The following is a 57671-nucleotide window of genomic DNA, read 5'->3' as shown; positions in this document are numbered from 1 at the left end:
ACTTTTAACTTTTCCGTTCTCCTCACCCGCTTCTAAATCGATAAATTTTAGATCTTTACAAGACTTATAAAAAAACCTATAAAACTTGTACCACAAATAATCAGTACTTTCAAATTATCACCATTCCTATTTATTATTTTGTATATCGTATGCCAGTTACAAACTACTCATTCCATATTCTTCATGACACCAACTTTAGGTATGTTGCCACTAGCGATGCATATCTATTAAATAGTGTTAAATTTGGGATATAATTTAACTTTCTTGGCTCTTTCCTTCTTTCCAGAAAAACCAACACAACGCCGAGGAGTTAGCCACAAATTGGGGAACATTTGAGTCTAAAAAAAGAAGGCTTAGTTGGTTTGATTCGATTTTGTTTCGTGACCCGCCCCGGTGTTTCTAAATACAGGTAGTCATCCTATTCCGCTACATGTTTAATATTTCTGCTTAAATTATTTTTCACGATTTATAAAATATAGCAAAATCGGTATACGACATAACTGTAATTAAGTGCAAATGGGGACTTTTTTCCTGTTTTTGCACTTATTCTAAATTATGTCGTATGTCACTTTTGCCCATTTAAGAAATTGGAGACTTTTCTTTTGAGCGAATCGTTTTGTGCGGCAGATTTCTGTATTAGCCACAAATAGCATGAAAAGGAAAATTTATAACAAAAAAAGAAGTTGTCTCACAATCACTGTGAGACAACTTCCTTTTATTTCACGTACTCTGCAACTCGATTCCTACCCGCTTGTTTCGCACCAATATATAATGCACGGTCTGCGTTTCTCAAAAGGTCCACGCTATCTTCTGGTGCAGTCGACACTCCGATACTCGCCGTTATGAAGATAATTTCTTCGATTGTTCGAGCAGCTAAATCTTGCTGAACAATAAATGGTGTTCGTTCGATTTTGGCGCGTAGTTGTTCTGCGATGTTTAGTGCTTCTGTTTTTGTATAGTTTGGTAACAGGATGACGAATTCTTCTCCGCCGTATCTTGCGACAGTTCCATTTGGTCCCATTTCATTTTGAATGACTGTAGCAAACTCTTTTAAGATGAGATTTCCACTATGATGGCCATAGGTGTCATTGACGTGTTTAAATTTATCAATATCGAGCAGGATGAGAGATAAAGAACTATATTGACGTAGTGCTAATCGTTCCATGTCGCTTTCGAGCTGTCCCACTAAATAATTGTAATTGTATAACTGTGTAAGTTCACATCTCTCACTTTTTGCAACCGCTTCCCTTACGTATTTTGCTTTTTCTATAGAAACTGCAAAGTACGAACTCAAAAGATGCACAATTTTTAGTTGGTAGGCTTCAAAATGATGTTTTTTTCTAGATGCAACGATGAGTACCCCTTCAATCTTTTTATTGCGATATATAGGTACACTCATGACGCTTTGCATTTCTAAAGAAAGGAATGGCGGTTTACGAGCAATCCATTCTTTTTGTTTATTATACAAGTTTGGCTCTCCTGTTTCATAAGCGAGATCTACTAAACTGGACAGGAAATCTTCATTTGCAAAATGGAGTTCTTTTGCTTCTCCGTCTTCCAACGCTCGTAAAACGACAAATTGTCCATGCATATAGTCGACCATATAGGCAGAATCTATGGAGAACATTTTCGTAATTCGATCAAAAAACACATCTACAATTTCATTCCCGGTCATGCGTTCTGCTAATTCATGACCAAATTCAACCGCTTTATGTAAATCTGCATTTACTCGCTCGGAGTTATTATATAAACGAACAAGTATTGTAATCATCAAAAAAGGAACACCAAGTAATAATATAGCACTAGATCCAACATAGCTTTCTAAAAAATACAAACTTAAACCAAACGGTAATGTCATAGCAATACCAGCTAGGTCCCATTTAAGATCCGCTTTAAAAAATTTACATTTTTTATTAGTGACATAATCCCACATATACAGGATCAATTGATTTAAAATGAAGACACCAATAGTATAGATTGCAGCGAATAGAACCACCTCTTGTGTAACAAGCGTCCCAAAGTTAAATCCTAGCGCATGGACAAGGAGCCCACACACTACAGATGTAACAAAAAAAATGAAGGAACTATAGACAATTCGGTCGAAATCCACAATCCCCTTTTTCATCCGATACACTAATGGTATTAAACAGAGTTGCATTAGGATAAGTTCCGCTAAAATTCCGTAATTCAAAAACACTGCTAAACTTACCCATTGAATGAGAAATAAAGTTGTTCTACCTATAAAAATAGGAAAAAATGTGATTAACAACGCTAATAATATAAAGGGAATATAGGAATCCCACTCTATTTGTCTACTTGGGGCATATTGGTAAACTAAGTATGTACCTAAAGGTATGACTAATAGCCACAATATGAAAATATTCTTTTTTACTTTAATTGAATTATACACAGGACTATTAATCTCCTTTTAGTATCATTTTACCACTACTTTTTACGTGATTCACTATCATATAATAATAGCGCTTTTGCACCCATTATATCCCAATATTATTTACCTATTTTTTCTCTAATTTCTGAAATTAAATAAAGAGAACCAGTGACTATAGTAATGATATTTTCATCAATAGTTTCAATATTTAATTCCCCTGAGCCTTTAGTAACGCATTTATTTTCCATTAAACTACTTTCATATAAAACAGATGCAGGTAAAGCGCGTTCATGGTCAAAATCAACGAACTCGAAAGAACTTCCAACCTCTTCTAATTTCCTAAGCATATACAAGTAATCTTTGTCTTTTAATATCCCCACTATAAAATGGATTCGTTTATGTTGAAAATGTTGTTTGACCGTTTCTACTAATGCATCAATACTCGCTTGGTTATGTGCACCATCAAAGTACAGATATTCTTGTACTTGCTCCATCCGACCTCTTAAAGAAGCATTCTTCACTGCTTGTTGCAGTTTACTTTCTTCTAATTCAAACCCACTTGCTATTAACGCTGTAATCGCTAGTGACATATTCGATAATTGGTGATTTCCAAGCATGCGTGGATACAATTTTTTAAATTGCTTATTGTCATATGTATATGTGTTTTCCTGTACAAAAAATTCACGTTCATATGCTAAAACAGAACTGTTTTTCTTCTTTGCTTCTTCCATTACAACTTGTCTCGCTTTTTCTTTTAAGTGCCCTACTACTAATTGGCTATTGTCCTTCAATATTCCTGCCTTATGCCAACTAATTTCTTCGACAGTTTCTCCTAAAAAATTTGTGTGGTCGATTGATATACTTGGAATTACTGCAATGGACTGCTTCATGACATTTGTACTATCAAATCTTCCACCCATTCCTGCTTCTACAAATACAACATCGAGCTCTTGATGTTCAAATACTAGAAATGCAACAGCCGTCAATAATTCAAATTCTGTTAGCATGCCACTTAAGTCTGCTTTCTGTATTTTTTGAAAAGCTCGGTCCATCTGATCTGACGTAACATTATTTCCGTTTAATTGAATTTGATCGTGCACATCTATTATGCTCGGTGATGTAAACGAGCCATATGAAAGTCCATGCTCTTTTGCAATTGCACTTAGAAATGCAATTGTGGAACCTTTCCCGTTAGTACCCGCTAGATGGATCGTGCGATGTTTGTCTTGTGGGTTGCTCAGTTTTGTTAATGCAGTTTGGATCGATTCCAATCCTGGTTTTATTATTGTTTCACTTTCTATCTGCCATTTTTCTTTATATTGTTTGAAATTAGTTATTTCCATTTACTTCACCCTATTCCGTCATCGTTATTTTCATGCTAAACTATCTTGTAAATACAATTATAACACGCACTCTTGGAGGTAAAACTATGCAAACATGTTGGATCGTATACAATGGCAGTCTTACATCCGAAAAATTCATCGATCAAGCACTGCTCCTAAAAGAGGCAGCAGAAAGACAAGGTATTCACGCGACAGTTCTAAAAAACTATGAAGTACTAATGGACGTACAACTAGGTCTACAAAACAAGCCGGATTTTGTTGTATTTTTGGATAAAGATATATTACTAGGCAAGTTCCTAAAAAACCAAGGCATTCCAGTTTTCAATGATCCAGACGTGATTGAAACTTGTGACAATAAAGCCCGTCAATATATGATACTCGCACAAAACAATATTCCCATGCCGAGAACAATCATTGCTCCAAAAGTATATGCCAAATTCACTATTCAACATTCCGGATACTACGAAAACGTACTAGATACTCTAGGCTTGCCGATGATTATGAAAGAAGCACACGGGTCATTTGGCATGAAAGTCTATTTAATCGAAACGGAAGAACAGTTTTATGAAAAAGTAGAACAACTAAATGGCATAGAATATATTTTTCAAGAATTCATCGCTTCCAGTCAAGGTCGCGATATTCGCGTCAATGTAGTGGGAGGACAAGTAATTGCTTGCATGTATCGCCATTCCGAAACAGATTTCCGTGCGAATATTACAAATGGTGGTACCGCATCTGTTATTACGCTGACGGATCGCCAAAAAGAAGTAGCCCTAGATGCAGCGAGAGTACTTGGTGCAGAGTTTGCTGGAGTTGATTTACTGTTTGGAGAAAACGAAGAGCCGCTAGTTTGTGAAGTGAACGGCGCTGCCCATATTCGTAACTTGTATAATGTAACAGGCATAAATGTAGGCGACGCGATGATTTCCTACATCCTTTCAAAGGTTGGAGCTGTTACTATATGAAAGGCTTGCTTATATACGAATTAAACGAAATCCAACGAAACCAAGGATTTATCAACCTACTCATTCAAGCAGCGAAGTCAAATAACATCGAGTTAAGCGTAATCGATGACAAACAACAAATTCCAGATTCAGACTTCTTTTTCTTTCGAGCAAGAAATCCCAAACTAGCAAAAGAATTAGAACAACGCAATATCCCAATGTTCAATCGGGCAGAAGTAAACGTCATCGCCAATGATAAATGGAAAGCCATTCAACTTGTTCAACTATTAGGAATAGCTACAGTGCCAACAAGAAAAATTCTAGCAGCTACTAATCTTCGGGAATTCCCTATAGTCTTAAAAACAGTGGACGGACACGGCGGCTCACAAGTAGAACTGGTTAATTCTCTAGTAAATGCAGAAGAGTTTATGAGTAATCACCCAGATCAAACAATCATTGCACAACCATTTATCGAATCTAACGCAACGGATATCCGTGTATTCATGCTCGGCAAGGAAGTGATTGGCGCAGTTAAACGTATTGGAGGAAAAGATAGCTTTAAATCGAACTTCACCCTAGGCGGCACAGTCGAACCCTATTCGTTAGACGCAAAGCAACTTGCAGAAGTCGAAAAAATTGCACTTGCTCTAAAAAGCGACTACATCGGAATCGACTTTTTACTACTCCCTGACGGAAATTGGCTGTTCAATGAAATAGAAGATCCAGTTGGAGCTAGATCTTATTATGAAACAACCGGAAAAGATATTGCAGTTTCTATTATGGAGTATATACGTCAAGAAATTACTTGAAATGAAGAAGAGTGCAACCGAATATTACATTCGGCTGCACTCTTATTTTAATATTAAATATTTTTAAGTTCTTCTATGCGACTCAACACGATCGCATGTTTTTCTCTATAATCTTGTTCTTTTGCACGTTCTTCTGCTACTACGGCTTCTGGTGCTTTTGAAACAAAGCGTTCATTCGATAGTTTCCCTTGAACTAACTTCACTTCTTTTGCCCACTTCTCTAATTCTTTTTCAAGACGCGCTCTTTCTGCATCAATATCGATTAATCCTTGTAATGGAAGATATAATACTGCTCCCGTTACTACTGCAGACATCGATTGCCCTGGTGCTTCAATACCTTGTCCAATCACAAGAGGTTCTGGATTACAGAAACGATCTAAGTATTTTGCATTTGCTTCTAATACTGCCAATGTATCTGCATCCTTCGCTGAAATGTACAATGGCACTTTTTTGCTCATTGGTGTTTGTACTTCTGAACGGATGTTACGAACAGAACGAATGATTTCAGCAAGTAATTTCATGCTAGCAGCTTCTTCTTTGTTTGACAGTGATTCGTTTACAGTTGGCCAAGCAGCTACTGTAATTGATTCCCCTTCATGCGGAAGGTTTTGCCAAATTTCTTCTGTGATAAATGGCATGAATGGGTGTAATAAACGCATAGTGTTGTCTAATACATACGCAAGTACCGAACGAGTCATGAGTTTTGCTTCTTCGTCTTCCCCATTTAGCGGAAGTTTCGACATTTCGATGTACCAGTCACAGAAGTCATCCCAGATAAAGTTGTAAAGCGCACGACCTACTTCACCGAACTCATATCTTTCAGAAAGTCTTGTAACTTGTTCGATTGTTTCGTTCAAACGAGTTAAAATCCATGCATCTGCAACTGACTTTTTGCCGTCCAAGTTAATTTCTTCAAACTTCAAGCCGTCCATATTCATCAATGCAAAACGAGACGCATTCCAAATTTTATTGGCAAAGTTCCAAACTGCTTCTACTTTTTCCGTAGAGTAACGCAAATCTTGCCCTGGAGATGAACCAGTACTTAAGAAATAGCGTAATGAATCGGCACCATATTGGTCAATTACGTCCATTGGGTCAATACCATTGCCTAGCGATTTCGACATCTTACGGCCGTCTTCTGCACGCACTAGACCATGAATAAGAACATCATCGAACGGACGTGTTCCTGTAAATTCAATTCCTTGGAAAATCATACGAGAAACCCAGAAGAATATAATGTCATAACCAGTTACTAGTGCATTCGTTGGGTAATACTTTTTAAACTCTTCGTTTTCACCATCTGGCCAGCCTAGTGTTGAGAAAGGCCATAGTGCAGAAGAGAACCAAGTATCTAAAACATCGTTATCTTGATCCCAGTTTTCAGCGTCTGCTGGAGCTTCATGTCCTACATATATTTCTCCTGTTTCTTTATGGTACCAAGCAGGAATTCGATGTCCCCACCATAATTGACGAGAAATACACCAGTCATGTACATTTTCCATCCAGCGTAAGTACGTTTTCTCAAAACGATCTGGTACAAAGTTTACTTTACCTTCCGTTTCTTGTAACTTAATCGCTTCTTCTGCAAGTGGTTGCATTTTCACAAACCATTGTGTAGACAAATACGGTTCTACAACTGCTCCACTACGCTCTGAATGTCCTACAGAATGTAAATGATCTTCAATTTTGAATAAAATACCTGCATCTTGTAAATCTTTTACGATTTTTTTACGGCAATCAAAACGGTCCATTCCATCGTAGATACCAGCGTTTCTATTCATTGTACCGTCTTCATTCATAACCAAAATACGTTGTAAATTATGACGGTTACCAATTTCAAAGTCATTCGGGTCATGTGCAGGTGTAATTTTAACTGCTCCACTACCAAATTCCATATCTACGTAATCATCGCCAACAATTGGAATTTCACGATTAACAATCGGAAGCATAACTGTTTTTCCGATTAAATGTTTGTAGCGTTCATCTTCTGGATGTACAGCAACAGCAGTATCTCCAAGCATTGTTTCCGGGCGAGTTGTCGCAACGTCGATTGTTCCAGTACCATCTGCTAGTGGGTAATGCATATGATAGAATGCACCCTGTACATCCTTATGGATTACTTCAATATCAGAAAGTGCTGTTTTCGTTGCAGGATCCCAGTTAATGATATATTCGCCGCGGTAAATTAGTTTCTTATTATACAATTTTACGAATACTTCTTTTACAGCATTTGATAATCCTTCATCTAATGTGAAACGTTCACGAGAATAATCTAGACCTAGGCCAAGTTTTGACCATTGTGTACGAATATGACCTGCGTACTCTTCTTTCCATTTCCATGTTTCTTCTACAAATTTTTCGCGACCTAGATCATATCTTGAAATGTTTTCAGCGCGTAGTTTTTCTTCTACTTTTGCTTGTGTTGCAATACCTGCATGGTCCATACCAGGAAGCCAAAGTACATCATATCCTTGCATACGTTTCATACGAGTCATAATATCTTGCAATGCGGTATCCCAAGCGTGACCTAAGTGTAATTTCCCTGTTACATTTGGTGGTGGAATAACGATTGTGTACGGTTCTTTTTCGCTTTCTGGATGGGCTTCGAAGAATTTCCCTTCAAGCCACCACTCATAGCGCCCTTTTTCAATCGTTTGTGGATCGTATTTAGTTGGCATCGTTGTTGGTTGTTCATTTGTCATCATCTTGTTCCTCCTATTCCGAAAAGCGTAAGCGCCTATTATGCCCCGACAGGCAAGGCTGCTTTTGCTAGTCCGATATGTATCTTTTGGTGAATATAAAAAAACTCCCATCGTCATTAAAGGACGAAGGAGTTTGTTCGCGGTACCACCTTTATTCGCAGATGCAAAAATTACACATCACGCTCTCAATTAGATAACGGCTTCAAACCGGAATTTTGCTACTAGAAGTTCACAAAAACTGCTCCTGGGCTACTTTCAAAAGCTGACTAACGGAAACATTTCAGCAAATTGTTTCCTTTCTGTTGATAATCAAGTCATTTTACTCTTCCCACTCAACACATCCTATATTTAATTATACGCCAAGGCGCATTTCAATTAGTCTTATTGTACCTAATACACCTATTTAACGTCAAGTCTATCGAAAGGAGAATATAGATATGAAACGAAAAGGGTATAACCCGTATTTGCTACCCGATTGGCTACGGAAAACACGATTTTATTGTAAAGGCTTCATCATCCCACTTAGTGCATTTCAGTTAATACGTGTATTAATCGTCCCGACAACCGGTGACTTTATTTTACTAGTCTTGCTGTGCTTCATCTGCTTTTTGCTTTACAAGGATATTATTTGATGGGAAAGTATGCTTTGTATACCCATCGTCCAAGTCAAAAATGAATTGAAGCTCCGATTGTTCTTGAGGAATCACAATCGCTTCTTCCACTGCTTGAACTTCAATTTCTTGATTGGGTATTTCTACTTCTTGTTTAGGCATTTCAACTTCTTTTTTGGGTACGTCAACTTCTAGTTTAGGCATTTCTAGTACAACTGGTTTTGCCGTTTCAAATTCACATTGAACGGACCAACTAATTTCAATCGATGCATGTTCTGCTGTTTTATATTTAATTTGCTGCACGTTTAAAGTCGGTGAACTTCCCGGCTCTACTTTACTTTTTAAAATTTCCACACTCATCGGCACAGCGTATTCAAAGTAACCTATTTCCCCTTGTACATCTAGATCTTCAATTTGTGTGAATTCACTTTCACCATGATGTGTATGTTCACCCTCTTCAAACTCCACATGGCAGGTGATGTGATATATACCTACAATTTGAATGCTATCATCTGTTTCTTTTTGCTCAATCTGAGGTGTTACCACCGCGTCTTTTATATCTTTTGGTATGCCGAAACTTTGAGGAAAAAGAAACTGTTCTTTTACATCCCATGTTTTTACTTCCATAAGTCATCCTCCTTCATATAGGACAACTTATGATTGGACAATGGGAAATATGAGAAATGCCTTAAATATTTCTACTAGATTAGTTCTTTCAATTCCGCCCAGTTTGTTATTCTTGGAATTTCTAATTCTTGATTGTACGACTGATCTTTCACAAATACGCGTAATGTATCGTCTGTTAGTGTATTTAATACAGCTGGTTTGTCATCAAAATAAAAATCTAACTGTAGTTCCCGAATGATATTCACTTTTTCTTGGTCTTTCATGCCACAGTAGAAACGACTTTCTTTCATAGGGAAGCCTTGTTCGACTAACCATTTCATTGTTCGTTCCCCGTGTTCTGCTGGTCTTGCAGTAATATAGTATACTTCATGGCCTTGTTTGATCAAATCTTGCAATGTTTCTACAGCATCTGGATATGCAGGACAATCTGTATAATACGTTTCTTCTAATGTGTCTACCCACATCTTCGAGCCTTCTTCACGAGTCATGCCAAATAAGTCATGTATTTCCACTTTATTTAATGCATTAAATTGCTCTAAAGCAACATCTTGGCCTAGTTTTTTATTGTATAAATGAAAAGCGTGTTCTCTTAGATTAATCAATGTATCGTCAATATCAAAACCAAATCGCATCATTTTATCCCTCTACTTTTTCTTGTTTGTAGCTTGGGTATCCTACAAACTTAAAGTCTTTCCCAATTTTTTGAATGTCTGTATCTACTAACTCTACAGCGTCGCTCATTAACTCTATTCCTGTGCCTTCCATGAAAGTAGGCGCAGTTTTTCCACCTATTAACTTCGGTGCAATATAAATAACGGCTTTATCAATTAATTGATTTTCTAAAAACGCAGCATTGATCGTCCCTCCGCCTTCAATTAATAGAGAAGAGATCGATTTTTCACCCAATATTTGCACCACTTCTTTTACATCTACATGTTTTAAGTCCGTTGTATGGAAAATAGTCAATCCTAGATTTTCAAGTGCTTCTTTCTTTTCTTGATCATAATGAGCACTGGTGAAAATCCATGTATCCGCTAATTTATCCGTCACCACTTTTGCAGCTAGTGGAATTTTAAGTGTCGAATCTAAGACGATACGTAGTGGATTACGGCCATTGGGGATACGCGCAGTTAACTCAGGGTTGTCCTCGATTACTGTATTTACCCCAACTAAAATCGCCATATTTTCCGTGCGTAGCTGATGAACATCAGCCCTTGCATCTGCTGATGTAATCCATTTACTATGTGCAGCATGCGATGCAATTTTACCGTCTAACGTTATTCCAGATTTCAATGTAACAAATGGTGTCTTTTCAACAATGAATTTATTAAATACTTCATTCATTTTACGAGAGTCTTCTTCTAAAATACCGGTAATAACTTGTACTCCCGCATCTTCTAAAATTTTAACTCCTCGACCAGAAACAAGTGGATTTGGATCGAGTGTCGCAATAACAACTGTTGTAATACCAGCTTCTACAATTGCTCTAGCACAAGGGCCTGTTCTACCTTGATGAGAACACGGCTCAAGGGTTACATAAATAGTAGCCCCTTGCGCTTTTTCTCCTGCCATACGAATTGCGTGAATTTCAGCATGGGGTTCCCCTGTCTTCATATGTGCACCGATTCCGACAATACGAGAATCATTTACAATGACAGCTCCTACAAGCGGATTGGGATCTGTTTGTCCTTTCATCGCTTGTGCATTTTGGATTGCAAGCTCCATATAAAATGCATGATTCGTCATATTATAATGTCCCTTCTTCCTCTAAATGCCCTGAACGATTGATTTTCGTTTGTAAATATTTTTCGTTGTATTCAGAAATATCTCCCCATAATTCCGTGCGACCAGTAAGAGCCAATCCTGCATCTTTTAACGCTTTTACTTTTTTCGGATTATTCGTGATTAATGTCACTGGTTTTGAACGCATTGCCTTTAACACTTCGATTGCATCGCTATAATTTCTTGAATCATCTACAAAACCAAGTTTTTCATTGGCTTCCACTGTATCTGAACCATTTTCTTGTAATATATAAGCCATCGCTTTACTAAATAGCCCAATGCCTCGTCCCTCATGATTTGCTAAATAGAACAATGCACCCGAACCATTGTCAACAATCATTTGCATAGATTGTTTTAATTGGAAACCGCAATCGCATCGCTTGCTTCCAAAAATATCTCCTGTGTGACAAATGGAGTGCATTCTAATAAGTGTATCTTCGTCATTTTTAAAATCGCCATATACAAGCACACTAGATTGTTGATGTTCTGCTAAATTAGTAGATGATAGGTTATCGATAATTTGTTGAATATCATCCGTTTCTTCTTGACTATTTAACCAACAGTACCATTGAAATGTCACCGTTTCTCCGTGTAAATTAACTGGAAGTCGAATTGGTCCTACTAAATAGATAGAACCTTCCTCTGTTTTTATACGTTGTATTTTATCTTTTAAAACATCAATTGCATCAGTTGAAACATCCTCTATTTTTACCATTATAAAATCCCCTTTTTACCCTATTAAGTAGGATACTACTTTATTTCTATACTATTCTACATAGATTACTTTTTGTAAGTAATTATATTTTAGTAATCAATCATTGTCAATTAACTTGGTCTGTCCAAAATATAGAAAGTTTTGCATTACTTCTTATTATAACAAAAATAACACTGAAAAAAACATATGCCAATTGTTTGTATAACCTATTATTTTTATAGTTATACAAAAAAAGAACTCTATCCCCAATTAGAAGGATAGAGCTCTATACATGTATGTTTTTTTCCATTATAAGTCTCCCTAAATTATTCTTCATTCTTTCCGATACAACGTTCGCATTCGTATAAGTATGATTCCACTTGTTCCGCTATTTTACATCCGCACTCCCGGCATTCTTTTTGGTTTGTATCTTGAGTTGTTGTGATCATTTTATTTCCTCCTCTTATTTTTTGTGTTTTTTGGGCTTAGAATTATTTACTCTTCGTTCATTCCGATGCAGCGTTCACATTCGTATAAGTATGATTCCACTTGTTCCGCTATTTTACATCCGCACTCCCGACATTCTTTTTGGTTTGTATCTTGAGTTGTTGTAATCATTTTATTTCCTCCTCTTATTTTTTGTGTTTTTTGGGCTTAGAATTATTTACTCTTCGTTCATTCCGATGCAGCGTTCGCATTCGTATAAGTATGATTCCACTTGTTCCGCTATTTTACATCCGCACTCCCGGCATTCTTTTTGGTTTGTATCTTGAGTTGTTGTAATCATTTTATTTTCCTCCTCTTCTTTTTTGTGTTTTTAGGGCTTAGAATTATTTACTCTTCGTTCATTCCGATGCAGCGTTCGCATTCGTATAAGTATGATTCCACTTGTTCCGCTATTTTACATCCGCACTCTCTACATTCTTTTTGGTTTGTATCTTGAGTTGTTGTGATCATTTTATTTTCCTCCTCTTATTTTTTATCTTTATTAATTCTCTCTGTTATATAACAATTTGTTTTATTAATAATTAATATATAACAGAATGGATTGTTTTGTATAGGGTTTTGGATGAATGCCCCTTTTTTGTGGATGAATACAAAATAGGAGAGATGAATGACGGAATTTTCAGATATTTTAGTTTGAATGAAACAAACGTTTAGATCATTCTGAGACAATAATGAAGGAAAACTCTTTCTTTCCAAAACGAAACCGCGTCCTTTCCCTGTGTCAGACTCAAATGTTCTTTATTTGTGGCTGACACAGGGAAAGGCTACTAAACCACGCCAGAAAAACCAACTCCTCGGTGTGCTCCTACTTGGACAGAATTTTTGGGATCTTTTGAGGAGCGCTTTCTTTTTTAGTCACAAATTGAAGAACATTTGAGTCTAAAAAAAGAAAGTTTGGTTGGTTTGGTTCGATTTTATTTTGTGACCCGCCCCTGTGTTAGCCACAAATTGAAAAGCATTTGAGTCTAACACAGGGGCGGGGCGGGGCGGGGCAGGGGTTCTATTAAGGACTGGTTACTATGCTACAAAAAAAGACCCTGCAACTGAATGCAAGGCCGATAAATCATTCTTATTTTACTGATAACTTTTCAAATACCGTATGGAACGCTGCTACTGTCTTTTCGATATGCTCTTCTGTATGAGCAGTTGATAAGAACATTCCTTCAAACTGAGACGGTGGTAAATACACGCCTTCTTCAGCCATTAAACGATAGTACTTAGCGAATAATTCTAAGTCAGACGTTTTTGCTGTCTCAAAATTGATGACATCTTCATTTGTAAAAAAGAAACCAATCATTGAACCAGCACGATTTACCGTGTGCGGTATATTGTATTTCGTTGCCGCTTCACGGAAACCTTGTTCTAATTGATCGCCAAGTTTGATGAAATAATTATACGTATCTTCATTCAAACGAGAAAGTGTTTCATACCCTGCAGTCATCGCAAGTGGATTTCCTGAAAGTGTACCTGCTTGGTATACTGGACCGCTTGGTGCAATCATTTCCATAAGTTTACGTTTCCCACCGAATGCACCTACTGGTAAACCACCACCAATTACTTTTCCTAAACATGTTAGGTCTGGTTTGATGTTGTAGTATCCTTGTGCACAATTATAACCAACACGGAAACCAGTCATTACTTCATCAAAGATTAATACTGTTCCATACTCGTTACATAATTCTCGTAACCCTTCTAAGAAACCTTCTACTGGAGGTACGACACCCATATTACCTGCAACTGGTTCAACAATGATCGCTGCTAAGTCGTCTCCGAAGTTTTCAAATACGTGACGTACGCTTTCAAGATCATTATAAGGCACTGCTATCGTGTTTTTTGCAATCGATTCAGGAACTCCAGGGCTATCTGGTAAACCAAGTGTAGCGACTCCAGAACCAGCTTTTATCAGTAGGCTATCTCCATGTCCATGATAGCATCCTTCGAATTTGAGAATTTTATTTCTGCCCGTATACCCACGAGCTAAACGAAGTGCACTCATCGTAGCTTCCGTACCTGATGAAACCATACGGATCATTTCGATCGATGACACTCGGTCCATTACTAATTTTGCTAATTTATTTTCAACTAAAGTAGAAGCACCAAAGCTTGTTCCTGTTTCAGCAACTTGCTTTATTGCCTTCACTACGTTAGGTTCTGTATGTCCTAAAATGAGAGGTCCCCATGATAGTACGTAGTCAATGTATTGATTGCCATCGATATCTGTTAAAATAGCGCCTTTTCCACTTTCCATGAAAATAGGATCCATATCAACTGATTTAAATGCACGAACTGGACTATTTACGCCGCCTGGCATTAATTCTTTTGCTTCTGCAAAAGCTTGTTTGGATTGCTCATATGATTTTGTCATTATTTCTCCTCCAACCAACGGGCTACATCTTTTGCATGATACGTTAAGATAATATCTGCTCCAGCACGTTTCATCCCTGTTAATGTTTCTAAAACAATCTGTTTTTCATCGATCCAGCCATTGATAGCAGCAGCTTTCACCATGGCATATTCACCGCTTACATTGTAAGCAACAATTGGTACATCAAAGTTATTTCGTACATCGCGAATAATATCTAAATAAGATAGGGCTGGTTTCACGATTAAGAAATCTGCTCCTTCTTCAATATCTGATGTTGCTTCACGAATTGCTTCCATGCGATTCGCATAATCCATTTGATAAGTTTTACGGTCACCAAATTTAGGTGCGCCATCTGCAGCATCACGGAATGGTCCGTAGTAAGCAGATGCATATTTCACTGCATACGACATGATTGGTACATCTGAAAATCCAGCTGCATCTAACCCTTGACGAATTACAGTAACAAAACCATCCATCATGTTAGAAGGTGCAATTATATCCGCTCCTGCTTGTGCTTGACTAATAGCTGTTTTAGCCAATAAATCAAGGGATGGATCATTTAAAATTTGTTCTTTTTCATTTACAACACCACAATGTCCGTGATCCGTATATTCACACAGACAAGTATCGGCAATCACAACTAGTTCTGGGTGACGATTTTTGATGAAGCGAATGCCTTCTTGGACAATTCCATGGTCATGGAATGCTTGTGTTCCAATTGCGTCTTTTTCAAGTGGAAGACCAAACAGAATAACAGCAGGAATACCAAGTTCAACAACTTCATCCACTTCTGCTCCTAAATGATCAAGTGAAAATTGAAAAACACCAGGCATAGAGGCCACTTCATTTTTAATATTTTCACCTTCTGCAACAAAGATCGGGTAGATTAAATCTTCTTTATGTAAGTAAGTTTCTCTTACCATGTTACGCAGACCAGCTGTTTTTCTTAAACGACGATGACGTTGAAAGTTTCGTTCTGTCATTATTCTCTCCCTTTCCATTCCACGAGTGTATGGATTACTTCTGTTAATGTATATGTATCAGGCATTACTTGTACAGTAGCACCGAATGATTCCAAACAATCCCTAGTAATATGACCAATTGCACAGACAGTCAATTCATCATAACCAATTTGGCTGCCGATACTTTTATGGAAAATTTCAATTGCAGAAGGACTAGTGAAAATAATGGAGCATTTTTCGTTATTTTCTATAACCGAACGGACTTGCTCCTGATTTTCTTCCACTTCAATTGTTTCGTAAATAATCCATTCATCGATCGGATTAACTAGACCATCTGTTATTGTTTTTTTTGCGAGATTCCCTTTAAAAAACAAACACTTTTCATTTGGTGTAGCAATTTTTGGAAACTCTTTTACAAATACATCTGCACTAAAAATAGACGGTATAAAATGTACTTTTAAACCAATACTCCTTACTGCACATGCAGTTTTAGAGCCAACTACCGCAATTTTCACGTTAATACTAGAAGGATTTACATGATATTTCATTAGTTTTGCGTGAAATGCATGAACGCTACTTTGACTTGTGAAGATTAACCAGTCATACGTTTGACACGAAAGTAGCTTTTGCTCATCATCTTCCGAAATTATTTCTTGTGTTGCTATTAATGGAGCTACTACTGGAATTCCACCATATTGAAGAGTCATATCAACCGCCTCTGAAGACCTTAATATACCAGTGAAAATAACAAGCTCATCTTGTAATGGCAGCACCTTAGTCATTTAAACTCGCCTTCACTTGTTGGATTAAGTCATATGCTCCTTGTTCTGTCAAAATACGAGCTACTTCTTTCCCAAGTGCTTCCGGATCTTTACCGCTCACTACTTCTTTGTATACAACAGATGCGTCTGGAGCAGCTACTAAACCAGTCAATGTGATTTCCTCCCCATTGATCGTCGCATATCCAGCAATAGGAACTTGACATCCACCATCCATCGCAGCTAAAAATGCACGTTCTGCATGTATTGTTACCCAAGTATCTTCATCAGATAATTTCTTCAGTTCAGCAATTAGTTCCGTATCATCTTCACGACATTCAATCGCAAGCGCACCTTGTCCAACTGCTGGAATAGAATCTTCCGTAGACAAATATTCGGTTACCACTTCATCTGACCACCCAAGACGTTTTAGCCCAGCTGCTGCTAAAATAATTGCATCGTATTCTCCGTCTTGTAATTTTTGAAGTCTTGTATCGACATTTCCACGAATCCATTTTATCTCTAAATCTGGACGAAGTAACAAAAGTTGAGCACTTCTTCTCAAACTACTTGTTCCAACAATCGCACCTTGCGGAAGATCAGCAAATTTTACATGTCCAGTTGAGATGAAAGCATCGCGCTCATCTACTCGTGTTGGTGTGCATCCCATTACTAACCCTGCAGGAAGTACCGACGGCATATCTTTCATACTATGTACAGCAAAGTCGATTTCTTTATCGAATAATGCTTGCTCAATTTCTTTTACAAAAAGACCTTTTCCACCAACTTTAGATAACGTCACATCTAAAATTTTATCTCCTTTTGTTACTATTTCTTTTACTTCAAATTCAAACGGAGCACCCATATCTTTCATTTGTTGAATAAACCAATTTGTTTGAGTTAACGCAAGCCTACTTCTTCTAGAACCTACAATAATTTTACGCATGTTTTCGCTTCCTTTCTTTAATACCAAAAATGAAATTGAGATAATTTACTACCTAATAAAAAGTTAATTAATACAAATAGAAACGCATATATGTGAATCCATGCATAGTTTGTTCCCTTTACTCTTGATTGCTTTCTTAGTAATAGGATTACCACATAGATCACTAACAAAACAAAAGAACTAATAATCTTAAAATCTAAAACAGAAAAAACATCTAACGATACATATGCCCACTCTAAACCAAGTACGAGACTAACAAATAATAAAGGAATTCCAGTCAAAATAGATAATGTCATTGCATTTTCAGCTTGCTGCAAAGATGGTAATCTGGAAAATTGCTTCGTCCATTTTTTCTGTTTCAACACACGATACAATATTAAATATAAAGTCGAAAATACAAATGAAAGAGAAAAAGCTGCATACGCTATAATCGCAATCGTAATATGTATAAATAATAACTCAGATATTAGTGCATCGCCAACTGAAGAGGCTTGTACTTGATTTGGAGCAAATGTATGGATGGTCATAAAAATAAAACCAATAATATTTAAAAAGAACGCCGGTAAATCTAACCGGAAAATCATTTGTAACACTAGCGACAAGGCAATGATTAGCCATGCATAGAAATAAATCCCTTCAAATAACGAAAGAATGGGGAAACGTTGGGTTTCTATTATATACATCACTAAAAATACAGTTTGTAAGAACCATACAATAGATAGTAACCATACTCCGATTCGATGAGCGTAGTGGTCTTTATTTAAATAATCGATAAAATAAAAAACAAGGCTAACGGACTGGAGGACTACCATTATCTCGTGTAGCCGGGTCATCGAAAGATCCGTCATAGTAGTCGTCTCCCTTATATAGTAAAAAGACGTTTTACATATCCAGTAATTTACATACAGATAATAAAACGCCTCCTTTTACTTTGCTAATATGATATTTCAACTTATCAGTTTTATGAATTCAATAAAGCTAGTTTTAAATTGATTTTAGCTTTTTCAGCTTGTCCCATTATTTCTTCCTTTACATCTTCTTCGATTCCGAAAATTTGTTGGAATAATTGAAGTTGTTCAGCTGATTTATGGGCACTAGACAATTCTTTCACTTGCAAAATCGGCTCTTTTAATAGCTGATTAATAATCGATTTCGTATGTTTGTTTAAAACTTTTCGTTCACGTTCTGTTAAATTAGGCATTTTGTTTTCAATTGTTAGCATTGTTTCCGATTGAATACGACTTGCTTTTTGACGAAGCGCTGAAATAATCGGAACGACACCAAGAGTAGTTACCCAGTCGTTAAACTGTTTAATCTCTACGTCAATCATCTTATTGATCTCCACCGCAGCACGTTCACGCTCCGCTAGATTCGCTTCCACAATTCCATGCAAATCATCGATATCATATAAAAACACGTTTGGTAAATCTCCAATACGTGGATCTAAATCACGTGGTACTGCGATATCTACCATAAATAATGGCTTCCCTTTACGTAAACGCTCCACGAATTGCATCAATTCATAATCAATAACATATTCTGTTGAACCTGTTGAACTGATTAAAATATCCGCTTCTAAAAGTGCGCATTGTAGCTCGTCCATTGGCTTAGCATCTCCATCAAACTTAGATGCAAGTTGTTTCGCTTTTTCAAATGTACGGTTAAAAACCGTCACTTTCTGAGCTCCACTACCATGTAAGTTTTGAATCGCAAGCTCACCCATTTTACCAGCACCGAGAATCACAACATGTTTATGATTTAATGTACCAAAAATTTTCTTACCAAGCTCTACAGCTGCATAGGAAACAGATACTGCATTTTCACCAATCGATGTTTCAGCATGTGCACGTTTAGCAAATGTAACAGCTTGTTTGAATAATTGATTGAAAACCGTCCCAGTTGTACCATTTTCTTGACCTTCTAGAAAGCTCTTCTTTACTTGACCTAATATTTGAGTTTCACCAAGTACCATTGAGTCAATTCCCGCAGTTACACGGAACAAATGATTGTTCGCTTGGTCATCTTCGTGAACAAATAAATAGCTAGAAAGGTCCTCTAACGGAATGTCAAACCAATTCGCTAAAAACTGTTTTACATAGTACTTACCTGTATGCAACTGATCAACCGTCGCATAAATCTCCGTACGATTACAAGTAGAAACTATGACATTTTCTAATATACTTTTTTGGTCTTGTAGTGCTTGCATCGCATTCGTAAGCTCTGTTTCAACAAACGACAGTTTTTCACGAATTTCGACAGGAGCAGTACGATAATTGACACCGACCACAATTGTATGCATGGAATCATGTCTCCCCTTTACGTTCATTTCATATGACCCCATTATAACATAGCTTTACAAAAGGTTAACAATCATTTGTGAACAAGCTATGAAATAATGCGCATACAGATTAGAATTATTATAATTTGATTTTAACAAATAACCCTATCCAACACAACTCATCTGTTTATATTATCATTAGATGACTAATTCGCAAAAATTGTCGTAACAAAAAAAGAATCACTTAAGAGAATTATCCCCTAAATGATTCGTTTTTATGCCATTTTAGCTTCAATCTCAGCCCAAGCAGCATCATAACCAAGACCAGATTCTGATGAGAAAACGATAAGACTATCGCCTTTTTGTATTTGTAGTTCATCTTTCACAATCTTCTTGTGTTTATCCCATTTACCTTTTGGAATTTTATCAGCTTTTGTCGCTATGATAATACAAGGAATATTATAGTGTTTAAAGAAATTATACATCATACAATCATCTTTTGAAGGTGGATGTCTCAAATCGACAATCATAATAGCAGCTTTCAACGCAGTTCGAGTGGTAAAATACGTCTCTATCATTTTTCCCCAAGCAGCACGTTCTGTTTTTGATACTTTCGCGTACCCATAACCAGGTACATCGACAAACATTAAAGCTTCTTGTAATTGATAAAAGTTTAGTGTTTGTGTTTTACCTGGTTTGGAAGAAATACGCGCCATGCTTTTTCGACCAATCATTTTGTTGATGAAAGAAGATTTACCTACATTGGAACGTCCTGCTAGCGCAAACTCTGGTAAATCTCCTTCTGGATATTGAGCTGGTCTTACAGCACTTATTAATAATTCTACGTTATGGATTTTCATTTTACTGCCTCCTCTAATGCTATTTGAAGCACCTCTTCAGCATCGGAAACAAATTTAAAGGTCAATACTTCACGAACACTTTCTGGTATATCTTCAATATCGCGCTCATTGTCTTTTGGACAAATAATTGTTGTTAAGCCTGCGCGGTGTGCACTTAACGTTTTCTCTTTCAATCCACCGATCGGCAACACTCGACCTCTAAGTGTTACTTCTCCAGTCATCCCAACTTCACGACGAATCGGTCGTTTCGTTAAAGCAGAAACTAGTGCCGTAACAATTGTTACACCAGCAGATGGCCCATCTTTTGGAACAGCACCTTCTGGCACATGAATATGAATATCATGCTTTTCATGGAAATTTGGATCAATGTCTAGTTCTTCTGTTTTAGAACGGACATACGATAATGCCGTTTGAGCAGATTCTTTCATGACATCTCCAAGCTTTCCAGTCAGTTGCAGCTTTCCAGTTCCTGGTGATAAAGAAACTTCAATTTGCAAAGTATCTCCACCTACAGTTGTATATGCAAGTCCAGTTGCAACACCAATTTGGTTTACTGTTTCAGCTTGTCCATAATGGAATTTTCGTTTGCCTATTACATCTTCCAAGTTTTTAACGGTAATAGATACACGTTTCTTATCCTCAGAAACAATTTTCAGGGCAGCTTTACGACAAATATTCGCTAATACTCGTTCTAGACTACGCACACCTGCTTCACGTGTATAGTAACGGATAGCATCCATTAACACATCATCTTTTACAGATAGCTGCGATTTAGTCAGTCCATGCTCTTTCAACTGTTTAGGTAATAGATGATTTTTTGCAATCGAAAGTTTTTCAATTTCTGTATATCCAGCAATTGAAATAATCTCCATACGATCACGTAGTGGCCCTGGAATTGTGCTCAAATCATTCGCTGTAGCGATGAACAAGACATTGGATAAGTCATATGTCTCTTCAATATAGTGATCGCTAAATGTATTATTTTGCTCTGGGTCTAGAACTTCTAACATTGCTGCAGAAGGATCTCCTCGGAAATCATTGGACATTTTATCGATTTCATCCAATAAGAATAATGGATTTACCGTGCCTGCTTTTTTCATTCCTTGAATAATTCTACCAGGCATCGAGCCGACATACGTTCTACGATGTCCACGAATTTCAGACTCATCTCTTACTCCACCAAGTGAAATTCGAACAAAATTACGTCCTAATGACTCTGCAATCGATTTAGCAAGAGATGTCTTCCCAACTCCTGGTGGTCCAGCCAGGCAAAGAATAGGGCCGCGTAGTGATTTTGTTAATTGACGTACAGCCAAATACTCTAGTACGCGTTCTTTCACTGTTTCTAAACCATCGTGATCACGATTTAATATCTTTTCAGATCGTTTAATATCTAATTGATCCGCAGTAGATTTTGTCCAAGGAATAGAAACCATCCATTCCACATAGTTACGAATTACACCACTTTCAGGTGCTTGTGTTGGCAATTTTTCATAACGATCTAGTTCTTTTAGAACATTTTTTTCAGTTGTTTCTGGCATACCTGCAGCTGCAATTCTTTTTTTCAAATCTGCAACTTCGCCAGTCTTTCCTTCTTTATCTCCAAGTTCAGACTGAATTGCTTTCATCTGTTCACGAAGATAGAACTCTTTTTGGGTTCTTTCCATCGCTTGTTTTACACGTGAATTTATCTTCTTTTCAAGATTTAATATTTCTTGTTCATTAAATAAACGACTGATTAACCATTCTAAACGTTCTTTTACATCAACAATTTCTAAAACTTCTTGTTTACCAGAAATTTTCAAAGGTAAGTGGGAAGCAATAATATCTGCAAGACGTCCTGGTTCTTCTACTTCTAGAACCGATTTGTAAGTTTCCTCTGATACACTCTTAGATGACTTTGAATACTTCTCAAAACTATGTACTAAAGTGCGCATAAGAGCTATTTCTTCTAAATCCTTATTTTCAGATACTTCAAAAGCTGTAACAGTTACTTCATCATACAGATCTTGTTCTTTGTATTCATCCCAAGTTGCTCGTTCTAAACCTTCCACTAAAACACGTATCGTACCATTTGGAAGTTTAACCATCTGTTTGATAAATGCAAGGATCCCTACATTGTATAAATCATCAGCAGTTGGACGTTCTACAGCCATATCTTTTTGTGCTACTAGAAATACTTTTTCTGCGCGTACCATCGCCTCATTCAAAGCAGAAATGGAACGTTCACGACCAACATCCACATGAAGCACCATTTCAGGAAATACTAGTAGACCTCTAAGTGGAAGCACAGGATAATATGTCTCATTATTTTTTGTCATTTGGGAAGTCACCTCCATCTAATTCTGTCCTCTATGCCTACTATTTAAACAGAATACTTTACTACTCAGTTGCTTTTTTCAAACAAAAATAGAGAGAAAAAGCTGACATCCTTGAATGCGCTAAGCATGCGCAGATTGGAAGCCAGCTTATTCATAAGCAAATATTTAAGCCGATGTTTTCTCATTATCATTATCTAATACAGATCCGTCTGCTAAAATAAGCTTAGGTTTACCTTGTTCTAAAATTGTTTCTTTTGTAAGTACACATTCAACGATATCCTCACGTGATGGTAATTCAAACATCACATCGAGCATCACGTTTTCAATGATTGAACGAAGCCCACGTGCTCCTGTTTTGCGATCAATTGCTTGTTTTGCAATTTCAACTAATGCCTCATCTTCAAATGTTAGTTTCACATTATCAAGTTCAATCATTTTTTGGTATTGCTTCACTAATGCATTTTTTGGCTCTGTTAATATTTGCACAAGTGCTTTTTCATCTAATTGTTCTAGACTAGCCAATACTGGCAAACGACCGATAAATTCAGGAATTAGACCAAATTTCAACAAATCTTCTGGAATTAGTTGAGACAATACAGAACCTGCTTCGACTGCCACTTTGTTAGGATTCGCTCCAAAACCAATTACTTTATCGCCTAAACGACGTTTAATAATTTGTTCGATTCCATCGAAAGCACCACCAACGATAAATAGTACATTCGTTGTATCGATTTGGATGAATTCTTGATGAGGATGCTTACGTCCTCCTTGAGGCGGAACGCTTGCAACTGTACCTTCTAATATTTTAAGTAACGCTTGTTGAACACCTTCACCTGAAACATCACGAGTAATAGAAGGATTTTCAGATTTACGTGCAACTTTGTCAATTTCATCGATATAGATGATTCCTTTTTCTGCTCGTTCCACATCATAGTCCGCTGATTGGATAAGCTTCAATAGAATATTCTCTACATCTTCCCCAACATAACCAGCCTCTGTAAGTGAAGTTGCATCTGCAATAGCAAACGGTACATTCAGAATACGTGCAAGCGTTTGTGCAAGTAATGTTTTACCACTTCCTGTAGGTCCAATTAACACAATATTAGATTTAGATAATTCGACTTCATCGATTACGCTATTTGAATTGATACGTTTATAGTGGTTATATACAGCTACAGCAAGTGATTTTTTTGCTCGCTCTTGACCAATTACATAGTCATCTAAGATAGATAGAATTTCTTTTGGTTTTGGAACTTCTTTGAATTCTACTTCTTCGTCAGTACCAAGTTCTTCCTCAACAATTTCTGAACACAAGTCGATACATTCATCACAAATATATACACCTGGTCCTGCAACTAGCTTGCGAACTTGTTCTTGTGGTTTACCACAAAAAGAACATTTTAAGTTTCCTTTTTCATCATTAAATTTGAACAAAATGTTCACCCCTATTCAAGAAATTATCTTACAAGATTCTATACAAGGAATCAAATAATAAGATTATGTAAAGTTGTTTAAATGTTTAAAAAATTATGTATGTGATAAAACAAGGCACAGACAAATCACTGTGCCTTGTTTTATAGTATAACGCTTTTATTTTAAATTATGAAATTTTAGCGTTATCTACTAAAAACTCAACTGTTTTTTGGAAACGAAGATCGTTTTCAAGAACTGAAGTTCCACCAAGAGCTTTTTTGATATCTTCAGCAGCCATGTTGAATTGAGCAGCCATTTTTTCTACTTCTGCATTAAGATCTTCTTCTGTTACTATAATTTCTTCTTTTTCTGCGATTGCTTCAAGTGTTAATGAAACTTTTACACGAGTTTGTGCATCTTCATTCATTTGCGTACGAAGAGCGTCCTCGTCTTGACCAGAGAATTGGAAGTATAATTCAAGTGTCATACCTTGTTGTTGTAAGCGTTGTTCAAACTCTTTTAACATACGATCAACTTCAGCAGCAATCATTGCTTCTGGAATATCAACTGTAGCATTTGCAGCAGCAGCTTCTACTAATTCATCGCGAAGTGTTTGTGCAGAAGTTTGTTTTTTCTCTTCAGCAGCAGCTTCTTTAAGTTTCGTGCGTAAAGCGTCAATTCCATCAACTTCAGCATCTACTTCTTTAGCGAAGTCATCATCTAGTTCAGGAAGTTCTTTCCCTTTTACTTCTTTAATCGTTACTTTGAATGTAGATTTTTTACCAGCCAATTCAGCTGCATGATATTCTTCTGGGAATGTTACTTCTACGTCTTTAGCATCTCCCGTTTTCAAGCCTACTAATTGCTCTTCAAATCCTGGGATGAAAGAATTAGAACCGATTTCTAGTGGGTAGTCTTCTCCAGCTCCACCTTCAAAAGCAACTTCATCAACAAATCCTTCGAAGTCGATTACAGCAGTATCACCTTCAACGATTCCATCTTCTTTAACTACTAGTTCAGCTAGACGAGTTTGCTCTGCTGTTAGTTGTTCTGCGATATCTTCATCCGTTACTTCTGTATCTAACTTTGTTACTTCAAGAGCTTTATAATCTCCAAGAGTAACTTCAGGTTTTACAATAACTTTAGCTGTAAATACTAAAGGTTGTCCTTTTTCCATCGTTACGATGTCGATTTCTGGTTGGTCTACAGGATCGATACCTGTATCTTCAACAGCATGCCCATAAGCATGTGGAAGTATAACATCTAAAGCTTCTTGGTATAATGATTCTACACCGTACATTTTTTCAAACATTTGACGTGGCATTTTCCCTTTACGGAAACCTGGTACGTTAATTTGTTTAACTACTTTTTTAAACGCTTGGTCTAACCCTTTTGTTACTTCTTCTGCAGAAACTTCAATAGTTAATAAACCATTGTTTCCTTCTTGTTTTTCCCATTTTACTACTTGATCCATTGACATATATTCTACCTCCAAAAATAATTTACTATATTTAAGCTGTCCTAATCATAAGTATAATGGACAGTTCTTGCAATAACTGAATTGACAACTTGTATATTATAGCATAGATGACTAGAGTTTCAACATTAAACGTTGTCTATCAAATCATACATTGCTTCTAATGAATTTATCAAATAATATAACTCATTTTCATCCATTTGTTCATTATCAAACAAATGATTTATATATTTCACGTACGTATCTGCAATCTCTTCTACTCCGAACTTCCCAAAGTCAAAAGGAAATAGTGCAAAAGCATGTCTAGTAATCATTTGATAAGCAAGATCCAATTTAGTAGGATCTTGATCTAATTTTAATTCTATTAACGCAAATACCTTTTCTATTTTTTCTGTTTTCGTTGGATGAGAAAGATTTACTGGAATTACTTTTTCACTAAATCCGAATTTTTCGATTAACACTTCTTCCTCAACCTCATCAGCACTTAATAAAAGAATTGCTAACGTTTTAATAATAGGAATCCCTTTTGCATCTTGCACAATTGCAATAAGTTCCGGAATAATCCGGGTAGAATCACCCATAGAAGCCTCATACATCAATTGATGCTGCTGTCCCCCATTATTGGATACAAACGCCTCTAGTACATACTTTTCACGTTCTATCCTAGGGACTTCCTCTAATTCTAAATCTACATCAGTGTCTACTTCTTGATCATTTGATATACGCATACTCAATTCTTTTAATTGTTCAAAGTTTTTCTTTTTTTCTTCTGAAAATATTTCCTCTTCAATCAATACATCTAAAAGTTCATCCACTTCTTTAAATTCTTTCATTTCAATTAAAATGGTTAAATATAATTCCATAATTTGTTCGTATAAAGGAAATCCTTCATACAGTAACTTTTTACAAACTTCCTTTGCCTCGTCATATTTGCGAATTTCAAATAAAGCATACGCATAAACCGTTAATGCCGTTTCATCAAATTCCGTATAGGCCTTTGCTTCATCGAAAAAATCTACTGCTTTTTTATAACTTCCATTTTCAGCAAATTCGATACCATCTGCAATCAGCTTTTCAGCAGTACCTGGGAACACAATTAGGTTCTCTTTTGTTTGAAGCTTTCCATACTTCTTCTTTTTCATGGAGAATCCCCCATTTCAGATTGTTTTCTATCTATAGTATGTACGAATTTAGAAAAAAACCTTCTTTCTCATATTGAAAAAGAAGGTTTTTCTATTTTTTTGTATTAATTATGTCCCAGGAGGGATTCGAACCCCCGACCGACGCCTTAGAAGGGCGTTGCTCTATCCAGCTGAGCTACTGAGACAAGTACTTCCCCACCACACAGATAGGAAAGACAAGACTTAGTATATATCGATATTAAAATAATGTCAAAGGAATTTAAGAATTTTTTTCTAGAATTGCTACTTATCGCATATTTACTTTCTTTTGAACTTTAAATTACTCCAAATATATACGAATAATACTTCCGTTCACACTTTTTCCGAATGAAACAATCAATCCTTGCTACTCTAAAGCATTTGTTTTCTTACACAAAAAACCTCCAAATCGAATGATTGGAGGTTTTTTCGTTCAGTTGAATTAATTTATGTCCCAGGAGGGATTCGAACCCCCGACCGACGCCTTAGAAGGGCGTTGCTCTATCCAGCTGAGCTACTGAGACAAGTACTTGTAACCAAAACAATATACATTTGATCGAAGCGACAATAATTAATATACATGATATATGTGAAATAAGCAATAGTATTCTTGAAATTAAATAAATTTTCTTCTATATTAAACATATCTATGGCGTTTTGAATGAGAAGTCATCGTTAAAAATAGCAAATCCCCCAACAGCACAAAACTATTTGGGGGATTACATTTATGAAATATGGACAACTTCATGTATATGAAGGTTTTGAAACTCTTTTTTTATACGGCTTATCGCTTCATCTGCAATTTTGTACTTGTTGTTTTCTAACCGTTCAATTTGCTGATCAATGATATAAACCGTATTCAAAATTTCTGTTGCTCCAAGTACTGATAATACTGGCTTCAATGTATATTCAATTGCTAGTAAATGACCTATGGATCCACCCAAGGCAATTGGGACAATTTTTTTACCTTCAAGTGCCTTTTGTGGTAGGACATCTAAATAAGTTTTTAATATACCAGTAAAAGAAGCTTTATAAATTGGTGTCAGGACAAAAATGATGTCTGCCTTCGCTACAACCTGATTTGCTTGAATAATTTCTTCACTCTCAAAATTTGCTGTTAGTAAATCCTTGGAAGGAAGTTCGTGCACATAGATCGACTCAGTCGCAACTTGAACGTGCGCCATATTAGACTCTATAAATTGATGAATCCCCGTTAAACGAGATGTTTTATTGTTACCTCCATTAATGATAACTGCTTTGACCATTCATTTTCTCTCCTTTGCTTATTTACTCAGATTACAGATGAATTGTTGAAAATCTATATCTCTTTTATTAGCTACAATAAAAAGGTTAGATAATTCATCTGCTCCAGTACGTCCTGAAGTAACCAGTAAATTTACATTTTTATAATTTTCTCTCCAGTGTAAAAAATGGATGTATTTTGATTTCATTATTATTCACGATTCTACAGCGATAGCTTTTTTCGCAAATTGACTGATTGGTCTTTGCAATTCCAAGTGTTCACGCAGTGTCGTACCTGTGTATTCTTCACGGAAGATCCCACGTTTTTGTAGCTCTGGAATGACATAATCTACAAAATCATTTAATCCTTCTGGGAATACTGGAGGCATTACATTGAACCCATCCGCCGCACCATTTTCAAACCATTCTTGTAATTGGTCAGCAATCTGCTCTGGTGTCCCGATAATTTCCCTGTGACCACGAGCTCCAGCAATATGCTGATAAAGTTGACGAATCGATAAACCATCACGGTCGGCAAGATCTTTCACTAATTGAAAGCGACTTTTATTTCCATTTATTTGAGAAACATCTGGTAATTCAGGTAATGGTCCATCTACTGGATAACCACTTAAATCGATACCAAGTTGTTGAGATAACCTAGAAACACCAACTGATTCTGGAATTAAATCTAATAATTGTTGACGTTTTTCTTGTGCTTCTTTCTCTGTTTGACCGATGATTGGATAGACGCCAGGCATAATTTTTAGTTCATCAGGATTTCTTCCATACTTCGCCATTCGCCCTTTCACATCACTATAAAAGGCTTGAGCTTCTTCTATTGTTTGCCAAGCAGTAAAGACAACTTCAGCTGTACGTGCTGCTAACTCTTTACCTGCATCAGAAGATCCTGCCTGGACGACAACCGGATGCCCTTGAACTGGTCTTGCAATATTTAATGGGCCCGCTACCGAAAGCCATTCTCCTTCATGATTTATTGCATGCACTTTAGTAGCATCTGCATACTGTCCTGACTCTTTGTTGTAGACAATGGCATCGTCTTCCCAGCTATCCCATAACTTCGTGACAACATCCACAAATTCATGCGCTCTTTCATAGCGTTTTTCATGCAATAATTCATCTTGTTGACCAAAGTTTTGTGCTGCTTCCTTACCACTACTTGTCACAACATTCCACCCAGCCCGACCATTGCTGAGATGATCAAGTGAAGCAAATTTGCGCGCAACGTTGAATGGTTCATTAAACGTTGTTGATACGGTACCAACAAGCCCAATATTTTTTGTTACTGTTGCTAATCCTGACAATAGAGTAAAAGGTTCAAAGTAGGCACTTGCATGTTGTTCAAATGAACTACTTGTAGCTCCAGCAGCTACCCCGTCTGCTAAAAAGAGCATATCGAACTTACCACGTTCCGCAGTTAGTGCTTGTTGTTTTATGAACTCAAAATTTAACACTTGATCTGCCTGTGCTTCCGGATGACGCCAAGCCGCTACATGATGTCCTGGTAGCATGAAAAATGCACCTAATTTCATTTGTTTTCCTGTCATTCGAACATCTCCTTTTTAACAAATTATTTTAGTCGGAATTAATACAAAAAATTATTCAGCAAAAGGATTATATTCATTTGTATATAAATCCTCGGCCTTTACTTCCCCTTCTTTTAATTCTCCATTTTTCACAAGCCAATCAATCCAAACACTATATTCTGACTCTGTAATAACTCCACCAGTTTCAGCAATTCCTGTGCTTTTCCAATACTTCAGATTTTCCGTTGGCTCATTACCTTCACGTTCTTTAACAATTGCCTCCAATTGCGCGAGCACTTCTTCTCTAGGTGTCGTTTGTGCCCAATTGATTGCCTTTGAAACCCCTTCAACAAACTGTTTTACAGTACTTGGATTTTCTTTAATATATTGCTCTGTAAAGAAATAATCTCCGGCCGTAAATTCTGAGCCAAATACTTCAATATCTTTGAATAGTTCCACAATTCCACCTTTTTCTATGGCCCGATCTCGTGCAATACCGCCAAATAAAACCACATCTATTTGTTCATTTCGTAAGGTTTGTTCCGCATTAGTTGCAGGAATCGTTACTAATTGAACTTCCGCCATTTCTTCTTCCGTTAAGCCTCCTTGGCGTAAATAATCTATGATTACAAACTCATAATGAGCTCCTAAAGTATTTACACCAATTTTTTTACCAATAAAATCTTTTGCGGATTTTATTGGACTACCCTCAAGTACATATGCTCCGATAAACGTATTTTCGTCACTACCATAATTTCCAACAACATTTACTAGTTTTACACCCTGGGCATATGATTTTATAGTTGCTCCATTGAATGCTGCGCCAAAATCTATTTGTTTTGTCCCTGTCAGTTGAATACTCTCTGGTCCACCAGTACTAGCACCTATATTATCCAACTTCAAATCACCTAGATATCCTAATCCCTCTGCCAGTTCTGCAAAGCTCACACTGCCTGGTGCACTTTGGTATTGGAGTAACTTATCTTCCTCTCCATTAGCAGTCGCCTTATCGTCATTTGATGAACATCCCACTAAAATACTACCTATTAAACTTGTTATCAAAACAAATGATGCTAATTTTTTCATCTTATATCTCCTCATTTCCCCACAGATTGAGTTTGTTTTTTATTTGGATTTACTGGTACTGAAAGCCCTAAATTTCCGCGAAGTGTATTGCTCTCATATTCAGTACGGAATAAACCTCTACGTTGTAATTCTGGAATAACTAAATCTACAATATCGTTAAAACCCTCGGGAAAAGTTGGTGGCATAATATTAAAACCATCTGCACCTTCGTTTAAGAACCACTCCTCTAACTGATCTACAATCTGTTCAGGTGTTCCCACAATTTCTCGGTGACCTCTTGCTCCTGCAATACGCTCATATACTTCACGTAATGTGTGTAAATTTTCACGCGCTGCAATATCTCTAATGATATTAGTACGAATTTGAGGATTTGTTTTATCTTCCATCTCCCCAAAATTTGGAAGAGGTGCATTCACATCATATCCTGTTAAATCCACACCAATGAAGTTCGATAAATAAGCAAGACCTACCTCAGGTAAAATATAGCTATTCAACTCTTTCTGTTTAGCAAGTGCCTCTTTTTCTGTTTTCCCCACGGTAATAAATACACCCGGCATAATTTTTAAATCATCTGGCTGACGACCATATTTTGCAAGACGACCTTTTACATCGCGATAGAATATTTGTGCATCTTCTAGTGTTTGCCATGCTGTAAAAATAACCTCCGCCGTTTTTGCAGCAAGTTCTTTTCCCGCTTCAGATGATCCTGCCTGAACAATAACTGGGTGTCCTTGCGGTGTAGAAGCTGAATCGAGCGTTCCCTGTACTTTGAACCATTTCCCTTCATGGTCAACTGGATGTACTTTCTCCAAGTCTAAAAATTGGCCTTTTTCTTTATCAATTACAAGCGCCTCATCTTCTATTGAAAACCATAATTTCTTAACAACGTCAACAAATTCCTCTGCTCGTTCATATCGTGTTGCATGCTCTAAATGCTTTTCTTTACCGAACAAGAATGATTCGCTAGCATTCGCTGAAGTGACCACGTTCCAAGCTGCTCGACCTTTCGATAAATGATCGATTGCACTAAATTTACGTGCTACATGAAACGGTTCGTTGTAAGTAGTTGTCAATGTAGCTGTTAAACCAATGTTTTTAGTAACCGCTGCAAGTGCCGATAGAATGATGACTGGATCTAGTTTCAATGCTGAAGGTGAATTTTCCGCTAGCGTTTGACCAAATACATCTGCAAAGAAAATTGTATCGAATTTCCCGCGCTCGGCTGTTTTTGCTAATTCAATTAAATAATCCAAATCAAATGTACGATTCGACCCTGTCGAAGGATATCTCCAACTTGCTACATGTTGACCAGGTAAATTAATAAAGGCCCCTAATTTCATTTGTTTTTTCGTCATACCAACATCTCCTATTTATCATATTTATTTAGTAAGGATTAATTTAAAAAAATATACCACTTACTCACATAGCATTTTAGTTCTGTCCATTCGGATTTTGTTTCCATTTTGAAAATTTACGTTCTAGCATACTTAAACTTTGATTAATTAGTACTCCCAATAAAGCAATTGTTAAAATACCCGCATACATTTCAGGAATTTGGAAGTTGTATTGTGAATAAGTAATTAAATAACCTAATCCTTCTTTCGCTCCTACCATTTCTGCTGCGATTAACACTAAAATAGCTCCGGTTCCTGCCATACGAATACCGGTAAAAATGGTCGGCACAGATGCAGGTAATATTACCTTCAGAAATAGTTTAAACGAAGAAATATTCATCGAGCGTGCCGATTTAATCAGTAATGGATCTACGTTTCCTACTGCAGCGATTGTGTTTAGAAGAATAGGCCATGTGCAGGCAAATAAGACAATTGCAATTTTAGATGTTTCACCAATCCCTAGTAGTAACATAAATACTGGTAGTAAGGCTAAAGCGGCTGTATTTCGGAATAATTCCATCACTGGATTTAATAATTCTCTTGCGAGTGGATACCAGCCAATTATTAATCCTAATGGGATTGCAATAAGTACCGCTAGACCAAAACCACTCACCGAACGAGTGATACTAGCTAAAAAATGAGTAAAAAGCTCACCAGAGATAACCAGGTTCCACCAAGCAATTACTACATTTGAAAAAGAAGGGAAGAACGCTGGGTCTACTAAGCCAATCCGCGGTGCTATTTCCCACAGCAAGAACAATGCGACTAATACAATAGATTGTTTCGCTACTTTTTGCAATCCAGAAAACCCAAATTCTTTTTGTTTGATCAGCTTCGGAGCTGAACTAACATGCTTTTCTATCGTTACCATATAAATAATCTCCTCTTTCCTTTTATATATTTGCACCTAGGTACTCAGCTTCATGTAGCAGGCTCCAAACTTCGTGTCGTGCTTTCACAAAATCTGGATGGGATCGAATATCCGCATCCTCTAAACGATTCTTGAGTGGAATATCCACAATCTTTTTCACCATTCCAGGATTCGGCGTCAAAACTACTACACGTTCTCCTAAATAGACTGCTTCATCGATCCCATGCGTGATAAAAATAATCGTTTTCTTCGTTTTCTGCCAAATACGTAAAAGCTCACTTTGCAAAGATTCACGAGTTTGCGCATCCAGTGCTGCAAAAGGTTCATCCATTAGCAAAACATCCGGATTAAACGCTAGACTTCTAGCGATCGCAACACGTTGCTTCATACCACCCGACAATTCATGTGGATAGCGTTCTCCAAAATCACTAAGTCCAACTAAAGAGAGGAAATGATTTGCTTGCTCTTTACGTTCATGTTTTGGCACCCCTTTTGCCTCTAAGCCAAATTCAATATTGCCACGTGCTGTCTTCCATGGAAATAGCGCATACTGCTGGAAGACAGTACCACGATCAAGTCCTGGACCTGTAATTTCTTTCCCATCAATTAATATGCGTCCACGTGTCGGTGTCGTTAATCCACCAAGTAAATCAAGCAAAGTAGATTTTCCACATCCACTCGGACCTACCAACGTGACAAACTCACCTTCTTTTACATTAAAATCCAACTCCTTTACCGCAGTAAATTCTTTCATTGCACCTTTTTGTTCTGTATCACGAACCGTAAAGGTTTTTGTGACACGCTCAAATCTAATTTTTTCAGCAGTTGCCATTTAATTCACTCCATTCTCCATTCAATACTAAACGAATAAGCTTAGTTGGTTTATAGGTGTAGGTATGCGTTAATATATAATACGTAAGGTTACTCGCTGCCTCTAGTTTGTTTAATCAAAAGAGGCTCAGATAACAACGACTAGCGTTTGTCATCTGAGCCTCTGGTTGATCCAGTGAGCAGAAGTAATATACATCTTATTTAATTAACAGTGTATTTAATAGCTTAATACATTCAACACAAAGGCCCCTATTCAATCATACGATTGAAATAGGGGCCTTTAGCTTGACTAATCAGCCTGTCATATACAAATCTGCTTGTAATACCCACTAAACTTATACACTTAATTTACCATAAAGAAAAAAATTGTCAAGAAAAAATTGAAAAATTAAATTTTTTCTAAAAAAAATTCACTTGTTCTATTATTTTATTCTCAGAAGAATAGAAAGTTACCATACAAATAGCTTCACTTTTTTCAATAAGTGCATAGCTTTTTTCTTTCCTGCCACGAGGCATATGTAAGCTTCCTGGATTCACAAATAAAATACCGTTATTCAACTCTGCTCCAAGGATATGAGAGTGTCCAAAACAAACAATAGAGGCTTGTATTTCTTGCGCACGGTAAATTAACGGTAACAACGTGGTTTTGACACGATGCTTATGTCCATGCACAATCAAAATCTTTTCTGTTTCTACTGGAACAATAATTTCCTCTGGAAAGTTCAAATCGAAATCGCAATTTCCACGGACAACTTGAACAGAACTGCCATCAAAATAAGCACGATCCAATTCACTATCCCCGCAATGAATAATAGCATCTACCTCAGTGTGATGATGAATCACTTGCTCCATTGTATCTGTGTCATAATGGGTATCACTAATAACTAGTATTTTCATCACTCTTGCCTATGCCTTAAAAAACAAATCATCTAGATTTGACGCAAGTTTTTTCAGCGCATTTCCTCGATGAGAAATAGCGCCTTTTTGTTCTGTTGTAAGCTCTGCCATCATTTTGTTTTCAGCAGGCACGAAAAAGATTGGATCATACCCAAATCCATTTTCCCCTTTGCGTTCTGTCGCTATGATTCCCTCACAAGTACCTCTCATCGTGAATGGTTCATTCGAAGGAGAGGCTACTGCAATTGCACAGACGAATCTTGCCGTACGATCAGATTCTTTTACGTTTTCAAGCTCTTTTAATACTTTTTCCATATTTGCTTCATCACTCTTAGCTTCTCCTGCATATCGTGCAGAATATATGCCTGGTCGTCCGTCTAAAGCATCAATTTCTAGTCCACTATCATCAGCAATGACAATTGTTTGTAAATGATTCGCAAGAGCAGTTGCTTTTAACAGAGCGTTTTCTTCGAAAGTAGAACCGGTTTCTTCGACATCCATATCCTCGGCTACATCATGCAATGTTAATATTTCATATCCAAGTGGGCCAAAAAGGGCTTCAAAATCTTTAGCTTTCCCTTTATTTTGTGTAGCTATAATTATTTTTTTCATTTAGCGTCTCCTCGTTTCCCTCCGATTTTTTCCGCCAATTCTCCTAATGCTTCACGTTGAGCTTGAATCAATTGTTGAATACCTATTTCTCCAAATTCCAACAGTTCAAGAAGTTCTTTTTTAGAAAAAGTTGCTTCTTCACCTGTCCCTTGAAGCTCTACAAATTCACCACTGCTTGTTTGAACGATGTTCATGTCCACTGCCGCTGTTGAATCTTCTAAGTAATTTAAATCTAAAACAACTCCAACATTTTCAATGACTCCAACACTTGTAGCGGCTAAATATTCTTTTATTGGGAATACAGCCAGTTTTTTATCTTCATATAATTTATTCAGTGCAATTGTTAATGCTACAAACGCTCCAGTTATACTAGCTGTTCTAGTACCACCATCCGCCTGGATCACGTCACAGTCCACCCAAATCGTTTTCTCTCCAATACTTTCTAAATCTACTACAGAACGTAAAGCTCGTCCTATTAAGCGTTGGATTTCCATTGTACGACCCGTTACTTTTCCTTTTGACGCTTCACGCTGCGTACGTGATTCTGTCGCACGAGGAAGCATTGAATATTCTGCTGTAATCCACCCTTTTCCTTGTCCTCTTAAAAAAGGTGGCACACGATCTTCAATCGTTGCATTACAAATAACTTTCGTACGCCCAACTGTTATTAATACCGATCCTTCTGGGTGAATTAAATAATCTTTTTCAATCTGAATATCTCTTAACTCATTTGCTGCTCGTCCATCGTTTCTAATCATAAACTTCCCCTTTGTCAAATGACCCTTATCCAAAAGAAAACCCCAGTATTCGAGGATTCTCTATTTAACAGGGTTTCAATTGAATGATATTGTTCTTACATCTGCATTCGGAATTTCTAACCATTTTTCTACTATCGTTTTAAAAATTGGAACAGATCCTGTTGTATAAAAAATAGGTGATTTCTTCCCTTTAATAGGATAATGCATATTATGGTAATCGAGATAGTCCAATACTTCATGGGCAGTCTCCTGCGCAGAGGATAGCACTTTTACTTTATCCCCAACAGCCTCTTCAATATGCTTTTGTAATAATGGATAATGCGTACACCCCAGAATGACAGTATCAAACTGTTCGTCCTTTAATGGCAACAGTGTATCATATACCATTTTGCGCGCAAATTCCCCTTCATATTCATTACTTTCAACAAGTGGTACAAAAGTAGGGCATGCTAAAGGTATAACCTTACTTGAAGTATTAAGAGCAGCTATTGCATTTTCATAAGCACCACTTTTAACCGTACCACTTGTGCCTAGCACTACGATTTCGTGTGTTTTCGTTGCTTTAATAGCTGCTCTTGCTCCAGGGAAGATTACACCGATTACAGGGAAAGCCATTTTTTTATTTAACGATTTTAACGCTACTGCGGTAGCCGTATTGCATGCAATAACAAGCATTTTAATGTTCATTTTAGATAAAGCCAGTGCAAGTTGCCATGTGAATTTTCTTACCTCTTCTGCGGAACGTGGTCCATAAGGGCATCTTGCTGTATCACCAATATAAATAATTTCTTCATCGGGTAACAATTGCATTATTTCTTTTGCAACTGTTAATCCACCAACTCCAGAGTCTATAACACCTATAGGGGCTTTCAATTGAATTCCTCAGTTCTTTTTCATCTCTTGATGTAATTTTTCTAGTAATATGGATAAATTTGATACTTCGTCTGTATTAAATTGTCCAAGTATGTCTTTTAAATAGTGCTGGCGCTTATCAATAACTTCTTCAATTATACGTTCGCCTTCTTTTAGCAAATGTATACGTACAACACGACGGTCTTGTTCATCTCTTACTCTTTGAACAAGTTCACTTTTTTCCATGCGATCGATTAAATCTGTCGTCGTACTAAATGCTAAATACATTTTATTTGATAAGTCACCAATTGTCATATCTCCAAGTTCAAGAAGCCACTGCAATGCAACAAACTGCGGAGGAGTAATTGTATAGGCGTTTAATATTTGACGCCCTTTTTGCTTTACAATGCCCGATATATGTCTAAGCTCTTTTTCTAAAAAAGCAACTTCTTTTTGGTCATGGATAACAATATCATTTTCTTCTATCATAAATCCTTCACTCCTCAAAACATCGCATACTACTTATTGTACGTGTTCTGAGAAAAATGGCAAGGATTCCACTTAATTCAACGATAATTCACCTAATCGTAATAATTCTAAGATAGCTTGTGATCTACCCGATACACCCAATTTTTGAATTGTATTAGATATATGATTTCGAACTGTTTTTTCACTAATTGATAACTGAACAGAAATTTCTTTTGTCGATTGATCTTGCACTAACAATTGAAAAATTTGACGTTCTCGATTTGTTAAAATTGATCGATGCTGATTACTATCAAACAATGCCATAGCCCCCTATCCACTCTCCTACTAACGTATGTTGAGATAAGAAAGGAGGTGACGGCTAGTTACATACTCTTTTTGAAAATTTCTTTTTCACTTTCCGACCATTTTGAACCTTTACCTGTTTTCTTGTCAATTTGAACAATAGTACCTCTTCCGGTAAAGACAATTTCTCCAGTTTCATTTTTCGCCAAGTAATGTATATCAACCGATGATGAGCCAACCGAGTTCGCTTTTACATAGATACGTAGTTTTTCATCGAAAAACACTTGCTTCACATAATCACATTGTAAATCAGCTACCACTGGAATTTTTTCACCTTTTGGGTTTAACCAGTCATTCATTAATTCAATATGCTTAAAATATTCAATTCGTGCATATTCCATATATGCGAAGTTTACCGTATTATTTAAATGACCATACATATCCGTTTCAGAAAAACGTACACTGACTTCTGAATAAAAAGAAAACCCCTTTTCCCATTTTGCTTCATTTTCTATATAATTTGCTCTCATTCTCCCAATCCCCTTTGTAATGAATAGTTATTCATTTATTGTACCAAAAAAGAAAAAGATCTGCATAGAATATAAAATTCTACACAGATCTTTTAGTATTGCACTTACGGATTTCTAACATGTCTAGCGCACGCAGCCTTGACCCTCGAGGTTAAATGTGAATCTTTTCCGTCCAACAAGTTGGACTACAAATCTTCTCATTTACTTGTCGGGTCAGACATAGGCGCTTACGCATTTCTTTTTAGTCAACCATGTGGTCGCTTCCGAAGAAGTTTTTGAACATTTGAACTGTTGTATCGCGGTTTAATGCAGCGATAGAAGTAGTTAACGGAATACCTTTAGGACATGCAACAACACAGTTTTGTGCGTTACCACAGTTTGCAAGGCCTCCATCTCCCATAATTTCATTCAAACGCTCATCTTTGTTCATAGAACCAGTTGGATGTGCATTAAATAGACGTACTTGAGAAAGTGGAGCTGGTCCCATGAAGCTTGAACCACTGCTTACGTTTGGACAAGCTTCTAAACAAACACCACAAGTCATACATTTAGATAATTCATAAGCCCATTGACGTTTGCGTTCTGGCATACGTGGACCTTCTCCAAGATCATACGTACCATCAATTGGAACCCATGCTTTTACTTTTTTCAAAGAATCAAACATGCGAGTTCTATCAACTTGAAGGTCACGAACGACTGGGAACGTTTTCATTGGTGCTAATTGAATCGGTTGTGTCAATTGATCAATTAGTGCTGAACAAGATTGACGAGGACGACCATTAATTACCATTGAACAGGCACCACATACTTCTTCTAAACAACTCATATCCCAAGCTACAGGTGTTGTTGCTTTTCCATCAACATTTATAGGGTTTTGACGAATTTCCATTAATGCAGAAATAACGTTCATATTTGGACGATAGTTTACTTCGAACTTTTCCCAATAAGGTGTAGACTCTGGTGTATCTTGACGAAATATTTCAATTTGTACTTTTTTTGTTTCAGTTGCTGTAACCATCTTTAATTCTCTCCTTTAAGTAGCAGAATAATCACGTTTACGAGGTGCAATAAGAGATATCTCTACTTCTTCAAAATGGAAAATCGGAGCTCCAGTAGCTGGGTCGTATTTAGCCATTGTTGTCTTCAAGAACTCTTCATCATTACGTTCTGGGAAATCAGGTTTGTAATGTGCACCACGACTCTCATTTCGGTTAAGCGCTCCTAGAGTAATTACTCGTGCTAAGTAAAGCATATTTTTTAATTGACGTGTAAATGATGCACCTTGGTTAGACCATTGTTGCGTATCATCCATATTAATATGCTCATATCTTTCAAGTAACTCTTGAATTTTCTTATCCGTAGCTTCAAGTCTGTCATTATAACGAACAACGGTTACGTTATCAGTCATCCACTCACCTAATTCTTTGTGAATCAAGTAAGCATTTTCAGTACCTTGCATCGCTATTGTTTTATCCCATTTCTCTTGCTCAAGTTTAATCTCTGCATCAAAAATAGCAGAGTCCATATCTTCCACATGAGTTTTAAGATTCTTCATATATTTAACTGCATTAGGGCCTGCAACACTTCCGCCAAATACAGCAGATAGTAATGAGTTAGCTCCTAAACGGTTTGCACCATGTTGTGAATAATCACATTCACCTGCAGCAAATAGACCAGGAATGTTCGTCATTTGATCATCATCAACCCAAAGTCCGCCCATAGAATAGTGAACTGCTGGGAAGATTTTCATTGGTACTTTACGAGGGTCATCACCAGTGAATTTTTCATAAATTTCGATGATACCACCAAGTTTAACATCTAGTTCATGTGGATCTTTATGTGAAAGATCTAGATATACCATGTTTTCTCCGTTGATACCAAGTTTTTGGTTAACACATACGTCGAAGATTTCACGTGTTGCAATATCACGTGGAACTAAATTACCGTATGCAGGATATTTTTCTTCTAGGAAGTACCAAGGTTTACCGTCTTTATATGTCCAAATACGTCCACCTTCACCACGTGCAGACTCTGACATTAATCGTAATTTATCGTCACCAGGGATTGCAGTTGGGTGAATTTGAATAAATTCTCCATTTGCATAGTAAGCCCCTTGTTGATATACGATTGATGCTGCAGAACCAGTGTTAATAATAGAGTTAGTAGTTTTCCCGAAAATAATCCCAGGACCACCAGTAGCCATAATAACCGCATCTCCACGGAATACTTTAATTTCCATAGTTTGAAGGTTTTGTGCCTTAATACCACGACAAACGCCTTCATTGTCTTTAACTATTCCAAGGAATTCCCATCCTTCAAATTTCGTTACAAGACCTGCTACTTCATGACTACGCACTTGCTCATCCAAAGCATAAAGTAATTGTTGACCAGTAGTTGCACCAGCGAAAGCTGTACGGTGCATCATTGTTCCACCGAAACGACGGAAGTCTAACAATCCTTCTGGAGTACGGTTAAACATTACACCCATACGATCAAATAATGATATGATCCCTGGTGCAGCATCTGCCATTGCTTTTACTGGACGTTGATTTGCTAAGAAGTCTCCACCATATACAGTGTCATCTAAGTGAACTGTCGGTGAATCTCCTTCACCTTTTGTATTTACTGCCCCGTTTATGCCGCCTTGCGCACAAACTGAGTGGGAACGTTTTACTGGAACTAATGAAAATAGATCTACATGCGTACCATCTTCGGCCGCTTTCATTGTTGCCATTAATCCGGCTAATCCACCGCCGACAACAATAAGTTTACTTTTCGCCATGCTATATCTCACTCCTCATTTAAGTAGTAGTTCTTATACGAATGCTAAAAGAGCTTGTACACCAACTACCGATAACGCTAAGAAGATTACTAATGTTACATATGTAGCAATTTTTTGTGATTGTGCAGATTGAGTAATACCCCAACTTACTAAGAAGGACCAAATTCCGTTAGCAAGATGGAATGTAGCTGAAATAACACCTACAATATAGAACCCTAACATCCACGGATTTGATAAAATCTCTGCCATCATATTAAAATTAACTTCTTTTGCTCCAATTGCGGCTTGGAATCTTGTTTCAAATACATGCCATACAATAAACACGACAAGAAAAATTCCCGTAAAGCGTTGTAAAACAAATAAATAATTACGTAGAGTACCAAAGTTTTTCGTGTTATTCTTCGCTGTAAATGCAATATAAACACCATAAAAAGCATGGAACATTAATGGCAAGAAGATTACGAATATCTCTAAAAATATTTTAAACGGTAAACTCTCCATAAAATGTGTTGCAGCATTAAATGATTCTTCTCCTCTAGTAGCAAAATGGTTAACTACTAAATGTTGCGTCAAAAACAGTCCTACAGGAATAATTCCCAATAGTGAGTGTAATCGGCGCCAATAAAATTCGCGATCTTTCGACAAAACAGTTACCCCCCTCGGATTTTGCAATGTTCTGAACAGATTTCTATCAGAGTAAAAAAAATAGAATACATAGACTGTTCACATCATCATGTTACGAATTTAAGACATAACCATTGTACTCTCAACAATTTAGAGCGTCAAGACATCTTGGCGATTTTACTGAATCTTTTATATTTCATTTTCATGTTGCAAATTGTAATTATTTTCACAAACTACTCGTATACTCATAGTATTATTTTTGTTAAAATAGGTTGATTACATACGAAAGAAGTGATGCTACATGAATGAAGAGGAACAATCGCATGTAACCTCCTTTGGATATGAACTAATTAGAGATCACGTACTTGCTTCTATTCTTGGAAAACATGAAAAAGATATTTTATATTGGGCAGGTAAGGATCTTGCTCGTAAATTCCCATTATACATAATGGAAGAAGCAATAACTTTCTTTCAACAAGCAGGTTGGGGAACTTTAACCCTCGACAAAACGACAAAAGATTCTGCTTACTATAGTTTACAAACGTACAATCTCCCACAAAGTGGAGTAAGTAGAACACATCGATTAGAAGCGGGTTTTCTTGCGGAACAACAACAAAAAATCAGTGGTTTTTTAACAGAATGCTATGATGAACAAGTTAAAAAAAATGGCATCGTTACATTCCAGTTAAAGTGGGATGTAAAAACAATCATATAAGTAAAAGGGCTATCCAAATTGGATAGCCCTTTTACTTATATTTATACCAACGCTAAACCAAATTCATCATGAAGCGCATTTGCAGCGCGAATCATGTCATCTTGTGGAATAACAACTGAAACTTTTATCTCAGAGGTGCTAACCATTTTGACTGGAATACTTTCTTTTTGAAGACGATCAAACATCTGGGCAGCCACTCCAGGGTTGGAAACCATACCAGAACCCACAATTGATACTTTTGCAAGTCCTACTTCAAAATCTGCAAATGTAAATCCTAGTGCCTCTTTGTTAGATTCTAAAACTGTAATCGTTTCAGCTAACCATTCCTTTTTAATCGAAAAAGATACTGTAGGTTTTTTGCCATCGACAATAGATTGAACAATAATATCAACGTTAATATGATTAGCAGCGAGTGTTGTAAAAATTTTCGCTAGGGAGTCATTGAATGGCACTTCATATTCCATCGTTAATCGAACAATGTCTGCTTCAAATGCTACCCCTCGAACAACTAGATTATTTTCCAAGTCTACTTCCCCCTTCAAAACTGTTCCAATACCTTCATTATAACTAGAACGTACACGTAAAGGAATTTTATGATTTTTTGCAAATTCTACTGCTCGTGGCGATAAAACTCCCGCTCCTAGATTAGCAAGTTCTAACATTTCGTCATACTCTAGTTCGTCTAATTTCCTTGCAGTCGGTACAAATCTTGGGTCAGATGTATAAATACCATCCACATCCGTATATACATCGCACACATCAGCTTCTATAGATGCTGCAATTGCTACAGCAGTAGTATCTGATCCCCCTCGGCCAAGCGTCGTTATTTGCCCGTCCGCTGAGACCCCTTGAAAACCAGCGACAATGACAATTTTATTGTCCGAAAGTAAATTTAAAATATTTTTTGCATCTAATTTTTCTATTCGGGCATTCCGATGTACTAAATCAGTTTGTAGCCCTGCTTGCCATCCTGTTAAAGAAATTGCTTCATGACCCAATTGGTTTAATTGGATTGCAAGTAATGCCATCGTTACTTGTTCACCAGTAGATAGAAGCATATCCATTTCTCTTTTTGAAGGATTTTCTGATATTTCATTTGCCAATCGAACTAATTCGTCCGTTGTTTTGCCCATTGCAGATACGACGACGACAATTTCATGTCCCGCTGCTTTTTCTTTACTAATACGAGTTGCAACATGTTTAATTTTATCTGTTGTTGCAATAGACGTACCACCAAACTTCATTACAATTTTACTCAAGAATATCTTCTCCCTTTTTGCAATCTGAGTCTGTAGGGTAAAAAAAATGCCTTTCACATTTCGTGAAAAGCATTGTCTCAATTTAGGTCAAAAAATTGTCCATTTGAGATAGCCCTCCAGAATACCATATTCTGACAATCCTACATTTGTTAAATGTAGCACCAATATAGAAAAGGAAAAGCCTTTCTATATTTCGGCGAACGACCCTTTCGTCAACAATCAGCAGATCTTCTCATCCTCCTGTTGAATACTATTATCTATCCGCACCTCTATCTTCACTTATTAATTACACCAAAGCATATTTGTCTCCGGAATTCACTAGTAAATAGTGTAAAAAGCGAATATGAAATTGTAACAAACATACCATAAGGCTAATCAGAAGACAATAGACTATTTTTGAAAATGTTCTACCATCATAGTAGCTAACTTCTCACTTAGTCCCGATTCTATAAATGCATCTTTATCTGCAGCCTGCATTTTTTTTAGGGAACCAAAATGTTTTAAGAGCATTTTTTTTCGTATTGGACCAATTCCTTCAATTCCATCAAGTGAAGATGAAATTGAATTTTTTCCCCTTTGTTGTCTATGGAATGTAATCGCAAAACGATGGACCTCATCTTGAATTCTTTGCAATAAATAAAAGGCCTCACTAGTCCGTTTCATAGGGATTAGTCCAAGAGGATCGCCATAAATTAGTTGGGAAGTTTGATGTTTTCCATCCTTTGCAAGTCCTGCAATCGGGATGTCTAAACCTAACTCATCTTCAATTATTTCGCGTGCAGCTTCTATTTGACCTTTCCCACCGTCAATGATGATTAAATCCGGCAATGGAAGATCTTCTTTTAAAACCCTTATATATCTTCTACGGACAACTTCTCTCATCGCACCGTAATCATCATGTTTGGCAGCAGTTTTTGTTTTATATTTTCGATAATCTTTTTTATACGCTCTACCATCGACAAAAACCACCATAGCGGAAACAGCATCTGTCCCATGGATATGGGAATTATCAAATGCTTCTATACGACTTGGCGTCGCAATACCTATGATTTCTCCCAATTCTTCAACAGCACCTATAGTTCGCTCTTCTTGTCTTTCAATAAGATGGAATTTCTCACTTAAAGCTAATACAGCATTTTTTTCCGCCAGTTCAACTAAATTCTTTTTTGCCCCTTTTTGCGGCACAATAACTTTTAATTCTAAAAGGTCAGTAGCTAACTGTATATCTGTATCAATAGGTACATAAATCTCTTTTGGCTTAATATGCTCAGGTTTCGCATAAAATTGACCTAAAAATGTAAGAAACTCCTCGTCTGGATCACGATACATAGGAAATAATGATACATCTCTTTCAATCAGTTTCCCTTGGCGGATAAAGAATACTTGGACACACATCCATCCTTTATCAACTGTGTACCCAAATACGTCACGACTTGTAAAATCATTCATTGTCATTTTTTGCTTTTCCATCACAAGTTCAATATGTGATATTTGATCTCGATATTCTTTCGCTCGTTCAAATTCTAAGCTTTCGGCAGCAGCATGCATTTTCACCGATAAATCATTTTTCACTTGCGAATGTCCACCATTTAGGAAACTTGAAATTTCATGGATTATTTCGCTATAAGTGGAATCCTCAACTTCCTTCACACATGGTGCTAAACATTGCCCCATATGAAAATACAAACAAACTCTACTTGGCAACTTTTGGCACTTTCTAAGCGGATATAAACGATCTAGTAGTTTTTTTGTTTCATGCGCAGCGTGTGAATTTGGATAGGGTCCAAAATATTTCCCTTTGTCTTTTTTTACTTGCCTTGTAATGATAAGCTTTGGATTTTGTTCGGCCGTAATCTTAATGTATGGGTACGTTTTATCGTCTTTTAGCATAACATTATACTTGGGATCATGTTTTTTTATAAGATGAAGTTCCAGTATTAACGCTTCCAGCTCTGACGATGTAACGATATATTCGAAGTCAACTATGTCTTGTACAAGCCTTTGTGTTTTTCCATCGTGAGACCCTGTAAAATAGGAGCGCACACGATTTTTTAATATTTTTGCTTTCCCTACATATATAATCGTTCCTTGTCTATCTTTCATCAAATAACAACCTGGCTGATCTGGTAGGATCGCACATTTTTGTTCGATTAATTCATTCATATTTTCACCCGCTCATGCTAGTAAAAAAGCATTTTACTATCTTAAATTTGTAAAAAAAAACGGGAACCTTAGAGGAACCCGCCTTTCATATTATGCGTTTTTTTGTACTAATTGCACTAAAGCTTCTTTTGGTTGGAAGCCAACAACTTTGTCTACTGGTTGACCATCTTTAAATATTAGTAAAGTTGGAATAGACATAATACCGAATTGACTTGCAGTTGCTTGGTTAGCATCTACGTCTACTTTTACGATTTTAACTGTTTCGCTCATTTCAGCGTCTAGTTCCTCTAAAACAGGAGCGATCATTTTACAAGGCCCACACCATGTTGCCCAAAAGTCTACTAATACTAGACCTTTTTCAATATCTTGTGGAAAACTATTATCTGTTGCATGTACAATTGTCATTTAAATTTCCTCCTTCGTCAAACTATGTTTTGATTATAGCAGAGAGACAGAAGTCTATCTACAATTTAGCTTGCAAACAAAAAAACTCGACTCCTTTTACAGAGTCGAGTTACTATACTTATGCGTTTACTTTTAATTTTTTGAACTCTTCAGTAAGCATTGGAATAACTTCGAATAGGTCTCCAACGATACCATAGTCAGCAACTTTGAAAATATTTGCTTCCGGATCTTTATTGATCGCAACAATAATTTTCGAGTTAGACATACCAGCTAGATGTTGGATTGCTCCAGAAATACCAGCAGCAATGTAAAGGTCTGGTGTTACTACTTTACCAGTTTGCCCAATTTGTAATGAGTAATCACAGTAGTCAGCATCACATGCACCGCGTGATGCTCCAACAGCTCCACCAAGTACATTAGCAAGCTCTTGTAATGGTTTGAATCCTTCTTCACTCTTCACTCCACGACCACCAGCGATAACAACTTTTGCTTCCGATAAATCTACACCTTCAGAAGATTTACGTACAACTTCTTTAATAATTGTACGAAGGCTCGTAATATCTACAGATAGTGAAGTTACGTCCCCTGTTTTGCTATCATCTTTTACAAGTGGTGCAATATTGTTCGGGCGAATTGTAATGAACTGAATACCATTCTTCACTTTGACCTTTTCGAAAGCTTTACCAGAGTAGATCGGACGAATATAAACTGCATCATCGCCTTCTCCTTCTATTGAAGTAACATCTGAAACTAAACCTATTTGTAGTTTACTAGCAATTTTAGGAGATAAATCTTTTCCTAAAGCTGTGTGACCAAATACGATTGCTTCTGGACTTTCTTGCTCGATAACCGCTAATATAGCTTGTCCATAACCATCTGAAGTATATTGTTTTAAATGTGGGTGTTCCACAGTAATAACGCGATCTGCTCCAAATTTTACTAGTTCCCCAGCTAAATCTTTCACTGAATCTCCTAATAGTACACTAACTACTTCTCCACCGCCAGAAATTGTCTTTGCAGCAGCGATTGCTTCATATGATACATTACGTAAAGCACCTTCACGTGCTTCCCCTAAAACTAATACTTTTTTAGACATGGTTTTTTTCCTCCTATTTATGAATATGAATGTGAGTTCAAATCAAATTCGCCAATGCGTGTCTTCTTGAAAAAGATTAAATAACTTTTGCTTCCGAATGAAGTAACTCAACTAGCTCTCTCACTTGGTCAGCTAGGTCACCCGCTAATACTTTTCCAGCTTCCTTTTTAGGAGGTAAATAAATTTCAATTGTTTCAATTTTTGCTTCTACATCATCTTCATCAATATCAAGATCATCTAGTTCCACTTCTTCAAGTGGTTTTTTCTTCGCTTTCATAATTCCTGGTAATGAAGGATAACGCGGTTCGTTTAATCCTTGTTGAGCTGTAACTAATAGTGGTAGTGAAGTTTCTAATACTTCTGTATCTCCTTCTACATCACGTTTAATCGTTACAGTTGTCCCGTCAATTTCAAGATTAGTAATAGTAGTTACATAGTTAATACCAAGTAGTTCAGCAAGACGTGGTCCAACTTGTCCTGAGCCACCGTCAATTGCTACATTACCAGCTAATATTAAATCCGGGTTCTTGTCTTTTAGATACTCGGAAATAATAAATGCCGCTGCAAATTGATCTACTTCCTCTAAATCGTCTTCTATATTTATAAGTACTGCTTTATCAGCACCCATTGCTAGCGCAGTACGTAATTGTTTTTCAGCATCTTCGCCACCAAGTGTAAGAACCGTCACTTCTCCACCTTGTGCGTCACGAACTTGAATTGCTTCTTCAATTGCATATTCATCGTATGGATTGATGATGAATTCTGCCCCGTCTTCTTGAATTTTACCGCCACTTACAACAATTTTTTCCTCTGTGTCAAATGTACGTTTCACTAATACATAAATATTCATTTAGAAGTCCCCCGATGCTTATTTTTGTTATTTCCCTTTAAAAACTGGTTGTCTTTTTTCTAAAAATGCTGAAATACCTTCTTTGGCGTCTTCAGAATCAAAGACTGTTCCAAATGAATTTGCTTCAGCTGTTACTCCATCATAATATGATTGAGGCTTAACATATTGAAGTAGATTTAGTGCTACTTTTACCGAGACAGGACTTTTCTTTGCTATTTTAGAAGCAAGTTCCTGAGCTCGTTCAAACAATTCTTCTTCAGGATATGCATGATTTGCAAGTCCAAACTGCGCTGCATCTTTTCCGCTAATCGGATCACTAGAAAGTAACATTTCTGCAGCTTTAGCGAATCCTACATAACGTGGTAGACGTTGTGTACCAGCAAAACCAGGAATTAGCCCTAATTGTAATTCTGGTAGTCCAATTTTAGCAGTTTCAGAAACTAGTCGAATATGACAACTCATCGCTAGTTCTAAACCTCCACCAAGGGCAGCACCATGAATTGCAGCAATTACTGGTTTTGGAAATCGTTCTACTTTTTCGAAAACTACTTGACCACTTGCTGCAAGCTCAGAAAATTCCTTACCTGATGGAATAGAAGTAAATTCTTTTATATCTGCTCCTGCAGAAAAGAATCTTCCTTCCCCTTTCAACAAAATCACTCGTACAGAGTCATCATGTTCAACTGCATCTAGCATTTCATTTACTTCTAAAATTACCCCTCGTGCTAATGCATTTGCAGGTGGACGGTTAATCGTAACTGTCGCTACCCCATCCGCAATAGTCCATGACAAAAACTCCATCTTTCAACTTCCCCTTCGCTTAAGCTTTTATACCATTTAACAACAGACGATGTACTTGTTCAGTAAGCTCAACTAAATCGTACTTATACTCATTCATGACCCAAGTTGTTGTCGTCTCATCAATTGTACCAAAAATCATCTGTCTTGCTAACCTTTTATCGATCGAATTTTCAAATTCTTTTGAATTAATACCCTCGTTTAAAATTTCGTCTAGTAATTTCAAGTAATTTTTTAAGATAGAATTAATTTTTAAACGTAAATCAAGGTTTGATTGACGAAGTTCTAGCTGAGTAACTGTAGCTAAGTGATGATTTTTTGCTAATACTGAAAAATGATTGTGTATCATCTTATATAATTTTTCAGAAGCAGTAATGTCCTCTTTAATAATTCCTTTTAAATTATCTACAAAGATTTCCATCTTCTCTTCGAAGACCGATATTAAAATATCTTCTTTGTTTTTAAAATATAAGTATATCGTTCCGTCAGCTACACCAGCTTGCTTTGCAATTTTAGATACCTGTGACTGATGGTATCCATTTTCAGCTATTACTATAATTGCTGCATCAATAATTTGCCTATACTTCGGTTTGTCCTTCTTCAATGAATCCACCACCAAAAATAAAAATATGAATGGTTATTCATTCATATTTTTATATTATATTTTATTACTTATAATGTCAACTATTATTGTGCTTCGGCTGACTTCTTAAACTTTTCTTTCTCTTGCTCAATAAGTGTTCTTCTTAATATTTTACCAACTGCTGTTTTTGGGAGCTCAGTTCTGAACTCATAAATTCTCGGAACTTTAAAAGAAGCCAAGTTTTCTCGGCAAAACTTATTTAGCTCTTCTTCCGTTGCAGAAGCTCCTTCCTTTAACACGATGAATGCTTTTACAGTTTCTCCTCGGTAGGGATCTGGTACTCCTGCAACAACACATTCTTGTATCGCTGGATGCTCGTAAAGAATTTCTTCTATATCACGTGGATAAATATTAAACCCACCCGCAATAATCATATCTTTTTTACGATCTACCACATAAAAGAAACCGTTTTCATCCATATAACCTAAATCACCAGTTAATAACCAACCATCTCGCATTGTCATTTCTGTTTCCTCAGGTTGATTCCAATAACCTTTCATCACTTGAGGACCCTTCACTACGATTTCTCCAATCTCTCCTGGAGGAAGAGGTACGCCAGAATCTATACCAAAAATAGCAGCGTCAGTATCTGGCCACGGGATACCTACAGAACCTTTTACCCGATTATCACTGTATATTAAATTTGCATGTGTAACAGGAGAGGTTTCTGTTAAACCATATCCTTCTACTAATCTACCACCAGTAACTTCCTCAAATTTTTCTTGAACTTCTACTGGTAAAGCTGCCGACCCACTTAAACAAGCGACAATGGATGATAGATCATACTTCCCGACATCCGGGTGATTCAAAATACCAATATAAATAGTTGGTGCTCCAGGGAAAAGTGTCGGTTTTTGCTTATCAATCGTTTTTAATGCAGTCTCCACATCAAACTTAGGTAATAATATCATTCTATTACCTAGCATTACAGATAATATTAAAACAGTAGTCATGCCATATACATGGAAGAATGGCAGAATACCTAGGATACTCTCCTCGCCTTTTTTACACTTGTATAACCAAGCATTGCACATGGATGCATTTGCTATCAAGTTTTTATGGGTAAGCATAACTCCTTTTGGAAAACCAGTAGTACCACCTGTATATTGAAGCAATGCAATATCCTCTTCAAAATCAAATGGAATATTAGTAGGAATAGCCTTTCCAACTTTCATAATTTCAGGAAATAAGTGATTCATACCTCTATGTTCCACTTTTACACTAAATCCATACTGCTTCTTTTGAATAAAAGGATAAACCAAATTTTTAGGAAATGGTAAGTAATCTTTAATACCCGTTAATATTATATTCTCAAGTTTAGTTTCATTCACAATTTTTGAAAGTCTCGGATATAAAATGTCTAAAGCTAACATTACTATGGATCCTGAATCTTTCATCTGATACGAAATTTCTCTTTCTGTGTACAATGGATTCGTTTGGACAACAATTGCGCCGGCATAAAGAGCTCCGTAATAGCCAATAACCCCTTGTGGACAGTTAGGAAGCATTATCGCTACCCTATCTCCTTTTTGAACTCCAAGTGTTTGCAAGTAATTTGCAAATTTTAAGGATGATTCATACAGTTCTTTATATGTTACATCTTTTCCCATGAAATGAATTGCAACTTTAGCTGGATACTGTTTATATGCCCTCGTTAAATATTCTTGCACTGGAATAGCTTCATAACTTAGCGTATGCGGTATTTCTGGTGGATAATTCGAAAGCCAAGGTTTCTCCGTCATACTATTGCCCCCTTCACGATATAATAGAGTGAATATTCCTATAATTTACTATATACAAAAATGAATGACAATTCAATTATTTATAAAAAAAGAATGAGCGAGACACTCATTCTTCATCAAAGTTAATTCGTTACAACATATACTATTCCAACCAATACAAAACATATGCCTACAACAACCAAAACCTTTGATAATTTTTCCATTACTATCTCTCCTAAGAAATACTCGCACCTATAACAAATGATAAACCAACTGAAAGAATAAGTGAAATGAACCCAACAGAACGATTATCTTTTTCAATTTCTTTATCCACATTAAACCTTGGTGTTAAAAATTCAAACAACCAATACGCAATAATTAGTAGGGTAAAACCAAATAATCCCCAACCAACCATTTCTAAAAATGAGTTATGCTTTTCGATTGAGTATCTAAATATATTACACACACCAAAAATTTTTCCGCCTGTTGCTAATGCTACTGCAATATTACCACTTTTAATTTCTTCCCAGTTTTTATACTTAGTTACAATCTCAAAAATAACCATGGACACGATTAAACAGAGTATAACAACGCTAAAATATCCTGCAGTCTCAACGAGTGGATTTGACCAAAAACTAGTAAGAATCATCATTAAAACTCCTTTAAACTTTTACTACTTTACGATTATATTGAAAAAAGGTTTCAAAAAAATGAGTCTTATTTTAATTCCACTATCGTTACTCCATGTCCGCCTTCGCCACCTTCACCAAATCGATAACTTTTTACGCGTGAATGACTTTTTAGTAATTGCTGGATTGCTTGTCTTAATACACCTGTCCCTTTTCCATGAATAATAGAAATACGAGGGAAATTGGCAAGAATTGCGTCATCCAAATATTTTTCCGTACGAATGATTGCATCTTCATAACGTTCCCCGCGTAAGTCTAATTCCAATTTCACATGTGTATCTCTTCCACGAACAGCATTTACAGAAACAGTTTGTTTTTGCTTTTCAGGCTTCGTATATTCTAAATCTGCTTCATCGATTTTCATTTTGATCATACCGATTTGAACAGACCACACTGATTTGGCAAGTTTATCGAGCAAAGTTCCTTTTTGACCAAAACTTAATACTTTTACTTCATCCCCAGATTTTAATTCTTTGGAAAGTTCATTTAGTTTCTTTTGCTTTTTCAAAACAGGATTCATTGGTAAAGCTGCTTCCAAACGTTTTTTTGCATCGATTAGTTCATGTTCTTTGACCAGCAAATGCGTATTTGCTTGCATCTTGCGAAGTTCACTAATTACTTCGTCCGCTTCACGTCTAGCATCATCTACAATTTTCTTCGCTTTTTCTTTAGCTTTTTGTTCAAGTTGTTCCTGTTTCAGTTCTAATTGAGCTAGTTTCTTATCTAAATCCTCTTTTACTAGACGTGCTTCCGCTAGTTGTACTTCTGTTTCTTCCGCTTCTTTTTCCGCTTTTCTACGGCTGTCTTCTAGAGATGCAATCATGGAATTCACTTCACCACGGTCAGTTCCAGTATAAGACTGTGCTTGAGAAATAATCGAATTTGGTAAGCCAAGTCGCTCTGATATTTCAAAAGCATTACTTCGACCTGGAACTCCTATAAGAAGTTTATAAGTAGGGCTTAGCGTTTCAATGTCGAATTCTACACTTGCATTTACAACACCGGGACGATTATAGCCATAAGCCTTTAACTCTGGGTAATGAGTCGTTGCCATTACGCGTGCTCCTGTGCCGTGAACCGCATCTAAAATGGAGATGGCCAGTGCTGCTCCTTCTTGTGGATCAGTACCTGCTCCAAGCTCATCAAATAAAATGAGAGAACGGTCATTATACCTTTTCAAAATATCTACAATGTTGACCATATGAGATGAAAACGTACTTAAACTTTGTTCGATCGATTGTTCATCACCAATATCTGCAAAGACAGATTCAAACATAGCAACTTCTGAACCATCTAGCACTGGTATAGGTATTCCACTTTGTGCCATTAATGTACATAATCCAACTGTTTTAAGTGTAACTGTTTTACCACCTGTATTTGGCCCTGTAATCACAATAGAGGTAATATCTTTGCCAAATTCTATTGTATTTGTTACTGCATCTTCAGGTGAGATTAATGGATGTCTTGCTTTTACTAATCGGATATATCCATGTTCGTTAATGGATGGCATCGTGCATTTCTCCACTTGTCCATATCTCGCTTTTGCTAGAATAACATCCATTTCTCCAAGGATATTCACTAAAAGGAATATATCATGCGCTACTATTTCCACTTCAGCAGTTAACATGATCAGAATACGATCGATTTCTTCTTGTTCCTTTACTTTGAATTCCCGTATATCGTTATTTAATTGAACAACTGCTGATGGTTCAATGAATAAAGTTTGACCTGAAGAAGATTGATCATGAATAATCCCACCGTAATGACTACGATATTCTGATTTAACTGGGATAACATAGCGGTCATTTCGAATCGTAATAATAGTATCTGATAGCATTTTTGACGCATTAGCACCTCTTGTATAACTATCTAATTTTTCACGAACTCGACTAATTTGCTGACGCAATTGCTGACGAATCGAGCGAAGTGTCGAGCTTGCGCTATCCAATACAGTACCATTTTCATCAATGCAATCATTTATTTCATGTTCAAGTGCAGTCAAAATTGGCAATGCCTCTTTTTTCTCCAGAAAATGAGGAATTTGTACATCTTCTGAAGCGTCTACATCTTCCAAAAACTGGCGTAAAATCCGACTCGCTCTGATGGTACTTGCTGTTTCCATTAACTCAACTGGGCTTAGCATACCACCAATTTGTGCTCGTTTTGCATGCGGACGAATATCCGTAATACCACCCATTGGTACGTTCCCTCTAAGTCGTAGAACATTTAATCCTTCATCCATTTCTTCTAAAAGTTTCGTCACTACTGCAAAATCTACAGATGGAACTAACTTGTCCATATGACTTTTTCCAATAGAAGAAGTACAGTATTTAGCTACTTCATCTATAATTTTATAATACTCTAGTGTTCTCAGTGCTCGTTGGGCAATCACTGTAGCACCTCCCATTTATTTCTGAATAAATTGTTTAAATTGCTCTAGTGTCCACGTATTGACGACATTCTCTTTGTGCAACCATGCTTTTTGTGCATAACGTACACCAATTTCCATATATTTTAGTTGATCGATATGATGAGCATCCGTATTAATCGCAATAGGGACACCCGCTTCTACAACAAGTTTTAAATGCTCTGTTTTCAAATCAAGTCGATAAGGACTTGCGTTAAGCTCTAAAATCTTTCCATACTCTTTTGCCCATTCGATTAATGTCGGCACATCTGGATTATAACCATCACGTTGTTCAATAATTCTACCAGTTGGATGCGCAATCATATGCACATATGGATTTTTCATCGCAGTTTGGAGTCGTTCCATTATTTTTTCTTGTGGTTGACTAAAACTTGAGTGTATCGAAGCAATAACAAAGTCTAATTGTTTCAATATTTCATCCTCGAAATCAAGCGAACCATCAGGAAGTATGTCCATTTCTGTTCCTGAGAAAACCTCAATATCTGTATATTTTGCATTTATTTCTTTGATTGTTTCCATTTGTTTTAATAAACGTTCTTTAGATAATCCATTTGCTACTTTCAAGTAATTCGAGTGATCTGTAATTACTATATGCGAATAGCCTTTGGTGCGACTTGCTTCAATCATCTCTTCAATCGAATGTGCCCCGTCCGACCATGTAGTATGCATATGGAAATCACCTTTTATATCATCCAATGTTATGAGTTTTGATAACTGGTCTAGCTTCGTTAACTCAGAACCATCTTCCCTGACAGTAGGTGGAATAAACGGCAAGTTGAAATAAGCATAGAAATCTTTTTCTGATTCAAAATGCACAACAGTTCCATCTTCTAATTCTACACCATACTCACTTATTTTCTTTCCTTGTTCTTTCGCAATTTGTCTCATTTTAATATTATGATCTTTTGAGCCAGTAAAATGATTTAGTGCTGAAGCATATTGACGTGCTTCTACAAGTCTAAAGTCTACATCTACTTCCTGTTCCCCACCAAGTGTTATAGAAACTTTCGTATCACCAGCTGCAATAATTTTTAACACAGGTAATACTTTTAGAAGTTCTTCTCGTACTTCTTTTGGTGTTGCAGTCGCGATGATGAAATCGATATCTTTACTCGCTTCTTTTACTCGTCGGTACGAACCTGCTACTGAAAATTTGTCAATGGCAGGAATAGCTGCTAATTTACTTTCAATCATCGCAACAATTGGTTCTAATTGCCACACTGCAGTTCGTTCTGGTTTAGACTGAAGGTTTTCAATTTCAGCTAATAGTTTCACTTCTGTTTTCGCAGCAAAACCTGCAAGTGCTTGAACTTTGTTTGTTTCGCAAGCTTCTTTCAATGCTTCAATAGAATCTATTTGTAATTCTTTATAAAGCTTTGCAATCTTTTTCCCCCCAAGACCGGGAATCTTAAGCATTGGAAGTAACCCACTTGGTACCGTGCTTTGAAGTTCCACTAATAGAGAAGATTCACCTACGTTGATCAAATCCTCAATAACAGATCCAGTTGCTGCTCCAATTCCTTTAAGAGAGAGAATATTATCCATTTCCGCTAAACTGCGAGCATCTAACTCTAATACTTGCGCGGCTTTTCGGAATGCAGAAACTTTAAAAGGATTTTCTCCTTGTAACTCCATATATAATGCAATTTTTTCCAATGTTTTTATAATTGTTTTCTTATCCACGAGAAAATTCCCCTTTCATTCTAAAAATTGAAAAAAACTTCCCTCTACTGAGAGAAGTTACTTTTCTATATAGATAAACCACCAATTTTTCACTGTTTCCGATAGAAATGGCGTATGCTCTAGCATCCAGCCTGTTAAAAATGAACTTGATATTAAATTTTGAATAAAATCGATTGGTAATAGAGCAAAAACATAAAGCAATACAAATATCAAAAAATAGTACTCTATAAAACCTAAAACTGCCCCTATTATACCGCTGATCGAACCAAGTATAGGTAGATATTTTAGGAAATCGAACATCGACGCAACTAATTGTAATGCAAATTTAACTACAATAAAAATAAGCGCGAAGGCAATAATATGATAAAATGTTTGGTCTAACTCTAGGGATTCCACTGCGAATGTCAATTTAGAACCAGCAGTTACCGCAGGAAATGGAATCCACAAAACAAATTTATCTGCAAGTGGTTTATAATAAGTGTAAGCAACGATGATAGCAATGATAAAACCTGTCATATGTAACAGTTGGACGATCAGTCCTCGCTTCGCTCCTGTAATAAGCCCAGCTATTAGTAAAATTAAAATAAGAATATCTAACATTTTTTCAGTCCTTTAGTGTTTTTAATTCTTTTTCTAGTTGCTCTAATCTTTCTTTTACTTTGAGATAATCATGAACTGCATTAACAGCCGTTAGCACTGATAGTTTTGAAGTATCTAATTGCCTATTATGAGAATGTATCTCTCTCATTTTATCATCCACCATGGAGGCTACGAGTCTCATATGTCCAGAAGTTTCTGGCCCTACCATTGTATAAGTCTGTCCATATATCTCGACAGAAATTTTCGTTTTATGTTGTTCTGACAAAGTAATGCCTCCCCAGAAAATCCTAATACTAATAATACACGAAATACATTCCGATGTGAAGAAAGGAACCCACAAATGGCAAACGTAGTACTTGTTTTACAACCAACTGATATCGAAAAAGTAAAAACTCATTATTTGAAATATAAAGTCGAAAGGTCAGCACCTGGAGTTGTATTCGCGGCAAAACTCACAGACACAGCAGTAACCATTTATAGGTCTAACAAAGTTATGTTCCAAGGAAATGGAGCGTCACGAGAGGCTTCTCTTTGGGGAACAGCAAATAATTCTGTAGATAAAGTGGTCAGTGGAGCAACAAAAGGAGATACATTACCTCCAAATTTCGCAACCCTTTCTGTTGTAGGTTCTGATGAAACAGGTACTGGTGACTATTTTGGTCCAATAACTGTTGCAGCATGCTTTGTACGAGAGGATCAGGTTCAATTAGTAAAAGAGCTTGGTGTGAAAGATTCCAAAATGCTTACAGACGATATTATGCGAAAGATGGCTCCTGATTTAATGGCCACCTTAACACATAGTGTGCTCGTATTGAAAAACGAAAAATATAATGATATACAAAGTCGAGGTTCGTCGCAAGGGAAGATAAAAGCACTCAT

At 36.7% G+C, this 57671-nt stretch carries 56 protein-coding genes, 2 tRNA genes, 1 riboswitch and 1 other annotated feature (2 of these 60 running past the window's edge); of the genes, 4 read left to right on the top strand and 54 right to left on the bottom strand.

Features of this window, described 5'->3' with window-relative positions; genetic code table 11:
- The 3 genes from pelF to C7437_RS00795 all read right to left on the bottom strand — a co-directional run.
- Positions 1–26 carry the beginning of a GT4 family glycosyltransferase PelF gene (gene pelF / locus C7437_RS00805; RefSeq protein WP_111437752.1) on the bottom strand. It extends 1786 nt beyond the left edge of the window, so the window shows 26 of its 1812 coding nt (coding positions 1–26); it begins with the start codon at positions 24–26; the stop codon falls past the left edge of the window.
- Positions 27–715: 689 nt separating this feature from the next.
- On the bottom strand, positions 716–2410 hold the full coding sequence (locus C7437_RS00800) for a sensor domain-containing diguanylate cyclase (RefSeq protein WP_111437751.1): 1695 nt from the start codon (positions 2408–2410) through the stop codon (positions 716–718).
- A gap of 98 nt (positions 2411–2508) precedes the next feature.
- Entirely contained in the window at positions 2509–3732 is a 1224-nt protein-coding gene (locus C7437_RS00795) for a bifunctional folylpolyglutamate synthase/dihydrofolate synthase (RefSeq protein WP_111437750.1), read from the bottom strand.
- Between the two features lie 86 nt (positions 3733–3818).
- On the opposite strand from C7437_RS00795, the gene C7437_RS00790 reads away from it, so the two are divergent.
- Both C7437_RS00790 and C7437_RS00785 read left to right on the top strand, forming a co-directional pair.
- The gene (locus C7437_RS00790) at positions 3819–4697 is read left to right on the top strand and encodes an ATP-grasp domain-containing protein (protein WP_111437749.1); all 879 of its coding nucleotides are present in this window, start codon (positions 3819–3821) and stop codon (positions 4695–4697) included.
- On the top strand, positions 4694–5485 hold the full coding sequence (locus C7437_RS00785; protein WP_111437748.1) for an ATP-grasp domain-containing protein: 792 nt from the start codon (positions 4694–4696) through the stop codon (positions 5483–5485). Before C7437_RS00790 ends, C7437_RS00785 begins: the two co-directional genes overlap by 4 nt.
- A 53-nt stretch (positions 5486–5538) precedes the next feature.
- On the opposite strand, the gene C7437_RS00780 is transcribed toward C7437_RS00785, so the two are convergent.
- The 38 genes from C7437_RS00780 to C7437_RS00590 form a co-directional block, all read right to left on the bottom strand.
- Entirely contained in the window at positions 5539–8187 is a 2649-nt protein-coding gene (locus tag C7437_RS00780) for a valine--tRNA ligase (RefSeq protein WP_111438946.1), read from the bottom strand.
- 116 nt (positions 8188–8303) lie between these two features.
- Positions 8304–8532 (bottom strand) — a binding site (T-box leader).
- A gap of 236 nt (positions 8533–8768) precedes the next feature.
- A complete protein-coding gene (locus C7437_RS00770; RefSeq protein ID WP_111437746.1) occupies positions 8769–9425 on the bottom strand; it encodes a hypothetical protein in 657 nt (218 codons plus the stop codon).
- A 74-nt stretch (positions 9426–9499) separates the two neighbouring features.
- The gene (locus tag C7437_RS00765) at positions 9500–10057 is read right to left on the bottom strand and encodes a 5' nucleotidase, NT5C type (protein WP_111438945.1); all 558 of its coding nucleotides are present in this window, start codon (positions 10055–10057) and stop codon (positions 9500–9502) included.
- Positions 10058–10061: 4 nt separating this feature from the next.
- Entirely contained in the window at positions 10062–11171 is a 1110-nt protein-coding gene (gene ribD, locus C7437_RS00760) for a bifunctional diaminohydroxyphosphoribosylaminopyrimidine deaminase/5-amino-6-(5-phosphoribosylamino)uracil reductase RibD (RefSeq protein ID WP_111437745.1), read from the bottom strand.
- A 1-nt stretch (position 11172) separates the two neighbouring features.
- On the bottom strand, positions 11173–11922 hold the full coding sequence (locus C7437_RS00755) for a GTP cyclohydrolase II (RefSeq protein WP_111437744.1): 750 nt from the start codon (positions 11920–11922) through the stop codon (positions 11173–11175).
- A gap of 305 nt (positions 11923–12227) precedes the next feature.
- Positions 12228–12350, bottom strand: coding sequence for a protein YhfH (yhfH, locus tag C7437_RS00750; RefSeq protein ID WP_111437743.1), 123 nt, complete (start codon positions 12348–12350; stop codon positions 12228–12230).
- Positions 12351–12396: 46 nt separating this feature from the next.
- Complete coding sequence (gene yhfH, locus C7437_RS00745; RefSeq protein WP_111437742.1) at positions 12397–12519, bottom strand: protein YhfH; 123 nt, start codon at positions 12517–12519, stop codon at positions 12397–12399.
- Positions 12520–12565: 46 nt separating this feature from the next.
- On the bottom strand, positions 12566–12688 hold the full coding sequence (gene yhfH, locus C7437_RS00740) for a protein YhfH (protein ID WP_111437742.1): 123 nt from the start codon (positions 12686–12688) through the stop codon (positions 12566–12568).
- A 47-nt stretch (positions 12689–12735) separates the two neighbouring features.
- Complete coding sequence (yhfH, locus tag C7437_RS00735) at positions 12736–12858, bottom strand: protein YhfH (RefSeq protein ID WP_111437742.1); 123 nt, start codon at positions 12856–12858, stop codon at positions 12736–12738.
- A gap of 619 nt (positions 12859–13477) precedes the next feature.
- Complete coding sequence (gene hemL / locus C7437_RS00730) at positions 13478–14773, bottom strand: glutamate-1-semialdehyde 2,1-aminomutase (protein WP_111437741.1); 1296 nt, start codon at positions 14771–14773, stop codon at positions 13478–13480.
- Positions 14773–15756, bottom strand: coding sequence for a porphobilinogen synthase (hemB, locus tag C7437_RS00725; RefSeq protein ID WP_111437740.1), 984 nt, complete (start codon positions 15754–15756; stop codon positions 14773–14775). The genes hemL and hemB overlap by 1 nt, the downstream gene beginning before the upstream one ends.
- Positions 15756–16517: a uroporphyrinogen-III synthase gene (locus C7437_RS00720; protein WP_111437739.1), complete on the bottom strand. Its 762-nt coding sequence runs from the start codon at positions 16515–16517 to the stop codon at positions 15756–15758. The genes hemB and C7437_RS00720 overlap by 1 nt, the downstream gene beginning before the upstream one ends.
- Positions 16510–17439 (bottom strand): hydroxymethylbilane synthase, encoded by a 930-nt coding sequence (gene hemC / locus C7437_RS00715; protein WP_111437738.1) that lies wholly within the window; start codon positions 17437–17439, stop codon positions 16510–16512. The genes C7437_RS00720 and hemC overlap by 8 nt, the downstream gene beginning before the upstream one ends.
- A 17-nt stretch (positions 17440–17456) precedes the next feature.
- Positions 17457–18287, bottom strand: a complete 831-nt coding sequence (ccsA, locus tag C7437_RS00710; protein ID WP_111437737.1) for a cytochrome c biogenesis protein CcsA — start codon at positions 18285–18287, stop codon at positions 17457–17459.
- Between the two features lie 113 nt (positions 18288–18400).
- On the bottom strand, positions 18401–19738 hold the full coding sequence (gene hemA, locus C7437_RS00705; RefSeq protein WP_111437736.1) for a glutamyl-tRNA reductase: 1338 nt from the start codon (positions 19736–19738) through the stop codon (positions 18401–18403).
- Positions 19739–19992: 254 nt separating this feature from the next.
- On the bottom strand, positions 19993–20577 hold the full coding sequence (gene yihA, locus C7437_RS00700) for a ribosome biogenesis GTP-binding protein YihA/YsxC (protein WP_111437735.1): 585 nt from the start codon (positions 20575–20577) through the stop codon (positions 19993–19995).
- On the bottom strand, positions 20574–22898 hold the full coding sequence (lon, locus tag C7437_RS00695; RefSeq protein WP_111437734.1) for an endopeptidase La: 2325 nt from the start codon (positions 22896–22898) through the stop codon (positions 20574–20576). Before lon ends, yihA begins: the two co-directional genes overlap by 4 nt.
- A gap of 165 nt (positions 22899–23063) precedes the next feature.
- Positions 23064–24332 carry an ATP-dependent protease ATP-binding subunit ClpX gene (gene clpX / locus C7437_RS00690; RefSeq protein ID WP_111437733.1) on the bottom strand — a complete coding sequence of 423 codons (1269 nt, stop codon included), beginning with the start codon at positions 24330–24332 and terminating at the stop codon, positions 23064–23066.
- A 166-nt stretch (positions 24333–24498) separates the two neighbouring features.
- Entirely contained in the window at positions 24499–25785 is a 1287-nt protein-coding gene (gene tig / locus C7437_RS00685) for a trigger factor (RefSeq protein WP_111438944.1), read from the bottom strand.
- A 131-nt stretch (positions 25786–25916) separates the two neighbouring features.
- The gene (locus C7437_RS00680) at positions 25917–26930 is read right to left on the bottom strand and encodes an outer membrane protein assembly factor BamD (RefSeq protein ID WP_111437732.1); all 1014 of its coding nucleotides are present in this window, start codon (positions 26928–26930) and stop codon (positions 25917–25919) included.
- A 111-nt stretch (positions 26931–27041) separates the two neighbouring features.
- Positions 27042–27115, bottom strand: a tRNA-Arg gene (locus tag C7437_RS00675).
- Positions 27116–27398: 283 nt separating this feature from the next.
- A tRNA-Arg gene (locus tag C7437_RS00670) sits at positions 27399–27472 on the bottom strand.
- 201 nt (positions 27473–27673) lie between these two features.
- A complete protein-coding gene (ssuE, locus tag C7437_RS00665; RefSeq protein WP_111437731.1) occupies positions 27674–28213 on the bottom strand; it encodes an NADPH-dependent FMN reductase in 540 nt (179 codons plus the stop codon).
- A gap of 192 nt (positions 28214–28405) precedes the next feature.
- Positions 28406–29755, bottom strand: a complete 1350-nt coding sequence (locus C7437_RS00660; protein ID WP_111437730.1) for an LLM class flavin-dependent oxidoreductase — start codon at positions 29753–29755, stop codon at positions 28406–28408.
- Between the two features lie 51 nt (positions 29756–29806).
- Positions 29807–30820 (bottom strand): ABC transporter substrate-binding protein, encoded by a 1014-nt coding sequence (locus C7437_RS00655; RefSeq protein ID WP_111437729.1) that lies wholly within the window; start codon positions 30818–30820, stop codon positions 29807–29809.
- Positions 30821–30831: 11 nt separating this feature from the next.
- Positions 30832–32175, bottom strand: a complete 1344-nt coding sequence (locus tag C7437_RS00650) for an LLM class flavin-dependent oxidoreductase (protein ID WP_111437728.1) — start codon at positions 32173–32175, stop codon at positions 30832–30834.
- A gap of 76 nt (positions 32176–32251) precedes the next feature.
- Positions 32252–33085: an ABC transporter permease gene (locus C7437_RS00645; protein WP_111437727.1), complete on the bottom strand. Its 834-nt coding sequence runs from the start codon at positions 33083–33085 to the stop codon at positions 32252–32254.
- Positions 33086–33107: 22 nt separating this feature from the next.
- A complete protein-coding gene (locus C7437_RS00640) occupies positions 33108–33917 on the bottom strand; it encodes an ABC transporter ATP-binding protein (RefSeq protein WP_111437726.1) in 810 nt (269 codons plus the stop codon).
- A 398-nt stretch (positions 33918–34315) separates the two neighbouring features.
- A complete protein-coding gene (locus C7437_RS00635; RefSeq protein ID WP_111437725.1) occupies positions 34316–34813 on the bottom strand; it encodes a metallophosphoesterase family protein in 498 nt (165 codons plus the stop codon).
- 9 nt (positions 34814–34822) lie between these two features.
- Positions 34823–35425 carry an XTP/dITP diphosphatase gene (locus C7437_RS00630; protein ID WP_111437724.1) on the bottom strand — a complete coding sequence of 201 codons (603 nt, stop codon included), beginning with the start codon at positions 35423–35425 and terminating at the stop codon, positions 34823–34825.
- Complete coding sequence (gene rph / locus C7437_RS00625; RefSeq protein ID WP_111437723.1) at positions 35422–36183, bottom strand: ribonuclease PH; 762 nt, start codon at positions 36181–36183, stop codon at positions 35422–35424. Before rph ends, C7437_RS00630 begins: the two co-directional genes overlap by 4 nt.
- Positions 36184–36258: 75 nt before the next feature.
- The gene (gene racE / locus C7437_RS00620) at positions 36259–37056 is read right to left on the bottom strand and encodes a glutamate racemase (protein WP_111437722.1); all 798 of its coding nucleotides are present in this window, start codon (positions 37054–37056) and stop codon (positions 36259–36261) included.
- Between the two features lie 9 nt (positions 37057–37065).
- Positions 37066–37524, bottom strand: a complete 459-nt coding sequence (locus tag C7437_RS00615; RefSeq protein ID WP_111437721.1) for a MarR family winged helix-turn-helix transcriptional regulator — start codon at positions 37522–37524, stop codon at positions 37066–37068.
- A gap of 72 nt (positions 37525–37596) precedes the next feature.
- The gene (locus C7437_RS00610; RefSeq protein WP_111437720.1) at positions 37597–37827 is read right to left on the bottom strand and encodes a helix-turn-helix domain-containing protein; all 231 of its coding nucleotides are present in this window, start codon (positions 37825–37827) and stop codon (positions 37597–37599) included.
- 59 nt (positions 37828–37886) lie between these two features.
- Positions 37887–38336: an acyl-CoA thioesterase gene (locus C7437_RS00605; RefSeq protein WP_111437719.1), complete on the bottom strand. Its 450-nt coding sequence runs from the start codon at positions 38334–38336 to the stop codon at positions 37887–37889.
- 241 nt (positions 38337–38577) lie between these two features.
- Positions 38578–39354 (bottom strand): succinate dehydrogenase iron-sulfur subunit, encoded by a 777-nt coding sequence (gene sdhB, locus C7437_RS00600; RefSeq protein ID WP_111437718.1) that lies wholly within the window; start codon positions 39352–39354, stop codon positions 38578–38580.
- A gap of 15 nt (positions 39355–39369) precedes the next feature.
- Positions 39370–41118, bottom strand: coding sequence for a succinate dehydrogenase flavoprotein subunit (sdhA, locus tag C7437_RS00595; RefSeq protein WP_111437717.1), 1749 nt, complete (start codon positions 41116–41118; stop codon positions 39370–39372).
- A 33-nt stretch (positions 41119–41151) separates the two neighbouring features.
- Complete coding sequence (locus C7437_RS00590) at positions 41152–41763, bottom strand: succinate dehydrogenase cytochrome b558 subunit (RefSeq protein WP_111437716.1); 612 nt, start codon at positions 41761–41763, stop codon at positions 41152–41154.
- Positions 41764–42043: 280 nt separating this feature from the next.
- Here C7437_RS00590 and C7437_RS00585 point away from each other — a divergent pair, with 280 nt between their 5' ends.
- A complete protein-coding gene (locus C7437_RS00585; protein ID WP_111437715.1) occupies positions 42044–42457 on the top strand; it encodes a YslB family protein in 414 nt (137 codons plus the stop codon).
- A gap of 41 nt (positions 42458–42498) precedes the next feature.
- Here the strand turns inward: C7437_RS00585 and C7437_RS00580 are convergent, their stop codons facing one another.
- From C7437_RS00580 to zapA, 13 genes are all read right to left on the bottom strand, one after another.
- Positions 42499–43716 (bottom strand): aspartate kinase, encoded by a 1218-nt coding sequence (locus C7437_RS00580; RefSeq protein WP_111437714.1) that lies wholly within the window; start codon positions 43714–43716, stop codon positions 42499–42501.
- Between the two features lie 101 nt (positions 43717–43817).
- Positions 43818–43996: riboswitch (Lysine riboswitch) on the bottom strand.
- Positions 43997–44106: 110 nt separating this feature from the next.
- The gene (gene uvrC / locus C7437_RS00575) at positions 44107–45879 is read right to left on the bottom strand and encodes an excinuclease ABC subunit UvrC (RefSeq protein WP_111437713.1); all 1773 of its coding nucleotides are present in this window, start codon (positions 45877–45879) and stop codon (positions 44107–44109) included.
- Positions 45880–45969: 90 nt separating this feature from the next.
- Positions 45970–46284, bottom strand: a complete 315-nt coding sequence (gene trxA, locus C7437_RS00570; RefSeq protein WP_111437712.1) for a thioredoxin — start codon at positions 46282–46284, stop codon at positions 45970–45972.
- 118 nt (positions 46285–46402) lie between these two features.
- Positions 46403–47380 carry an electron transfer flavoprotein subunit alpha/FixB family protein gene (locus C7437_RS00565; protein ID WP_111437711.1) on the bottom strand — a complete coding sequence of 326 codons (978 nt, stop codon included), beginning with the start codon at positions 47378–47380 and terminating at the stop codon, positions 46403–46405.
- Positions 47381–47456: 76 nt separating this feature from the next.
- The gene (locus C7437_RS00560) at positions 47457–48230 is read right to left on the bottom strand and encodes an electron transfer flavoprotein subunit beta/FixA family protein (RefSeq protein ID WP_111437710.1); all 774 of its coding nucleotides are present in this window, start codon (positions 48228–48230) and stop codon (positions 47457–47459) included.
- A 27-nt stretch (positions 48231–48257) separates the two neighbouring features.
- On the bottom strand, positions 48258–49031 hold the full coding sequence (locus C7437_RS00555) for an enoyl-CoA hydratase (protein ID WP_111437709.1): 774 nt from the start codon (positions 49029–49031) through the stop codon (positions 48258–48260).
- A 19-nt stretch (positions 49032–49050) separates the two neighbouring features.
- The gene (locus C7437_RS00550) at positions 49051–49632 is read right to left on the bottom strand and encodes a fatty acid metabolism transcriptional regulator FadR (RefSeq protein WP_111437708.1); all 582 of its coding nucleotides are present in this window, start codon (positions 49630–49632) and stop codon (positions 49051–49053) included.
- Between the two features lie 83 nt (positions 49633–49715).
- Positions 49716–51413 carry an AMP-binding protein gene (locus tag C7437_RS00545; RefSeq protein ID WP_111437707.1) on the bottom strand — a complete coding sequence of 566 codons (1698 nt, stop codon included), beginning with the start codon at positions 51411–51413 and terminating at the stop codon, positions 49716–49718.
- Positions 51414–51627: 214 nt separating this feature from the next.
- A complete protein-coding gene (locus tag C7437_RS00540) occupies positions 51628–52041 on the bottom strand; it encodes a DUF350 domain-containing protein (protein WP_111437706.1) in 414 nt (137 codons plus the stop codon).
- A gap of 68 nt (positions 52042–52109) precedes the next feature.
- Positions 52110–54473, bottom strand: coding sequence for an endonuclease MutS2 (locus C7437_RS00535; protein ID WP_111437705.1), 2364 nt, complete (start codon positions 54471–54473; stop codon positions 52110–52112).
- 15 nt (positions 54474–54488) lie between these two features.
- The gene (gene polX, locus C7437_RS00530; RefSeq protein WP_111437704.1) at positions 54489–56192 is read right to left on the bottom strand and encodes a DNA polymerase/3'-5' exonuclease PolX; all 1704 of its coding nucleotides are present in this window, start codon (positions 56190–56192) and stop codon (positions 54489–54491) included.
- 57 nt (positions 56193–56249) lie between these two features.
- Positions 56250–56792, bottom strand: coding sequence for a CvpA family protein (locus tag C7437_RS00525; RefSeq protein WP_111437703.1), 543 nt, complete (start codon positions 56790–56792; stop codon positions 56250–56252).
- 4 nt (positions 56793–56796) lie between these two features.
- Complete coding sequence (gene zapA, locus C7437_RS00520) at positions 56797–57057, bottom strand: cell division protein ZapA (protein WP_111437702.1); 261 nt, start codon at positions 57055–57057, stop codon at positions 56797–56799.
- Positions 57058–57132: 75 nt separating this feature from the next.
- Between zapA and rnhC the strand changes: the two genes are divergently transcribed.
- A protein-coding gene (rnhC, locus tag C7437_RS00515; protein WP_111437701.1) for a ribonuclease HIII crosses the window boundary here: on the top strand, positions 57133–57671 show its 5' portion. 397 nt of this gene lie beyond the right edge of the window; only the first 539 of its 936 coding nucleotides appear in the window; it begins with the start codon at positions 57133–57135; its stop codon lies beyond the right edge, outside the window.

Source organism: Psychrobacillus insolitus (assembly GCF_003254155.1).
GTDB lineage: Bacteria > Bacillota > Bacilli > Bacillales_A > Planococcaceae > Psychrobacillus > Psychrobacillus insolitus.
The sequence above is the reverse complement of the archived record's forward strand: the minus strand, read 5'-3'. Positions and strand labels throughout refer to the sequence as shown.

Excerpts from the sequence above, each read along its gene's own strand:
- C7437_RS00660 (WP_111437730.1), bottom strand. The coding sequence starts at position 29,755 with ATGACAGGAAAACAAATGAAATTAGGTGCATTTTTCATGCTACCAGGA.
- C7437_RS00565 (WP_111437711.1), bottom strand. The coding sequence starts at position 47,380 with ATGTCTAAAAAAGTATTAGTTTTAGGGGAAGCACGTGAAGGTGCTTTA.
- C7437_RS00525 (WP_111437703.1), bottom strand. The coding sequence starts at position 56,792 with ATGTTAGATATTCTTATTTTAATTTTACTAATAGCTGGGCTTATTACA.
- C7437_RS00610 (WP_111437720.1), bottom strand. The coding sequence starts at position 37,827 with ATGGCATTGTTTGATAGTAATCAGCATCGATCAATTTTAACAAATCGA.
- C7437_RS00770 (WP_111437746.1), bottom strand. The coding sequence starts at position 9,425 with ATGGAAGTAAAAACATGGGATGTAAAAGAACAGTTTCTTTTTCCTCAA.
- rph (WP_111437723.1), bottom strand. The coding sequence starts at position 36,183 with ATGATTAGAAACGATGGACGAGCAGCAAATGAGTTAAGAGATATTCAG.
- lon (WP_111437734.1), bottom strand. The coding sequence starts at position 22,898 with ATGACAAAAAATAATGAGACATATTATCCTGTGCTTCCACTTAGAGGT.
- yihA (WP_111437735.1), bottom strand. The coding sequence starts at position 20,577 with ATGAAAATCCATAACGTAGAATTATTAATAAGTGCTGTAAGACCAGCT.
- C7437_RS00785 (WP_111437748.1), top strand. The coding sequence starts at position 4,694 with ATGAAAGGCTTGCTTATATACGAATTAAACGAAATCCAACGAAACCAA.
- hemB (WP_111437740.1), bottom strand. The coding sequence starts at position 15,756 with ATGACAGAACGAAACTTTCAACGTCATCGTCGTTTAAGAAAAACAGCT.
- sdhA (WP_111437717.1), bottom strand. The coding sequence starts at position 41,118 with ATGGCGAAAAGTAAACTTATTGTTGTCGGCGGTGGATTAGCCGGATTA.
- C7437_RS00640 (WP_111437726.1), bottom strand. The coding sequence starts at position 33,917 with ATGGCAACTGCTGAAAAAATTAGATTTGAGCGTGTCACAAAAACCTTT.
- tig (WP_111438944.1), bottom strand. The coding sequence starts at position 25,785 with ATGGATCAAGTAGTAAAATGGGAAAAACAAGAAGGAAACAATGGTTTA.
- C7437_RS00795 (WP_111437750.1), bottom strand. The coding sequence starts at position 3,732 with ATGGAAATAACTAATTTCAAACAATATAAAGAAAAATGGCAGATAGAA.
- yhfH (WP_111437743.1), bottom strand. The coding sequence starts at position 12,350 with ATGATCACAACAACTCAAGATACAAACCAAAAAGAATGCCGGGAGTGC.
- C7437_RS00630 (WP_111437724.1), bottom strand. The coding sequence starts at position 35,425 with ATGAAAAAAATAATTATAGCTACACAAAATAAAGGGAAAGCTAAAGAT.
- hemC (WP_111437738.1), bottom strand. The coding sequence starts at position 17,439 with ATGCGTAAAATTATTGTAGGTTCTAGAAGAAGTAGGCTTGCGTTAACT.
- trxA (WP_111437712.1), bottom strand. The coding sequence starts at position 46,284 with ATGACAATTGTACATGCAACAGATAATAGTTTTCCACAAGATATTGAA.
- C7437_RS00680 (WP_111437732.1), bottom strand. The coding sequence starts at position 26,930 with ATGAAAAAGAAGAAGTATGGAAAGCTTCAAACAAAAGAGAACCTAATT.
- ssuE (WP_111437731.1), bottom strand. The coding sequence starts at position 28,213 with ATGGTCAAAGCAGTTATCATTAATGGAGGTAACAATAAAACATCTCGT.
- C7437_RS00780 (WP_111438946.1), bottom strand. The coding sequence starts at position 8,187 with ATGACAAATGAACAACCAACAACGATGCCAACTAAATACGATCCACAA.
- C7437_RS00545 (WP_111437707.1), bottom strand. The coding sequence starts at position 51,413 with ATGACGGAGAAACCTTGGCTTTCGAATTATCCACCAGAAATACCGCAT.
- ribD (WP_111437745.1), bottom strand. The coding sequence starts at position 11,171 with ATGACGAATCATGCATTTTATATGGAGCTTGCAATCCAAAATGCACAA.
- C7437_RS00720 (WP_111437739.1), bottom strand. The coding sequence starts at position 16,517 with ATGACTAAGGTGCTGCCATTACAAGATGAGCTTGTTATTTTCACTGGT.
- C7437_RS00655 (WP_111437729.1), bottom strand. The coding sequence starts at position 30,820 with ATGAAAAAATTAGCATCATTTGTTTTGATAACAAGTTTAATAGGTAGT.
- C7437_RS00765 (WP_111438945.1), bottom strand. The coding sequence starts at position 10,057 with ATGCGATTTGGTTTTGATATTGACGATACATTGATTAATCTAAGAGAA.
- hemL (WP_111437741.1), bottom strand. The coding sequence starts at position 14,773 with ATGACAAAATCATATGAGCAATCCAAACAAGCTTTTGCAGAAGCAAAA.
- ccsA (WP_111437737.1), bottom strand. The coding sequence starts at position 18,287 with ATGACGGATCTTTCGATGACCCGGCTACACGAGATAATGGTAGTCCTC.
- C7437_RS00615 (WP_111437721.1), bottom strand. The coding sequence starts at position 37,524 with ATGATAGAAGAAAATGATATTGTTATCCATGACCAAAAAGAAGTTGCT.
- sdhB (WP_111437718.1), bottom strand. The coding sequence starts at position 39,354 with ATGGTTACAGCAACTGAAACAAAAAAAGTACAAATTGAAATATTTCGT.
- yhfH (WP_111437742.1), bottom strand. The coding sequence starts at position 12,519 with ATGATTACAACAACTCAAGATACAAACCAAAAAGAATGTCGGGAGTGC.
- C7437_RS00585 (WP_111437715.1), top strand. The coding sequence starts at position 42,044 with ATGAATGAAGAGGAACAATCGCATGTAACCTCCTTTGGATATGAACTA.
- C7437_RS00560 (WP_111437710.1), bottom strand. The coding sequence starts at position 48,230 with ATGAATATTTATGTATTAGTGAAACGTACATTTGACACAGAGGAAAAA.
- C7437_RS00650 (WP_111437728.1), bottom strand. The coding sequence starts at position 32,175 with ATGACGAAAAAACAAATGAAATTAGGGGCCTTTATTAATTTACCTGGT.
- uvrC (WP_111437713.1), bottom strand. The coding sequence starts at position 45,879 with ATGAATGAATTAATCGAACAAAAATGTGCGATCCTACCAGATCAGCCA.
- C7437_RS00555 (WP_111437709.1), bottom strand. The coding sequence starts at position 49,031 with ATGGAGTTTTTGTCATGGACTATTGCGGATGGGGTAGCGACAGTTACG.
- C7437_RS00540 (WP_111437706.1), bottom strand. The coding sequence starts at position 52,041 with ATGATTCTTACTAGTTTTTGGTCAAATCCACTCGTTGAGACTGCAGGA.
- hemA (WP_111437736.1), bottom strand. The coding sequence starts at position 19,738 with ATGCATACAATTGTGGTCGGTGTCAATTATCGTACTGCTCCTGTCGAA.
- C7437_RS00605 (WP_111437719.1), bottom strand. The coding sequence starts at position 38,336 with ATGAGAGCAAATTATATAGAAAATGAAGCAAAATGGGAAAAGGGGTTT.
- yhfH (WP_111437742.1), bottom strand. The coding sequence starts at position 12,688 with ATGATTACAACAACTCAAGATACAAACCAAAAAGAATGCCGGGAGTGC.
- C7437_RS00645 (WP_111437727.1), bottom strand. The coding sequence starts at position 33,085 with ATGGTAACGATAGAAAAGCATGTTAGTTCAGCTCCGAAGCTGATCAAA.
- C7437_RS00755 (WP_111437744.1), bottom strand. The coding sequence starts at position 11,922 with ATGGTAAAAATAGAGGATGTTTCAACTGATGCAATTGATGTTTTAAAA.
- C7437_RS00635 (WP_111437725.1), bottom strand. The coding sequence starts at position 34,813 with ATGAAAATACTAGTTATTAGTGATACCCATTATGACACAGATACAATG.
- C7437_RS00790 (WP_111437749.1), top strand. The coding sequence starts at position 3,819 with ATGCAAACATGTTGGATCGTATACAATGGCAGTCTTACATCCGAAAAA.
- yhfH (WP_111437742.1), bottom strand. The coding sequence starts at position 12,858 with ATGATCACAACAACTCAAGATACAAACCAAAAAGAATGTAGAGAGTGC.